Raw genomic sequence first — 56240 nt, forward strand, 5'->3', positions numbered from 1 at the left:
CTGTACCCGCACCAGCACCCGCACCCGCAGCAGCCCGGTTACGTCTCCCCCGTGCCGGTGCGCCGTGCGACGCTGGCGGACGCGCTGGCCTCCGAGTGGACCAAGATCCGCTCCGTGCGCTCCACGATCTGGACGCTCGGCGTGATGGTCGTGCTGATCCTCGGCGTGGGCGTCCTCGTCACCCTCGCCCTCGCGGGCTCCAGCCTCCCCGACGATGCGTCGCCGATCACGTTCGGCTTCGTGGGTGTGATGCTCGGCGTCATCCCGGTGATCACCCTCGGCGTGATGACCATCGCCTCCGAGTACGGCACGGGCATGATCCGTACGACGCTGACCGCCTGCCCCAGCCGGGCGCGCGTCCTGGCGGCCAAGTCGCTCGTCTTCTTCCTGCTCACCTTCGCGATCACCCTGGTCGCCACCGTTGTGCAGTCCGCCCTGATGGTGGGTGCGCTGGACGGCACGGCCAATGGCGGCCAGTGGCTGCGGGCGACCGTCGGAGTCAGTGCGTTCGTCGCGCTGATCGGTCTGCTCTCGCTGGCCGTGGGCTCGTTGATCAGGCACTCGGCGGGCGCGATCACCCTCATGATCGGCCTGGTGCTGCTGCCGCTGGTGATGGCGCTGTTCATGATGACGGAGGCGCTGGAGGGCGCGCAGTCCTTCCTGCTGGAGTACTCGATCCCCAGCCAGCTCGCCGTCTTCTACGGAACCGAGATGACCGAGGGTGGCCTCACCGGCTGGACCCCGCTGGGCATCATGGCCGGCCTGGTGGCCGTCGTACTCGCACTGGCCTTCGTCGCCCAGAACAAGCGGGATGTCTGACCGGTCGACCGCCCCGAGCACCGACTGCTCTGAGAGTGCGGAACGTGAGTAGTTGTCCGTTTCGCGGTTGGGCTTGGGCGCGGACTGCTGGTCATGAGGACGCGATGCCGCTCAGCTGCTCGGAGGGGCGAACAAGCCGGGCTCGGGCTCGGTGAGGATGCCCCTGGCTGTGAGGCGTTTGAGCTTGGATCGGATGCCCTCGGTGTTCTTCGGGACGATCGTCAGGTCGAGTGCCTGGCGCAGGTCGCGGGCCCGCATCGGATGCCCGGTATCCGCGAAAGCGGCGAGGATCTGCTGGTAGGCGGGGACGTCGGGACGGTCCGGTTCGCCGGCGGGTGCGGGGGCCGGCAGGGCCAGGAGGGTCTTGCGGGTGACGCGCTGGTTCTCGCGCTCCGCGTCGAACTCGACCAGCTCCGCAGTGAGTTCCTCGATGCGGCCGCGAAGTTGCCCGGCCCGTTCCTCCGGCTCGCGCTCACGTGACTCGACGTACTCCAGAACTGCGGTGATCTGCGGGTTCTCGCTCATGCGGTCCTCCAGGAGTCGAGGGTGGCGCCGGTGAGGCGGCGGGCCATGACCGACGTCATCGCCCAGAACACGCGGGAGCGGGAAGTGGTGAGCCGGTGCTCGTAGTCGCGGACCAGGCGCCGGTAGAACAGCAAGATCCCGTTCGTCTGCTCCACGATCCACCGCTTGGCCTGCGGGACGAAGCCCTTCTCGGCCGGGTTGCGCTCGACGATCTCGACGTCGATGCCGAGGTACTTGCCGTGGTCGACCAGCGTCTTCTTGAATCCCTGGTCGACCAGGGCCTTCTTGACGGTGTCGCACTGAGCGGCCACGCCGTTGAGCAGCGCGATGCCGGCGGTGTTGTGCGCGGAGGCGTGCAGGACGACGGCCTCGACGACCAGACCCGACACATCCACGGCCAGGCATCTCTTCCTGCCCGGCACCTTTTTCGAAGCGTCCTTTCCGGTCGTGTCGGCCGGGACGCCGACGGCGGCGTGGATGCTCTGGGTGTCCATCACGATGAGGCTCGGGTCGGCTGATCGCCGGTTCTTCTCCCGCAGTTGCCACCGCAGCAGGTCGTGGACGGTCTGGTCGGTGCCGTCGTCGCGCCACTTGTAGAAGTAGTACTTCACCGCCCCGGCGGGCGGCAGGTCATGGGGCAGCAGGTCCCACTGACAGCCGCTGCGGTTCTGGTACAGGATCGCGTTCACGATCTCCCGCATCGGATATCTGCCCCGGTGGCCGCTGACCGACGGATGCGCGGCCTTCCACGCGGTGATCACGGGCTCGACCAAGACCCACTGCTCGAAGGATCATGTTCTGCACTCTCGGGAATTTTGACACCCCGCGATCCGGACCCCCGTGCCAGAACGAAGACGAGGCCGTTGACACCCCGGCGGCCGATGGCCAGTTGGTACAGAACCTCGGGCAGGTCCCCGCATCGAGGTGACTGACGCCATGCCACCTGGAAAGGCCATCACCGGCGCAGCCCTTACGGTCAGGCCGCCCGGGCGCGGCAGCACCGCACTGCCCCAGCGCACCTCCACCTCACCCCGACTCACCTGCCCTGCCAGCAGCTCGGCCATACCGACGGGGCAGTTCAAATGGGGGCCCGCGGCTCGCGCCAGTGCGCCTAAGGATTAGCAAACCCCAATAAAATGGGCATAGTTGACCTACCGCACCAGTGACCGGGGTCATAGCGTTGGTCTGGACCAATGGCTACTGTCACGTGCCGCATGATGCGTACGCGTCATGCATAGGTGTATATGAACGGATTTGCGTGAACTCTCTCGGTCGTTTCAGACATTTGATACCCGCCTCCAGGACCAGGAGAGCTTCCGTCGCCGTGACAACGGCCATGGTCATAGCTCTCAGCTCGGGAGTGGCGACCGCCGCCGTCACTGACGACCGGTCGGCGGCCGCCGCCGTCACTGACGAGCGGCCCTCAGCGACACCGCCTCATGTGCACGGTGAGCCGGCGCCCCAGGCGAACCGCGCGCTGGGCGCCGCAGCCGCCAACAGGGCGCCCGACACGCCCAAGGCACCCGAGGTCGGCCCGCCCTTCACGCAGACCTCCGGCGTATGGCAGACCAACACTCTTACCCCCACCCTCCGCAACACTGTGGTGGATGCGGACAAGGACAAGACGACCAGCACCTTCGAGGTGTGGACCGTCAAGGCGGACGGCACCGCCGGGTCCAAGGTGAACCTCAGCGACGACAACAAGTACGACGTCCTTGTCTCCGGATACACCGCCTCCGGCACCCCGGCCTCCGTCAATGTTTCGGCGGGGAAGCTGAAGGATGGCTGGACCTACCTCGTCCGCTCCTCCGCCTACGACGGCAAGGCGTACGAGACGGACTGGTCCCCATGGGCCAAGTTCAAGGTGACCGTGCCGCCGGTCGTCGTCGACCCCGCGACCGGTGAGGAGTTCTCCGCCGAGGAGAAGAAGAAGTGGCAGGCCATCGCGGCCAAGGCCCTGGCCGCTGACCAGGAGGAACGCGACGCGCTGGCCAAGCTGAAGGCGAAGCCGCTGCCTTCCGACCAGACCCAGCGTGACAAGGCCAACCTGCCGCTGCCCAACAGCGGCGCGTCCGGGTCCCGCGCGTTCTACACCGCGTACACCGACACCCTCGGGGCCACCCCCAAGGGCGACTGCCGTGTCGCGTCCACGCTCGACGTCTGCTTCCAGGACTTCGAGGTCACCTACGACCTCGGCTTCGACACCTTCCTGTGTGACAGCGACGCTGCCGGGATCACCAACAAGACCTGCCCCAAGGGCAAGGGCTACTGGTCCGGGTTCGACCACCGCGTGCACACGGCGACGATCACCGAGACCTACCCGGCGCTCCAGCCGCCGCCGAACATGGTCGAGACGCTGATCAACGCGCTCAAGGCAGACTTCGTCAAGTGCGGCGAGGGCAACGCGAGCAGCTGCGCCTGGGCCGGGGTCACGGTCCTGCCCTTCGTCGGCCAGTTCACCAAGGTCACCAAGGTCATCACCGCCCTGGACGCCTCGGTGCGCACCGGCATCGGCTTCGAGAAGGCCCTCGCCGGACTCGACGCCCTCGCATTGTCCGCCAAGGAGTACGGCGCCCTGGAGACGATGATCACCAGTGCCGCCCGCACCAGCCCGGCCCTGAAGAACCTGGTCGCGGAGATGACGCACGTCGCGACCGTCGACCAGGTCATCGCGAAGATGCCGGCCAGCGCACAGGTCATCCTCAAGGACTACGCCCGCACCGGCCAGCTGTCCGTGCCGATGTTCTTCGCCAAGTACTGGAACACCTCGAAGGGATGGTTCGACTACCCGGACTTCATGGGCTTCGTGAACGGCACGCAGAAGGCGTACATCCCCAAGGTCGGCGAGCAGTGGGACCGCTTCGGCGCCCCCGCCGGCGGGTTCCTCTCTCCCAAGGCTGTGCCCTTCGCCCAGCGGGCGATCCCCCCGGCCAACCTGGAGTTCGAGGCCGGCAAGTCGTCGTACCACGTGTACGAGTGGGTGCGTCCGTGGTCGGACATTGCCAAGTACGGCAAGGCCGGTGACATCCAGGCCGGGAAGATCGCCCCGTTCTTCGAGCAGCCCGGCGGCGGCACCCAGTACCTCCTGCCCAAGCTGACCCCGGTCGGCGGCGGTAAGGACTACTTCATCAACGTCCAGTGGCTCCTGGACAACAAGTTCCTGAAGGTCGTGCCCCAGGCATAACCCGCCACACCACGCAGAAGGCTCCCCGCGCTTCCAGCGCGGGGAGCCTTCTCCATGCCCAGAGGGTTAGTCCAGGACGACGGCATCAATGTCTTCGAACCGGACATCGGCCAGCTCGGCCGCCACCCGAACCTCCGCCCGCAGGCGCTCCCCCCACACCGGGTCGAGCTGGTGCATGAGCTGCAACTGCCTGGCCCGCCACACCACCCACTCGTCCGTGTCCGCAGGACGCGTATGGCGGCTCTCGGCCTCCCACCCGGTCGCGATCGACCGGGTCTCGTCCACCGCCACCAAGTACAGGAGCTCATCGAGATCGTCATAGACGGTGTGCTGGAGCTCCATGCCGCGCTCGCGGACGATGAAATGGGCTCTGCCGTCGCGTACCTCGACGAACGGCTTGCCGTCCTGAGTCTGCCTGAAGCCGACCAGATCCACAGACCGGCCATACAGCACGTCGGAGATACGGCGGGCCCCGGCAGCTACATCCGCCTCAGTAATCGTCATACTGACATTATAGGGGATAGGGGCTGCCGACGGGGTCGTCGAACAGTTCGTCGCGTGAATGCGACCATCGACGACCGGGCGGTCATCGCTCAGGTGCCGACCGAGTGCAGGCTGTTGCGCGAACGCCGCCGGGTGGCCCGCGGACTCTACTGGTGAGCCACCTGCGACATGTTTTACGGACCACGCGATCCCAACCGGAAGGACCCCATGAGCACGACCCGGAACAAGCGCCGCACGATAGCCGTCGCCGCCACAGGCACCGTAGTGGCGGCCGGCATCATCGCCGGTGTCTTCTACCAGCAGGGTGACGACACCGGCAGCGGGCAGGCGAAGAAGGCCGACCTGCCCGTCTCCACCTCAGCGCCCCGTCACACCCCGGCCCCCACCACCTCGCTCACACCCGACACGGTCCCTACCGCCGCCCCCACACCGAAGATCGACATCACGGCCGGCGAAGAAGGCAGCCTGACAGCCATCCGGCAGCTCCGGCCCGGCATGACCGACAAGCAGGTCAAAACCGTCACCAAGGGCTGCGGCGCCGGCACAACGGAAGCCCACGAGGGGGGCGAGGTACGCCACAACTACACCTGCAACGACGGCCTCAAGCTGTACGTGCACATGAAGGACGGCAAAGTCACCGGCTACGGCGGCACCCGCTAGCTCCGTACTTCGCGGGTGACTGAATCGGCTGGTTCGGGGGCTGTGAGGGTGTCTGTTGGAGTCGTGGCCGCGTTGGCCGGGGTATGACGAAGTCTTCCCGGCCCCGGCCACGGACGGCTCAGTGGCACCTGCTGCCCCACGGCCTGCCGCCTGCAGGGGCGGTGGAGTGCTACTTCTACAAGTGGCGCGACGACGGCACCGACCTGGCCATCCACGATCCGCTGCGGTGGCAACTGCGGGAGAAGAAACGGCGATCAGCCGATCCGAGCCTCCTCGTGATGGGTACCCAGAGCATCCACGCAGCCGTCGGCGTCCCGGCCGGCACGACCGGCAAGGGCGCTTCGAAAAGAGTGCCGGGCAGGAAGAGATGCCTGGCCGTGGATGTGTCGGGTCTGGTCGTCGAGGCCGTCGTCCTGCACGCCTCCGCGCACGACAACGCCGTCGGCATCGCGCTGCTCAACGGCGTGGCCGCTCAGTGCGACACCGTCAAGAAGGCCCTGGTCGACCAGGGATTCAAGAAGACGGTGGTCGACCACGGCAAGTACCTGGGCATCGACGTCGAGATCGTCGAGCGCAACCCGGCCGAGAAGGGCTTCGTCCCGCAGGCCAAGCGGTGGATCGTGGAACAGACAAACGGGATCTTGCTCTTCTACCGGCGCCTGGTCCGCGACTACGAACACCGGCTCGCCACCTCACGCTCCCGCGTCTTCTGGGCGATGACGTCGGTCATGGCCCGCCGCCTCACCGGCGCCACCATCGGCTCTTGGAGGACAGCGTGAGCGACAACCCGCAGATCAGGGCTGTCCTGGAGTACGTCGAGGCTCGTGAGGCCGAACTCTGCGAGCAGGCTGGAGAGATTCGCTCCCGCGTTGAGGACCTCGCCGCCCGGCTGGGCGAACTCGACGCGGAGAGCGAGAACCTGCGCATCACCCGCAAGACCCTCCTCGGTATCCCCGCACCGGCCCCCGTCACACCCCGGCCCGACTCGACGCCCGGACCACCCGGCCTACCAGCAGATCCTCACCGTCTTCGCTGACACCGGAAAGCCGCTGCGAGCCCGCGACCTCTGCCAGACCCTCGACCTGCCGATCCTCCCGAAGTGCACCAAAGACATCCGCTCCAGGCTAAAACGCCTGGTCACCAGGGGCATCCTCACCGGAACCCGAGCCCGGCCTGTTCGCTCAGCCCGGCACCTGATCCTCATCACGCCCCGGTGTCCAGCAGCCCTCACTCAACCCCAACCCCGAAACGGACAACTACTCACGTTCCGCGCTCTGAAGGCCAACTGCCCTAATAGCGGGGCGCGTTGCGGGACCGCTGCACCTTTGTGGTGCGGCGGTCCTTCGCGTTCCAGCAGGCCTTGTGCCAGTGCCGGCGGTCGTCGACGCCGCCGTAGTCGGGCCAGGCCACCAGGTGCGGGACGCCGGAGGGGATCTCCTGGTCGCAGCCGGGGCAGCGGTAGCGCTTGCCCTGGGCACTGGCCCCGCTGACCTGTCGCACGAGCCACTCCTCGCCCTGCCAGGACTCGGTGTGCTGCAGGCCGAACCGGTCCGGGGAGCCACCGCCGCCTCCGCTGCTCGCGGTGGGGTTCTCGCCGCCTCGTCGGGGGCGGTTGCGGCGCGGGGACACGTAGCACCTCATGGGGCTGGGCGGACTGGTTTCCCCCAGCCTAGGCCCATCAGACAGGGGTAGGCGTACCACTGGAGGGAGTACTCCGGTAGCCCCGGCGCAGCACCGGCCGGAAAATCACAAGATCTTTGTGCGGGCCCGTGCCTTTGGCACTTGTCAGACGTTAATGCCAGTGGGGGATCGCCGATTCGGAGCCTGAGAAGGAGGCATAAGGCGATGCACATTGGAGCTTTTGTACTGGCGGCCCAGTTCCCGGGCCAGGGGCAGGGGGAGGCCCTGCACCGGGCTGTGCGGACGGCGGAGGTGGCCGAGGAGGCGGGCCTGGACTCCGTCTGGCTGGCCGAGCACCACTTCGTTCCGTACGGCGTGTGTCCTTCGGCCGTGACGCTGGCCGCGCTGCTGCTCGGCCGCACCCGCCGGATCCGGGTGGGCACGGCGGTGACCGTGCTGCCGACCGCCCATCCGGTCAACGTGGCGGAGCAGGCCGCCCTGTTGCACCTCACGTCGGGCGGGCGCTTCTCGCTCGGGGTGGGGCGCGGCGGCCCGTGGGTCGACCTGGAGGTCTTCGGCAGCGGTCTGATGGCGTACGAGGAGGGCTTCCCCGAGTCCCTCGACCTGCTGCTGCGCTGGCTGCGCGAGCCGCGTGTGGACGCGCGCGGCGAGCGCTACCGCTTCCGCGAAGTCGCGGTCGTACCAAGGCCGGACGAGCAGCTGGAGGGCGCGCCGGGACCGGAGGTCGTCGTCGCGTGCACCTCGCCGAAGAGCGTGCGGCTGGCCGCCGAGCAGGGGCTGGCGATGCTGCTCGGGATGCACTGCGGGGACGAGGACAAAGCGGACATGACCGCCCTGTGGCGTACGTACGCACGAGCGGCGGGGCGGTCGGCCGAGGAGATCGCGACGGTCGGCCACGTCTCGGCCGGTGTCGCGCAGATCGCGGACAGCGTCGAGGACGCCTGCGAGACCCTCACCAAGGCGATGCCTGGCTGGCTCAAGCAGGGCCTCGACGCGCACGTCACGGTCGACGGCCGGCACCGCGCCATGCGCGACCCGGTGGCGTACACGGAGAAGCTGTGCACCCTGCACCCGGTGGGTACGCCGCAGTTGGCGGCGGACCGGCTGGCGGCGACCTCGGAGCGGACCGGGATCACGCGCTTCGCGCTGCTGACCGAAGGGTCGGGCGATCTCGCCTGCACGGAGGAGAACGTACGGCGGCTGGGCACCGAGGTGCGGGCACTGCTGTCATGAACGGCCCCGGGCCCCTGACGGTCCCGGCTTCCCCGGACGGTCCCGGCTTCCCCGCACGGTCCCGGCTTCCCCTGACGGTCCCGGCTTCCCCGCACGGCCCTGGCTTCCCCGGACGGCCTGACCGTCCTCACCGCCCTGGCCGGGAGTTCCCGCGGGGCCTGCTGGGAGCTGCCGCTCCTGCATCAGTAGCACCTACCTCCCGCGACACGGGAGCGACAGCTTCAGACGTCAGCAGTCCCGCAGTTCCGGCGACTGGTTGAGCAGCTGGCCGCGGACCGACGTGAAGCGGGCGAGCCGCTCGTCGACCGAGGAGTCCAGCGGGAAAACCGCCACGCGGTGGCAGTTCTGGAATGCGAGTCGTACTCCGAAGTGACGCTCCAACGAACCACGGATGGCGTCACTCGCCAGGGCCCGCAGCAACTGGCCACGGGCTTGCTCGGTGGGCGGCGGCGTCTGGTTGTCGGCGAACTGTCCGCCGTCGACCTTCAGCTGGGCCACCAACGAGCTGATCATCTCCCATGCGAAGGGCAGGGAGGTCCGGACGCAGTCGACGAAGTCGGCTTCGTTGACCTCGCCTCGCTCGGCCTGTTCCAACAGAGCCGGTGAGACGTCGAGCGACATGGGTTCTCCTCTCGCGACCCCGCACCCGGGCGGGGTCTTCCGGGCAGGACAGGAGAGCCGCAACGCAGCGTGCACGAACGGCGACCTCCTGCATCCACGGTAAGCGCGCCATCGGTGCCGCGACAGGGGATTGCACACACAACCAGCCATTGCAAGCAGGTTTGGTGAAGCCTGCGAAGGGTGGCGTACGGGTGCCTTACAGGGCGAATCGCGTCCACCCCTTGTCGTCGAGTAGCGTTGCTCCCCATGCGTCTCGTCATCGCCCGCTGCTCCGTGGACTACGCGGGCCGGCTCACCGCCCATCTCCCCTCCGCCCCCCGTCTGATCCTGGTGAAGGCGGACGGCAGCGTCTCCATTCACGCGGACGACAGGGCGTACAAGCCGCTCAACTGGATGTCCCCGCCCTGCACCCTCAAGGAGGGCACCGGTGACGACGCCGGTGTCTGGACCGTGATCAACAAAGCGGGCGAGAAACTGATCATCACGATGGAGGAAGTCCTCCACGATTCGTCGTACGAGCTGGGCATCGACCCCGGTCTCATCAAGGACGGCGTGGAAGCACACCTTCAGGAACTGCTCGCCGACCGCATCGAGACCCTCGGCGAGGGCTACACGCTGATCCGCCGCGAGTACATGACGGCGATCGGCCCGGTCGACATCCTGTGCCGCAACGCGGACGGTGCGACGGTGGCCGTCGAGCTGAAGCGGCGCGGTGACATCGACGGCGTCGAGCAGCTCACCCGCTACCTCGAACTCCTCAACCGCGACCCGCACTTGGCGCCGGTGACCGGTGTCTTCGCCGCCCAGGAGATCAAGCCGCAGGCCCGCGTGCTGGCCACCGACCGTGGCATCCGCTGCGTGGTCCTGGACTACAACGCGATGCGCGGCATCGAGGACGACAAGCTGCGGCTCTTCTAGCCCGCCCGGAGCACGGCTCCGGAACACGGCTCCGGAACACGACTGTGGCGGCCCGCCTGAGGGATCAGGTGGGCCGCCACAGTCGTGTTCGGTACGTACGCGGCCCTGCGGCTCCGCTCTAGGCCGTGCCGCTCGGCCCCGGCGCGCTGACCGTGTTCCCCGGCGAGGTGGCCGGGGGCTTGTCCGAGGTCGCCGTGGGCTTGTCCGGCGAGGTCGGCGGCTTGTCCGGGGACGTCGGCGGCTTGTCGGGAGACGTCGGCGGGTCCGGCTTCGGCGTCGTCGGCGGGTCCGTCGGCTTGGTGGGCGGATCGGTCGGCTTCGTCGGCGGATCGGTCGGCTTGGTGGGCGGGTCCGTCGGCTTGGTCGGCGGGTCCGTGGGCTTCGTCGGCGGGTCCGTCGGCTTGGTCGGCGGACCGGTCGGCTTGGTCGGCGGGTCCGTCGGCTTGCCCGCGGTGCCGCTCGGGGCCGGGTTCGTGGCCCCGTTGTCCTTGCCGCGGCTGGTGGAGTCGGCGGCGGGGACACCGGGGTCACCCGGGCCGTCGTCGCTGGACGCACCGCCGGAGCCGTTGCCCTCGGAACCTTCGGCCTTGTCGGCGTCGATTCCGCCCTTGCCCGCGTCCTCGTTGGCGGACTGGCCGGGGACGACGTTGTCGGCGGGTCCTTCCGGGTTGCCTGTCGCCCCGAGGGTCACCACCGTGCCCAGGACGGCGACGAGCAGTGCGCCCGCACCGGCCGCGACCAGGTTGCGCCGGGCGCCGCTGAGCATCGAGCGGCGCGCCGGCGGACCGCCACCGGCGGCCGAAGGGCTGCGGCCGATCACCAACGGGCCTTCGGAGTCCGGGAGTTCGCCCAGTACGGGCGGGGCTGGCACCCCGGCGGGCGGCGAGGCCGACTCCTCGTACCGCGCGGCGGGCATCTCCTCGCCCGCCGAAGGACGGTCCGACTCGAAGGGGTTGTACGGGGTGTCGAACGGCGAGCGCGAGTAGGCCCCGCCGCCCGCGGGCACGGCTGCCACGACGGGCGGCCCCACCGGCCCGGGACCCACAGGACCCGTACCGCTGCGGTCCCTGACGAGCGCGAGGGCCCGCCGGGCGGCGACGGTGCCGCGCCGGTCGGCGAGCGCACCGCGCAGCCCTATCGAGGTCTCCAACTCCGCACGCGCACGGTCGAGTTGGCCCGCACAGAGCGCGAGAATCCCCAACTCGTGGTGGAAGTACGCCTCTTCGGCCACCTCGCCGGCGATCCGGGACGCCTCGGCGCCCGTCCGCAGCGACCGCTCCCAGGCGCCCCACTGCATCCCCGCCGCGAAGGCGGGTGCGGCGGTACGGGCCAGGAGCACGGCGGCACTCGGGTGCCCCGCCTCCGTGCCCGGAACCAGCGCCGCGAGGGCCGCGAGCACGGCGTCCGACTCGGCGGAGATCCGCTCGGGCGTCACCGAGGGGTGCCCGGCCCACCAGGCGTAGTGCTGGGCGGCGTTCAGCGCCTGCCCGGCCGCGTCCTCGCCGTATCCCGCGTTCTCCAGCTGTACGGCGACCCCGGCGGCCAGCCGGTAGCGCATGCCGGAGGGCGAGAGCAGCCCGCACGCGAGGAGCTCGCCCAGCGCGGCGTCCGCGTGGGTGTCGCCGACCAGTGCCGGCAGGTGTGCCTGGTGCGGCACCTCGCCGCCGAGCGCCAGCGCGAACCGCAGCGTGGCCCGCGCGGACTCGCTGAGCCTGGCGGCCAGCGGCGCGACCGGAGCGATCCCCTCCGCGAGGGTGGGCAGCGGTACGTCGTGCCCGTCGGCGGCGTCGAAGGGCGCGTCGAGCGGGGCCTCGGTGAAGTACCCGTACTCGTCGAAGGCGCCCGGGTCGGCGCGCAGGATGTCGCGCTGCCGCAGCAGCGCCCCGGCCTGCACGAAGCGCAGCGCCAGGCCCTCCGACTCGAACCAGAGGTCCCCCGCCCAGTTCGCCTCCTCGTCGGTGAGCGGCCGGCTCACGGCCCGCTCCAGGAGCTCCAGCGAAGAGCCCCGCCCGAGCCCGCCGAGCAGCACCTCCTCGATGTGCGACTCCGGTGAGGCGGCCGCGACGTCGGGCGTCGTGGCGAGCAGGAACGCGCACTCGGGCGTCGCAGCGAGCAGCTCTTCGAGGACCGCCCCGCCGAACTCCAGGTCGTCCAGGACGACGACGGCGCCGATCTCGTGGACGTGGCGCAGCAGTTCGTCCCGGTCCGGCCGGTGCAGCGGCGCCCGGAAGACGGCCGCGAACAGGTCCTGCAGCAGCTCCGACGTGGTGCGCCGGTAGCCCGAGAGCCGTACGACGCCGTCGGGTGCGAGGTCCGCACAGTCTGCGGCGACGGCGTCGAGCAGTGCGCTGCGCCCCGATCCGGCGGCTCCCACCAGCCGTACGGAACGACCGCGCGACAGCAGCCCCACCAGCCGCTCGCACTCCTCCTGCCGCTCCAGGAGCGGCAGTTCGGGCGCGGCGGGGCCCGGCGGCACCGGCGGCCTGGCGGCGCGCGCCAGCTCGGCGCGGTCGGCCGCCGGGTGCCGGACGGGCGCCTCGGGGCGCTCGCCGGGCGGGCAGGGTTCGATCTCGCTTCCGTCGACCGGATTGACGGTCAGCAGGAAGTCGCCGGAAGTGAACTGGACGGTGCGGGCGAGCGACGGTGTCGCGCTGTGCTCACCGAAACCCTGTCCCAGGTCGCGGGTCATCGGGTCGCGCTCGCGCGCGGCTCCCGGCTGATCCCGCTCTTCGTGGTTGCGGATGTTGTCCTGGCCGTACTCAACAGGTCCCCGGTTTATCGGGTCCATGGTCAAAGCCCCCCAGATGCGTTGCGTGCTGACTGCCCCTCCCGGCCTTTCACACGCTCGCTGTCGCTTCTGGTCCGGTGCCCGCCGACGTGGGTGCATCCATTGCGTGGGCTCGTCAAGCGGCAGGCGACCGAACCCTAGACCTTCGCACATTATCTACGAGCGTCGGGGGTCCTGGACGGTCCGGGACGTCACAGTCGTGTGAGGATTGCCGCCCCCCGGCGACCCGCTGCGGCCCTTGTGGGACCCGGGCGTGGCCCATTCCGCCGCGACCCTTGCGGGACCCGGGCGTGGCCCTTTCGCGGGACGCGCCGGACGGGCGGTCAAACCCGCCTCGATTCAGACCCGCGGCAGCGAGTCCGCCGCGAGCCCGCCCTCGATCGCCAGGATCCGGTGCAGCCGGGTCGCCACCAGCAGCCGCTGCATCTGCGGCGGTACGCCGCGCAGCACCAGCCGGCGCCCGCACCGCCCGGCCCGCCGGTGCGCGCCCATGATGACGCCGAGTCCGGTGGCGTCCCACGAGTCCAGCTCGGTCAGGTTGAGCACCAGGTCCCCTGCGCCGTCGTCGACGGCGGAGTGCAGGACCGTACGGGCGTCCGCCGCGCTGCGGACGTCGAGGCGGCCCCCGACGACCAGCTCGACGTGATCGCCCCTGATGTGCATGTGCGCTCCCCGAGAGTGCTTGTCCGTGACGTCAGACGTCTTCGTCTCTTATTTCTTTCCATCAACTGACTGCCGCAGGGGCAGAGAAGTTGCCGTCTGTAAGCGAATCGATACCGAATTCACCCGTAGGGGTGAGCGCGGTGCCCGGCAGGCCTCGGTCCCGTAGAACGGCTCAGCGCTCCTAGAACGACTCAGTGCTTGCAGAACGGCTCAGTGCTTGTAGAAGCCCTGTCCGCTCTTGCGGCCGATGTCCCCGGCGTCGACCATGCGCCGCATCAGCTCCGGCGGTGCGAACTTCTCGTCCTGGGACTCGGTGTAGATGTTGCTGGTGGCGTGCAGCAGGATGTCGACGCCGGTCAGATCGGCGGTGGCGAGCGGTCCCATGGCGTGGCCGAAGCCCAGCTTGCAGGCGATGTCGATGTCTTCGGCGCTGGCCACGCCCGACTCGTACAGCTTGGCCGCCTCGACGACGAGCGCCGAGATGAGACGGGTCGTCACGAAGCCGGCGACGTCGCGGTTGACGACGATGCAGGTCTTGCCGACGGATTCGGCGAACTCCCGCGTGGTGGCGAGGGTTTCGTCGCTCGTCTTGTAGCCGCGTACGAGCTCGCAGAGCTGCATCATCGGGACCGGCGAGAAGAAGTGCGCGCCGACGACCCGCTCCGGACGCTCCGTCACGGCCGCGATCTTCGTGATCGGGATGGCGGAGGTGTTCGACGCGAGGATGGCGTCCTCGCGCACGAGCTTGTCGAGCGTGCGGAAGATCTCGTGCTTGATCTCCAGCTTCTCGAAGACGGCCTCGACGACGATGTCCACGTCGGCGACGGCGTCCAGGTCGGTCGTGGTCGTGATCCGTCCGAGCGCGGCCTCCGCGTCCTCGGCCGACAGCTTCCCCTTGGCCACGAACTTGTCGTAACTGGCCTTGATGCCCTCGGTACCGCGCGTCAGCGCCGCGTCCGTGACGTCGCGCAGGACCACGTCCCAGCCCGCCTGCGCCGAGACCTGGGCGATGCCCGATCCCATGAGACCGGCCCCGATGACGGCAAGCTTCCTGGCCACTGCGCACTCCCTTTGACTACTGCGTGCTGTCGCGTATGCGTTGTCCTGTGGCGGAGGTTATCGCCGGATGAGGCCGCTGGGGCGGCGAAGAGATGCGCGTCACGTCTCAGATGACGGACATCACACTGATACGTGGTGGCGTGCGTCACCCGGCGTCGCGGACCGCGTAGTTGAGCACCTTCTCGCTCAACAGTCCCTCGGCCTCGTCGAGCAGGACCAGAGCGCCCCTGGACACTTCGGCCGGCGCCCGCCCCTTGACCATCTCGCGGCCGATCCACGCCATGAGAGTGGAGTGCACCCAGACGATCTGACCGGCGACCAGTTCCGGCAGGTCGTCCCCGGGGCCGGCGCCGGTCTCCTCGCGCAGCGCCTTCTCCAGGTTCTCCAGCGATTCCTGCTGGATGTACCAGAGGCGGGAGCGCAGGGTGTGCGCGCCGTGCACGACCTTCATGAAGCTGTCGTAACCCTCCATCAGGCCGACCCGCGGCGAGACGGCCTCCACGTCGGCGCGCAGTTCGCGCAGGACGGCGAGGGCGGCGGACTCGCCCTTGTCGCGCCCTCTGACGTGCCGGGCGAGGAGGTCGACGACGCCCGCGCTGCGGTCGAAGAAGAGGTCCTCCTTCGCCGGGAAGTAGTTGTAGACGGTGTTGACGGAGACGTCGCTGGCCGCGGCGATCTCGGCGATCGTCACCGCGTCGAATCCCTTCGCCAGGAACAGCCCGGTGGCCACGTCGGAGATGTACTGCCTGGTCTGCCGCTTCTTGCGCTCTCTCAGTCCCTCAGCCATGCCGTCATCGTACGCAGCGTTCTTGGTCCCGCTGAAGACTTGGCAAGACTTAAAAGTTGGGGCGATTGCAAAAATAGAGGGACTCTGTTTTTCTAGGGTCATGACAGCGAACGAAGCCCCTCAGGCGATCGTCAGCACCTCCGGCCTCGCCCGTACCTTCCAGACCAAGGCGGGCCCCGTCGAAGCGGTCCGCGGCATCGACCTGACCGTCCGCCCCGGCGAGATCCTCGGCTTCCTCGGCCCCAACGGCGCGGGCAAGACCACCACCCTCCGCATGCTCACCACGCTCCTCGCCCCGACCGGCGGCACCGCCACCGTCGCGGGCTGCGACCTGCTGGCCGACCCCACGGGCGTACGGCGCAAGATCGGATACGTGGCCCAGTCGGGCGGCGTCGACCCGCACATCCCGGTACGCGAGGAACTGGTCACGCAGGGCCGCCTCTACCGCCTCAGCAAGCCCCTGGCAGCGGCGCGCGCGGAGGAGCTGGCGCACGAGCTGGACCTCACCGACTTCATGGACCGCAACTGCAGCGCGCTCTCCGGCGGCCAGCGGCGGCGGCTCGACATCGCGATGGGCCTCGCGCACCGCCCCGAGGTCCTCTTCCTCGACGAACCCACCACAGGACTGGACCCGGGAAGCCGCGACGACCTGTGGAAACTGATCCGCCGGCTGCGCGACACGTACGGCACGACGGTCCTGCTCACCACCCACTACCTCGACGAGGCCGACGCGCTCTCCGACCGGCTGGTGATCATCGACAAGGGCACGATCGTCGCGGACGACACCCCGGGCGCGCTCAAGCTGCGCCACGGCGGCTCGGCCGACGCCACGCTCCAGGACACCTTCCTGGCCATCACCGGACGCGCCGCGCCGGCGCCGAAGGACACCACCCCCGTAGCGGTCTAGGAGCCCCACCGTCATGCCTGCTCTGTCTTCACCGTCCCCCCTGTCCCCCCTGTCTCCCCTGTCCTCCTTGTCCTCCCTGCTCTCCGACACCTCGCTGATCTTCGGCCGGTACGTCCGGCAGACCCTGCGCTCGAAGTTCCAGATCTTCTTCGGCGTCCTGATGCCGCTGCTCTACCTGCTCTTCTTCGGCCCGCTGCTGACCGGCCTTCCGCTCGGCTCCAAGGGCGACTCCTGGCAGGTACTGGTCCCCGGCCTGCTGCTCCAACTCGGCTTGTTCGGCGCCTCATTCGCCGGTTTCGCGCTCATCCTCGACAAGGGGACGGGGGTGGTGGACCGGATGCGGGTCACTCCCGCCAGCCGTCTCGCGCTGCTCCTGGGGCGGGTGCTGCGGGACGCGGTCCTCTTCGTCTTCCAGGCCGTCCTGCTGGTGGCCGCGGCCCTCGCAATGGGACTGCGCGCGCCGGTCGCCGGCATCCTGATCGGCTTCGCCTTCGTCGGCGTACTGACGATCGCGCTGGCGGCGCTCTCGTACACCCTGGCGATGAAGGTCTCCACGCCGCAGGGGTTCGGCCCGGTCGTCAACGCCGTCTCGATGCCGGCGATCCTGCTCTCCGGCCTGATGCTGCCGATGGCGCTGGCGCCCACCTGGCTGAACGTCCTCTCCCACTTCATGCCGTTCCGGTACCTGGTGGACGCGGTGCGGGCGGCGTACGTCGGCGAGTACGCGAGCAGCACGATGCTGTACGGGGTGCTGGTGGCGGTCGCGTTCACGTTGCTGGCGGTAGCGGCGGGTACGCGGGTCTTCCGGCGGGCCGGGGCGTAATGGCTATGGCTACGCTCTGGGCATGGTCAATCTGACGCGCATCTACACCCGTACCGGCGACAAGGGCACCACGGCGCTCGGCGACATGAGCCGCACTGCCAAGACCGATCTGCGGATCTCGGCGTACGCGGACGCCAACGAGGCGAACGCGGTGATCGGCACGGCGATCGCCCTCGGCAACCTGGACGAGGGCGTGGTCACAGTCCTCACCCGCATCCAGAACGACCTCTTCGACGTGGGTGCGGACCTTTCCACGCCGGTCGTCCAGGACCCGAAGTACCCGCCGCTGCGGGTGGAGCAGTCGTACATCGACAAGCTGGAGGCGGACTGCGACGCCTACCTGGAGGAGCTGGAGAAGCTCCGCTCCTTCATCCTGCCCGCGGGGACGCCGGGGGCGGCACTCCTCCACCAGGCATGCACGGTCGTACGACGGGCGGAACGCTCCACGTGGGCGGCCTTCGAGGTCCACGGCGAGTCGATGAACCCGCTGACCGCCACCTACCTGAACCGCCTGTCCGACCTCCTCTTCATCCTGGCCCGAACAGCAAACAAATCGGTGGGCGACGTCCTCTGGGTCCCGGGCGGCGAAAGGTAAGCCTGCTGGGGGGCGGTGGTCGTTCTCCTTAGCCCCCTTGGGCAGCGGGGCCGCCCCCCGGGGGCAGTGGGGTCTCCCCTGCTCGAGCGAAGCCGAGAGCTTGGGGAAGGGTGGGCAAGGGGGCGGCCCCCACGCAGAGCACGCCCCCTCCGCGATCGACCGCTCCCCTCACCGCTCCACCGCCACCCCCGGCCCCCTCTTCGGAAACACCGTATAGCTCCCCGCAATCACCACATTGATCCCGACCACGAACGCCACCTTGAACTGCCAGTCCCGCAGGGACGACACGTCCCCCGCGTCCCCCACGTACCACGCCGCCCCCTGCAGCAGCCCCGCCGCGATCGCACACGCCAGGATCCACCGCGCCGCCGTCTTCCACTCGTACACTGCCCGCGCCATCCCGTACTTCGGCGGCTTCACCGGCGGCGGCCCACCCGCGAACCGGTGCGCGAACCGTACGTCGAGCCACTTGATCGTCCGGTGCCCCAGCGCCACCGTGAACCCGATGTAGACCGCCGCGAGCCCGTGCTTCCAGTCCGGTACCGCCCCGTTCTTCAGGTCGATCGCGGTGACCACGAGGAGTACGACCTCCAGCAGCGGCTCGCACAGCAGCAGCGCCACTCCGAGCCGGGGCATCTTCGCCAGGTAGCGCAGCGAGAGGCCCGCCAACAGCAGCACCCAGAAACCGACTTCACAAGCAATGACCAGTGCGACGATCACGACGCGACTCCTCCCGTAAACACACCCCCATCGTCACTCACCCCCCTCCCCCGAGCATCGTCGCCAAGAGCGAAGCCGCACTACACCGAAGGATGCAGTGCGGTTTCCGCCCGCGCGCGGAGGACGCCCGGCCGCGGGCCGTGTTGGATGGAGTACGTGCCCCGCCTCCCGCTCCCCCGCTCCCTCCACCACCCGCTCTTCCAGCCGCACCGGGACGACGTGCTCCTCTCGGTGGGCAGCCTGCTCGGTGGGCTGGTGCTCTGGTTCCTCGGGCTGTACAGCCAGGGCAACCGCCATCTCCTCCCCGGCTGGGTGACCCTCGTCCCCCTCTGCGTCCTGGCCGCCATGGAGCTGCTGCGCAGGACCGCCCCCCAGTTCGCCCTCGCTGTCGGCACCCTCGGAGTGATCGCCGACCAGTTCACCTGGGGCAACATCGCCACGATCATCATGTTCGCGGACCTCGTGTACGCGGCCGTGGTCTACGGCACTCCACAGGCGGCCCGCCGGATCCCGATCACCACCGGGATGGTCACCCTGGCGGTCACCATCGGCTTCCTGGCCTGGTCCCGCGATCCGGAGGCCCTGCTGGTCGGCATGGTCACGGGCCTGATCAGTTTCGCGCCCGCGCTCACCGGTTCCATCCTGCGCAACCACCGCGAGGCCGCCGTCGCCGCCCGGCTGCGCGCCGAACAGACCGCACTGCTCGCCGAGATGGACCGTGCGCAGGCGGTGGTCGCCGAACGGGCGCGGATGGCAAGGGAGTTGCACGACATGGTGGCCAACCACCTCTCGGCGATCGCCATCCATTCCACCGCCGCACTCTCCATCGACACCCCCGAGACCTCCTCCCGCGCGCTGGCCGTCATTCGCGAGAACAGCGTCCAGGGCCTGGCCGAAATGCGCCGTCTGATCGGCCTGTTGCGGGCGGGCGACGGCGACGGCAGGCCCACCGCGGCCCCCACCCTCGACGGCCTCGAAGCGCTGCTCGCCCAGTCCCGTACCTTCGGCGCCGACAGCGGGCTGACCTTCGTACTCGACGACGCCCGCCCGGCAGGGCTCGGGCTGCCGACACCGGTCGAGCTGGCCGCGTACCGGATCGTGCAGGAGTCGCTGACCAATGCGCTCAAGCACGCGTCCCCGGGCCCGGTCGCCGTCTCCCTCGCGTACGCGGACAGGACCCTGACGGTGTCGGTGACCAGCCCGTTCGGCGGCGAGCGCCCAGGGCCGCGCGCACCCGGCTCGGGGGCAGGGCTGGTGGGCATGCAGGAGCGGGTCACCCTGCTGGACGGCGAGTTGGAGGCGGGCCCGGCCGCCCTCGACGACGGCACCAAGATCTGGCAGGTACGGGCCCTGCTGCCCGCCGAGAACGAGAGCGAGGAGCTCCCCACATGAGCCACATGAGCCACATGAGCCACCTGCAGACGAGCACGAGCACGGGGAGCGCCCCCGCCCGCGCCCCCGCCCCCGTCCGCGTCCTGGTCGCCGAGGACCAATCGGCCGTACGGGCCGGTCTGGTCCTCATCCTGGGCAGCGCCCCCGACATCGAGGTCGTCGGCGAGGCATCGGACGGCGAGGAGGCGGTCCGTCTCACCCGCGAGCTGCGCCCCGACCTCGTACTCATGGACATCCAGATGCCGAGGCTCGACGGGGTGTCGGCGACGAAGCAGGTCGTCGCCGAGCAGCTCGCCGACGTCCTCGTACTGACTACCTTCGACCTCGACGAGTACGTCTTCGGGGCCCTGCGCGCGGGCGCCTCCGGCTTCCTCCTCAAGAACACCGAGGCCAAGGACCTGCTGGAGGCGGTACGGACCGTGGCCCGCGGCGAGGGGCTGATCTCACCGGCCGTGACCCGCCGGCTGATCGCCGAGTTCGCCGCGCCCTCGACCGCACGCAGCGAGAACGCACCCGACCTGTCGGTCCTTGACCCGCTGACCCGGCGCGAGCGCGAGGTGCTGACCCGGCTCGGCGAGGGGCTCTCCAATGCGGAGATCGCGGTCCGGCTCGACATGGCGGAGGCCACCGTCAAGACGCATGTGAGCCGTCTCCTGGGCAAGCTCGGGCTGCGCAGCAGGGTCCAAGCGGCGGTGTTGGCGCAGGAGTTGGGCGTCTGAACGTAGGGCATCCAATCGGATCCGAACGGGCGAATTCCCCACTCTCCCCCACTCTCCCCCTCTCTGGTCCAGACCTCTTGACGATTGGTCCAGACCTTGGCACGCTCACCGCACTGCAGTGGTGAGCACGCCATGCATTGCCTCCCCCTCAGGGGCGTGCTCACCAGGCGGCGCAGGTCCCACCCCCGTCATGTCGGACCTTCTTGGGAGCACCCCTTGAGTACTGCAATTCCCCAGCATCCCCACAGATCCTCGCGGCTGAGAAAACGATTCGCAGCCGGACTGACCGCTCTCGCCCTTCCCCTCGCCGCGATGGTCGGCCTGGCCTCCCCCGCCCAGGCGGCCCCCGCCGCGACCGCGACGTACACGAAGAAGTCGGACTGGGGCACGGGCTTCGAAGGCTCGTGGACCGTCAAGAACACCGGCACCACCACCATGAGCTCGTGGACCGTGGAGTGGGACTTCCCCACCGGCACCAAGGCGGGCTCCGCCTGGGACGCCGCGCTCACCACCGCAGGCAACCACGTCACCGCCAAGAACCTCTCCTGGAACGGCACCCTGACCCCGGGCGCCTCCGTCACCTTCGGCTTCAACGGCACCGGCGCCGGCAACCCGTCGGGCTGCAAGCTCAACGGCCTCTCCTGCGACGGTGACACCCAGCCCGGCGACGCCGCCCCCTCGGCCCCCGGCACCCCGGTGGCCAGCGGCATCACCGACACCTCGGCCAAGCTGACCTGGACCGCGGCCACCGACGACAAGGGCATCAAGAACTACGACGTCCTGCGCGACGGCACCAAGGTCGCCACCGTCACCGGCCTCACGTACACCGACAACTCCCTCACCAAGGGCACCAGTTACTCGTACGCGATCCAGGCCCGCGACACCGCCGACCAGACCGGTCCCGCGAGCGCGTCCGTCGCGGTCAAGACCACTGGCGGCGGCACCGACCCGGGGCCGGGCCCCGGCGACCAGGTCAAGCTGGGCTACTTCGCCAACTGGGGTGTCTACGGCCGCAATTACCACGTCAAGAACCTGGTGACGTCCGGCTCGGCCGCCAAGATCACCCACATCAACTACGCCTTCGGCAACGTCCAGGGCGGTAAGTGCACCATCGGTGACGCCTTCGCCGACTACGACAAGGCGTACACCGCCGACCAGGCCGTGGACGGCGTCGCCGACACCTGGGACCAGCCCCTGCGCGGCAGCTTCAACCAGCTCCGCAAGCTCAAGGCCAAGTACCCGAACATCAAGGTGATCTGGTCCTTCGGCGGCTGGACCTGGTCCGGCGGCTTCGGTGAGGCGGCCAAGAACCCGGCCGCGTTCGCCGACTCCTGCTACAAGCTGGTCGAGGACCCCCGCTGGGCGGACGTCTTCGACGGCATCGACATCGACTGGGAGTACCCGAACGCCTGCGGCCTGACCTGCGACACCAGCGGTCCCGCCGCACTGGGCAACCTGTCCTCCGCGCTCCGCACCAAGTTCGGTGCGAACAACCTGGTCACCGCCGCCATCACCGCCGACGGCTCGGACGGCGGCAAGATCGACCTGACGGACTACGCGAGCGCCGCCAAGTCCTTCGACTGGTACAACGTGATGACGTACGACTTCTTCGGCGCCTGGGACGCGAAGGGCCCGACCGCCCCGCACTCGCCGCTCACCCCCTACACCGGCATCCCGAAGCAGGGCTTCAGCTCCTCCGAGGCCATCGCCAAGCTGAAGGCCAAGGGCGTCCCCGCCAAGAAGCTGCTGCTCGGCATCGGCTTCTACGGCCGCGGCTGGACCGGCGTCACCCAGAAGGAGCCGGGGGGCACCGCGACCGGCCCCGCGGCGGGAACGTACGAGCAGGGCATCGAGGACTACAAGGTCCTCAAGAGCAGCTGTCCCTCGAACGGCACGATCGCCGGCACCGCCTACGCCCACTGCGGCACCAACTGGTGGAGCTACGACACCCCGGCGACGATCAACTCCAAGATGGCCTGGTCGAAGTCGCAGGGCCTGGGAGGCGCCTTCTTCTGGGAGTTCAGCGGCGACACGACCAACGGCGAGCTCGTCTCGGCGATCGACAGCGGTCTGAAGTAGCCCTGAGGCTGTAACCCCACCGGCCCCCCATGGGAAAAGCCGGAGGAGACGAGTCCGCCCCCGTCTCCTCCGGCTTTCGCACGTCTGCCGATCGGCGTCCCCGGCGAGCTGTACCTCGTCAGTGAGTACCGCGCTATGCCACGTTCACCCGCTGGCCGGGCGGCGCCGCCTCCAGCCAGGCGAGGAAGCCGGTCAGCGCGTCCTCGGTCATCGCCAGCTCCAGCCGCGTACCGCGGTGGAGACAGCCGAGGATGTGCGCGTCGGACAGCAGCGCCAGCTCCTCCTCGCCCTCGGGAGGGCGGCGCGTGACGACCTCGATGGCCGAGCGCTCCAGGACGCGGCGCGGCTTCGGCGAGTACGAGAAGACCCGGAACCAGGCGATCCGGTCGCCGCTGTAGCGGGCCACGCCGTACACCCACCCCTTGCCGGACGTGTCCAGCTCCTCGGTGGTGTCCCAGCGCAGCGAACAGTCGAAGGTGCCGCCGGAGCGCTGGATCAGTCTCCTGCGCAGCCCGAAGACGAAGAGTCCCACCAGCACCAGCAGGACGACAGAGCCGCACACAAGCAGAGCGAGGATCATCTCCTACGACCTCCTCGCCTCATCCATTACCGCCGGGAAAAAACCAGAACCACGCAGCATCAACAAAAAGCGTCCGCATCGCCTCAGCCGCGACCCGTCCTGGAAGTATCCAGTACGAGCCGCGGCTGAGGTTAATTCACGCGTAGTGAGGCGGGACTCAGTGCCCCGCCACCGCACGCAGACGGACGTCGGCGCGACGCTCGGCGACCGCGTCGGCGGCCTCCTTCGCGCGCTCCAGCGCCCGCTCCGCACGAGCCTGGTCGATCTCGTCGGCCAGCTCGGCGATCTCCGCGAGCAGAGACAGCTTGTTGTCGGCGAACGAGATGAAACCGCCGTGCACGGCGGCGACGACAGTGCCGCCCTCACTCGTACGGATGGTCACCGGGCCCGATTCCAGCACACCCAGAAGCGGCTGGTGACCGGGCATGACGCCGATGTCGCCGGACGTGGTGCGCGCGACGACCAGGGTGGCCTCGCCGGACCAGACGTTACGGTCCGCAGCGACCAGCTCGACGTGCAGCTCAGCAGCCAAGGGTGGCTCCTCGGGTCACCACCCGGCAGTGGCTGCCGGGTGTTGGGTCAAAGTCTAGGGGGTGTACGGAAGAGGGGCGGGGCTGGCCCGCCCCTCTCACACGTACGGCACTACTCGGGGCTGGCGGCGTCAGCTGACGCCGAGCTCCTTGGCGTTGGCCTTGAGGTCCTCAATGCCACCGCACAGGAAGAACGCCTGCTCGGGGAAGTGGTCGTAGTCGCCGTCGCAGATCGCGTTGAACGCGCGGATCGACTCTTCCAGCGGTACGTCCGAACCGTCCACGCCGGTGAACTGCTTGGCGACGTGGGTGTTCTGCGACAGGAAGCGCTCGACGCGACGGGCACGGTGGACAACGAGCTTGTCCTCTTCGCCCAGCTCGTCGATACCGAGGATCGCGATGATGTCCTGGAGGTCCTTGTACTTCTGCAGGATCCCCTTGACGCGCATCGCCGTCGCGTAGTGGTCCGCCGCGATGTAGCGGGGGTCCAGGATGCGCGACGTGGAGTCGAGCGGGTCCACCGCGGGGTAGATGCCCTTCTCCGAGATCGGGCGCGACAGAACGGTCGTCGCGTCCAGGTGGGCGAAGGTGGTGGCCGGCGCCGGGTCGGTCAGGTCGTCCGCGGGGACGTAGATCGCCTGCATCGAGGTGATCGAGTGACCACGGGTCGACGTGATGCGCTCCTGGAGGAGACCCATCTCGTCGGCCAGGTTCGGCTGGTAACCCACCGCGGACGGCATGCGGCCGAGGAGCGTGGAGACCTCGGAACCCGCCTGCGTGTAGCGGAAGATGTTGTCGATGAAGAAGAGCACGTCCTGCTTCTGCACATCGCGGAAGTACTCCGCCATGGTCAGACCCGAGAGCGCGACGCGAAGACGCGTGCCCGGCGGCTCGTCCATCTGACCGAACACAAGCGCCGTCTTGTCGATGACGCCGGACTCGGCCATTTCCTCGATGAGGTCGTTGCCCTCACGGGTGCGCTCACCGACACCGGCGAACACCGACACACCGTCGTGGTTGTTGGCCACACGGTAGATCATTTCCTGGATCAGCACGGTCTTGCCGACACCGGCACCACCGAACAGACCGATCTTTCCACCCTTGACGTACGGGGTGAGAAGGTCGATGACCTTGACGCCGGTCTCGAACATCTCGGTCTTCGACTCGAGCTGGTCGAACGACGGGGCCTTGCGGTGGATGGGCCACCGCTCGGTCACCTCGGCGTTGGCCTCCGGCTTGTTCAGGATCTCGCCGAGGGTGTTGAACACCTTGCCCTTGGTGATCTCGCCGACGGGGACGGTGATGCCCTCGCCGGTGTCGACGACCGGAGCCTGGCGGACCAGACCGTCGGTCGGCTGCATCGAGATCGCGCGGACCAGGCCGTCACCCAGGTGCAGGGCGACTTCCAGGGTCAGCGTCTTGAGCTTGCCGTCCTCGGCCGGGTCTGCGACCTGGACCTTGAGGGCGTTGTAGATCTCCGGCATGGCGTCGACGGGGAACTCCACGTCGACGACAGGGCCGATGACACGGGCAACACGGCCCGTGGCGGCGGCCGTCTCCACAGTGGTCGTCATTACTTGTCACTCCCCGCGTTCGCGTCGGCGAGGGCGCTGGAGCCACCGACGATCTCGCTGATTTCCTGGGTGATTTCGGCCTGGCGGGCCGCGTTGGCAAGCCGGGAGAGGCTCTTGATGAGATCCCCGGCGTTGTCGGTCGCCGACTTCATCGCACGACGACGGGCGGCGTGCTCGGAGGCGGCGGACTGAAGCAGTGCGTTGTAGATACGGCTTTCGACGTATCGCGGCAGCAGGGCGTCCAGGACGTCCTCCGCCGAGGGCTCGAAGTCGAAGAGCGGAAGGATCTCGTCCTTCGTGCCCTCCTCCTTCTGCACCTTGTCGAGGCTGAGCGGCAGCATCCGGTTCTCGACCGGGTTCTGCGTCATCATCGACACGAATTCCGTGAAGACGATGTGCAGTTCGTCGACGCCGCCCTCGGCCGTCTCCGTGGTGACGGCCTCGATGATCGGGCCGGCAACACGCTTGGCGTCCGCGTAGGTGGGGCTGTCGGTGAAGCCCGTCCACGAATCCACGACCTTGCGCTCGCGGAACCCGTAGTAGGCGACACCCTTGCGGCCGACGATGTACGTGTCGACCTCCTTGCCCTCGCCGCGCAGCCGCTCGGTGAGCTTCTCCGCCGCCTTGAGGGCGTTGGAGGAGTAACCGCCGGCCAGGCCGCGGTCGCTCGTGATGAGCAGGATCGCGGCCCGGGTCGGGGCCTCGACCTCGGTCGTCAGCGGGTGCTTGGTGTTGGATCCGGTCGCCACGGCCGTCACCGCGCGGTTCAGTTCACCGGCGTACGGCATGGAAGCCGCCACCTGGCGCTGAGCCTTGACGATGCGGGCCGCGGCGATCATCTCCATCGCCTTGGTGATCTTCTTGGTCGCGGTGACGGATCGGATGCGACGCTTGTAGACCCGGAGCTGCGCTCCCATGAGTCAGGTCCCTTCCGTCGTCACTTGGAGACGTTGACGGCCGGTGCGTCCTCGCCCAGGGACTTGCCGTCCGAGGTCTCGAACCGTCCCTTGAACGTGGTGATCGCGTCGGCGATGGACTGCAGCGTGTCGTCGTTCATCTTGCCGCCGTCGGCGATCGAGGTGAGGAGCTCCTTGCGCTCGCGGCGCAGGTAGTCCAGCAGCTCGTTCTCGAAGCGACGGATGTCCTCGACCGGGACCTCGTCCATCTTGCCGGTGGTGCCGGCCCAGACGGAGACGACCTGCTCCTCGACCGGCATCGGCTGGTACTGGCCCTGCTTCAGCAGCTCGACCAGGCGCTTGCCGCGCTCCAGCGACGACTTGGAGGCCGCGTCCAGGTCGGAACCGAAGGCGGCGAACGCCTCCAGCTCACGGTACTGGGCGAGGTCCAGACGCAGTCGGCCGGAAACCTGCTTCATGGCCTTGTGCTGGGCGGAGCCACCGACGCGGGAGACCGAGATACCGACGTTCAGCGCCGGGCGCTGGCCCGCGTTGAACAGGTCGGACTCCAGGAAGCACTGGCCGTCGGTGATGGAGATGACGTTGGTCGGAATGAACGCCGACACGTCGTTCGCCTTGGTCTCGACGATCGGCAGACCCGTCATCGAACCGGCGCCCATGTCGTCCGACAGCTTCGCGCAACGCTCAAGGAGACGCGAGTGCAAGTAGAAGACGTCGCCCGGGTAGGCCTCGCGGCCCGGCGGACGGCGCAGCAGCAGCGACACGGCGCGGTAGGCGTCGGCCTGCTTCGACAGGTCGTCGAAGATGATCAGGACGTGCTTGCCGGCGTACATCCAGTGCTGGCCGATGGCCGAACCGGTGTACGGCGCCAGGTACTTGAAGCCGGCCGGGTCGGACGCGGGGGCGGCGACGATCGTCGTGTACTCGAGCGCGCCGGCCTCCTGGAGCGCACCACGCACGGAGGCGATGGTGGAGCCCTTCTGACCGATGGCGACGTAGATGCAGCGCACCTGCTTGTTCACGTCGCCCGAGCGCCAGTTGTCACGCTGGTTGATGATCGTGTCGACGGCCAGCGCGGTCTTGCCGGTCTGGCGGTCGCCGATGATCAGCTGACGCTGACCGCGGCCGACCGGGACCATCGCGTCGATCGCCTTGTAGCCGGTCTGCATCGGCTCGTGCACGGACTTGCGGACCATGACGCCCGGAGCCTGGAGCTCCAGGGCGCGGCGGCCTTCGGTCTCGATCTCGCCGAGGCCGTCGATCGGGTTGCCGAGCGGGTCGACAACGCGGCCGAGGTAGCCCTCGCCGACGCCGACGGAGAGCACCTCACCGGTGCGCTGCACCGGCTGGCCCTCCTCGATTCCGCTGAACTCGCCGAGGACGACAGCGCCGATTTCGCGCTCTTCGAGGTTGAGCGCGAGACCGAGCGTTCCGTCCTCGAACTTCAGCAGCTCGTTCGCCATGGCCGAGGGAAGTCCCTCGATCTTCGCGATGCCGTCGCCGGCAACGCTGACAGTTCCGACCTCCTCGCGAGAGGCCGCGTCCGGCTGGTACGACTGGACGAAGTTCTCCAGTGCGTCCCGGATCTCCTCCGGCCGGATCGTGAGCTCCGCCATCTGGGTTCCCTGCTCTCCTTGTTGGGCCCGAAGTTTTCTAGGGGTCTGGGGTCGGCCCCCAGGAATCCTCTGCGGCCCAACCGGGCCGCTGGCAATGCGTGGTGCTGCGTGCGTTTTACTGCGTTGCTTCTACGGTGTGCTGGCGTCAGCCGGCCATGCGGCGGGTCGCCTCGTCGAGGCGCTCCGAGATGGTCCCGTCGATGAACTCGTCGCCGACGCGGACCTGGATCCCGCCGAGGACCGCGGGGTCCACGTCGAGGTTCAGGTGCATCTCGCGGCCGTAGATCTTCGCCAGGGCCGCGCCGAGGCGCTGCTTCTGCCGGTCGGTCAGCGGCACCGCCGAGGTGACCTCCGCGACCATCCGGCTGCGGCGCTCCGCGGCGAGCTTGGAGAGGGAGTCGAGTCCCGATTCCAGGCTACGTCCACGGGGCTGCGTCACAAGGCGTACGACCAGACGCTCGGTGACCGGCTCGGCCTTGCCCCCGAGCAGGCTGCGGAGCAGCTCGCTCTTGGCGGCGGCGGAGGCCGACTTGTCGGTGAGCGCGGAGCGCAGACCCGTGTTGGACGAAACGATCCGGCCGAAGCGGAACAGTTCGTCCTCGACGTTGTCGAGCGTCCCGGCCTGCTGCGCGGCGGTGAAGTCGGCGGTGTTCGCCAGCTCCTCCAGCGTGTCGACCAGGTCGCGGGACTGCGACCAGCGGGACCGGACCATGCCCTTGACCAGGTCGACGGCGGGGCCGTCCACCTGACCGGTGAGCAGCCGTCCGGCCAGTTCGGCCTTGGCCTCACCCGGCTGCGACGGGTCGGTCAGGACCCTGCGCAGCGAGACCTCACGGTGGAGCAGCGCGGTGACGGCGGACAGGTCGCCGGCCAGCTTCGTCGCGTCGACGGAGCTGGTGTCCGTCAGCGCGTCGAGGCTGTCCCGGGCGTTGCCCAGTGCCTCGCGGCTCGCGCCGTTCATCGGGCCGCCTCGGCCTTCTCCTCAAGTTCGTTGAGGAAACGGTCGATGGTGCGGCCCTGGCGGGCGGAGTCCTCAAGGGACTCGCCGACGAGCTTGCCGGCCAGGTCGGTGGCGAGCTTGCCGACGTCCTGACGCAGCGTCAGGGCAGCCTGCTTGCGGTCGGCCTCGATCTGGGCGTGACCGGCAGCGATGATTTCCTCACGCTGCCGCTGGCCCTCTGCGCGCAGGTCTTCCTTGAGCGCAGTGCCCTGCTCCAGCGCCTCCTGGCGCAGGCGCGCGGCCTCGTGGCGGGCCTCGGCGAGCTGAGCCTTGTACTGCTCCAGGACGCTCTCGGCTTCGATCCGGGCCTCATCGGCCTTCTCGATACCGCCTTCGATGGCCTCGCGGCGCTCTTCCAGAACCTTGTTGATGTTCGGGAGGAGCTTCTTGGCGAGGAAGCCGAAGACGATGACGAAGGCGATCAGACCGATGACCAGCTCGTCGAGATGCGGGACCAGAGGATTCTGAGGCTCCTCAGCCGCCGCAAGGAACAGAGCGTTCACATCAGTGCCTTCCGTGAAAGGTAGTTGGCTGTCGGTCCGGGCTTACTGGTAGACGAAGCCCATGACGATGCCGATGAGGGCGAGAGCCTCACAGAAGGCGAAGCCCATGATCTGGTTGGTGCGGATCAGGCCGGCGGCCTCGGGCTGACGCGCGAGGGCCTGGGTGCCGTTACCGAAGATGATGCCGACGCCGACGCCGGGGCCGATCGCGGCGAGGCCGTAGCCGATGGAGGCGACGTTGCCGACGACGTTCGTCTTCGCGGAACCGTCAGCGGCGAGGTTGATCAGTTCGAGAGCAGCGGACATGCCGTTACTTCCTTCTCTTTCACGGACCGATGGGGGTTGGCCACCGGACGTCTGTTGGTTCTTGGGGGGCTGGACCCGCGCGTTGCGCCGGCCCGGTCGTGCTGGCTCAGTGGCCCTTGGCGAGTGCGCCCTGGACGTAGCTGGAGGCCAGGAGCACGAAGACGTATGCCTGGACGGCCTGGATGAACAGCTCGAAGACCGTCATCACCAGCACCATGACGAAGGAGACGGTGCCGTAGGCGATACCGATTCCGTTCATCAGGTACCAGGAGGCCAGCGTGAACATCACGATCAGCAGGTGACCGGCGAACATGTTCGCGAACAGTCGCACCGCGTGGGTGAAGGGCCGGATGACCAGGTTCGAGAAGAACTCGATGACGACGACGAGCGGCAGGACCCAGCCGAGCGACTTGTCGTAGCCGGTGATGTTCTTCCAGGCGCCGGTCCAGCCGTGCTTCTTGAAGGTCAGGCTGACCCAGAGCACGTACACGATCAGCGCGAGACCGGCCGGGAAGGCGATCAGCGACGGGACCGGGAACTGTGCCAGCGGGATGATCGACCAGACGTTCATGATCCAGACGAAGAAGAACAACGACACCATCAGCGGGACGTACTTCTCGCCGTCCTTCTTGCCGATGATCTCGTACACGATGCCGCGGCGTACGAAGTCGTACCCGGCCTCACCGATCATCTGGACCTTGCCGGGCACCAGCTTCGGCTTGTTGAAGGCCGCCCAGAAGAAGGCGACGATCACAAGCGTGCTGAGGAGCGCGAGCAGCATCGGCTTCGTGAACTCGAAGCCCGCCACCTCGAACATCGGCTTGTACAGGAAGGTGTGGAGGCCCGGAGCCGGGAACCCGCATCCGGAGAAAATGTGGCAGCTCGCATCAAAGGCAAGCGTTGTGTCAGCACTCACCGCGGGCTCCTTCAGCGTGGCGCATAGGTACGGCAACCTCGTTGTGTCGGCGCGGCAGGAAGCCGCGGGTCGGCACTGGACTGGTGGTCTTGGAAAGCTGGGCGGGGCGGTTCGGCATCGAGCCTCGCGCTGGGACAGGCGTCAGCTCGGATGCCCGCGCCCGCAGTGCCGCAGTTGGCACCGGACGATAGCAGGATCTCGAACGGCCATTTATCCCGGCCCTACCCTTCACGACGAAGACCCGGTCTTCTGGGGCTTTTCACCCTTGTCGGACGCGTCGTCGACGTAAAGAATCTTGGCCTTCATGTAGGCGCGCGCCTGGGCGGCGATCCACACGAGGGTGACGGCGAGCAGTGCGAAACCGAACGCCTTGAAGTCGAACAGCTCTGTTCCCTTGAACACTGCCAGGAAGACGAACAGCAGCAGCAGTTGGAGCACATAGAGCAGGAGCCCCATGGCCTGGAAGAGCTGCGGCAGCCGCTTCGCGGTGCGCTGGAGTGCCACCAGCCCACCCCCCATGAAGACGATCGCCAGTGCGGCGCCCACGAGTGCTCCGAGCGCTGCCTCGCCGCCGCCGACCAGCGCGCTGATCCCGACGGCGAGAACGCCGACGGCAGCGGAAGGCACAGCGGTTCGGAGGAGTGTCCGGACGTCGTTGGACGGCATGGCGGCAGCTCCGCGTTGCTTGGTGGGGGCAGTGGGTGTCGTCATGGACGAGCGTAAGCCCGGATCGAGAAGGGTCCTCGGGCCGCTGGACCGTCGCACCGCGGTCCTGCGGCTCTGTCGCCGGGTCTCGTGAACCGTATCACAAACTATTTGATGCAGTCTTTACCCAGAAAGTGTGGTTGCTGTCACACATGAGAGTGAGTCCGCCCGTGTGTGCAGTGAACGTCATCGCTTTGTCTGGTAATGGGCCCTGCTGGGGCAATCGTCAACGCGGGCACGTCAGTTGAAACGCGAACGGGGTCCCACTGCTGTCGCCCCGTTGACGCCCGCCGGGACGGGCGCGGAGTCCTCTTCGCCGCTTTCGTCCCTCGCTTCGTCCACTGCCTCGGACGCCTTCTGCCCGTCCGCGGCGGCCGCCGGGGAGGACGCCACCACCTGGGTCCGCCGTCGCCGGTAGCGGGGCGGAACGAACGCCTCCATCCAGCGCGGGGCACGCGGCGTGAAGCGCGGCAGCAGCAGCAGAAGGAGACCCAGCGCGCTCAGCGCGACGATGAGCAGCACGAACCACATGCTCTCCTTGGCCACCGAGTAGGCCACCATGCCGAACGCGATCAGCGCCGACCAGAAGTACATGATCAGCACCGCCCTGCTGTGCGAGTGCCCGATCTCCAGGAGCCGGTGGTGCAGATGCCCCCGGTCGGCGGCGAACGGCGACTTCCCCTGCCAGGTGCGCCGCACGATCGCCAGGACCAGGTCCGCGAACGGGATCGCGATGATCGTCAGCGGCAGCAGCAGGGGAATGAAGACCGGCAGCATCGCGTGGGTGGCGTTGCGCTCGCCGCCGGTGAAGAGCTTGAGCACGTCCCCATCGACCTGCCCGGTGATCGAGATCGCTCCGGCCGCGAGGACGAGACCGATGAGCATCGACCCCGAGTCGCCCATGAAGATGCGGGCCGGATGCATGTTGTGCGGCAGGAAGCCCAGGCACATGCCCATCAGGATCGCCGCGAACAGCGTCGCCGGGGCCGCTTCCTCGATCCCGTACCGGAACCACATGCGGTACGCGTACAGGAAGAACGCGGCCGTGGCGATGCAGACCATGCCGGCCGCGAGCCCGTCCAGACCGTCGACGAAGTTCACCGCGTTGATGGTGATGACGACCAGCGCGACGGTCAGCAGGTTGCCCTGCCACTGGGTCAGCGAGACCGCGCCGACGCCGGGGATCGGCAGGTACAGGACGGTGAGGCCCTGCATGACCATGACGCCGGCGGCGATGAACTGGCCGCCCAGCTTGATCAGGGCGTCGATCTCGAACTTGTCGTCGAGGACGCCGATCAGCCAGATCACGGCTGCTCCGGAGAGCAGGGCGCGCGGCTCGTTGGAGAGCTCGAAGACGCCGTTGAGGCTCGCCAGGTGGTCCGCCACCAGCAGTCCCGCGCACAGACCGCCGAACATGGCGATCCCGCCGAGCCGCGGTGTCGGCTCCCGGTGGACGTCACGGGCGCGGATCTCCGGCATCGCTCCGGCCGCGATGGCGAACTTCCGCACCGGGCCCGTCAGCAGATACGTCACCGCGGCCGTGACGCAGAGCGTCAACAGATATTCACGCACGGGCTGCCCCACAGTTGTCGCTGACCATCTCAGCCCCACACCCTAGCTTCGCCGCCGCGGGGTTGAAGACACACGGGTGCCGGTGACTGGTTCCGCGGCGCCGATTCACCCCGGGCGCGGGGCGCCGGTTCACCCCGGATAAGGGGGGAACCTCCGGGCCAGTTCCCGTACCTCCGTGGGCGCACTCCGCTCTCCCCTCAGCGCCGGCGCGAACACCGCGACGATGCGCGCCATCTCCGCCTCCCCCATGCCCTGCGTGGTCACCGCGGCCGTGCCCAGCCGCAGGCCGCGCCCTTCTCCGTACGGCAGCGCACAGGTGTCCAGCACCACTCCCGCCGCCGCCAGCAGGGCCCGCGCCTCGCGCCCGTCCATTCCCAGCGGGGCCGGGTCGACGGTGATCAGGTGGGTGTCCGTGCCGCCGGTGGTGACCGCGAAGCCCTCGGCGGCCAGACCATCGGCCAGTACGCGCGCGTTGGAGACCACCTGATGGGCGTACGCGGTGAAGGCCGGCCGCGCCGCCTCGCCGAAGGCCACCGCCTTCGCCGCGATCGTGTGCATCTGCGCGCCGCCCTGGGTGAACGGGAACACCGCCCGGTCGATCCGCTCCGCCAGCTCCTCGCCGCACAGCAGCATCCCGCCGCGCGGCCCGCGCAGCACCTTGTGCGTGGTCGCGCAGACCACGTCGGCATACGGAACGGGATTGGGCGCCGCTCCCCCGGCGACCAGCCCGATCGGATGCGCCGCGTCCGCCACCAGATACGCGCCGACGTCGTCCGCGATCGCCCGGAAGGCGGCGTAGTCGGGGTGACGCGGGTACGAGATCGAGCCGACGACGATCGCCCGCGGGCGGTGCATCCGCGCCAGGGTGTGCACCTGGTCGTAGTCGACCAGCCCGCTCTCCGCGTCGACCCCGTACCCCACCACATCGAACCAGCGGCCGGAGAAGTTCGCGGGCGAGCCGTGCGTGAGGTGCCCACCGGACCGCAGCCCCATCGCCAGGAGGGTGTCCCCCGGCTTCAGCAGGGCGGCGTACGCGGCGAGGACGGCGGCCGACCCGGAATGCGGCTGTACGTTCGCGTGCTCGGCGCCGAACAGGCCCTTCGCCCGGTCGATCGCGACCCGCTCGGCGGCGTCCACAATGTCGCACCCACCGTGGTGACGTGCGCCGGGATACCCCTCCGCGTACTTGTTGGCCAGCGGCGAACCGAGCGCGGCCAGGACGGCGGGCGAGGTGAAGTTCTCCGCGGCGATCAGCTGGAGCCCGTCCGCCTGCCGACGCGTCTCCTCGCGTACGAGGGCGGCGATCTCGGGATCCTGCCGGGCGAGCGCATCGAAGTCCGCGCCCGGGTGGACAGCGGCCGACACGGGTGCAGGTGCAGTGATGGCAGGCATCTCTGGCTCCGGGCCTCGGAGGGGACTCGACGTGTCCCCCAATGTAGGCCCGCCGTGCCAACCCTGCCCGGCGTACGTACCCGCCCGCGTACGCGCCCGCCGGGCTCAGTGCTTGGTCGGGACCCCGGTCAGCGCCGTGACCACCGGGTCCAGCGCCAAGTTGATTTCCTCGCCGATCGAGCGGAAGAACGTGATCGGAGCACCGTACGGGTCATACACCTCGTCGGCCTCCTCACTGGGTGCCAGCAGCCAGCCGCGGAGCGCCGCCGCGGCGCGGACCAGGGCGCGGGCGCGTTCGACCACGCCGTCTTCCAGCGGATCGGGAAGTGTGAGCGGGTCTATGGCCCGGACGAGGCGGTTGAACTCCTTCAGGGTGAAGGTGCGCAGGCCCGCGGAGTGGCCCATGGAGATGACCTGGGCGCGGTGGTCGCGGGTCGCGGTGAGGACGAGGTCGGCGCGGATGACGTGCTCATCGAGCAGTTCGCGGCCGGTGAAGCCGGAGGCGTCGGCGCCGAAGTCGGCGAGGACGGCGGCGGCGTTGGCCTCCATGGGGGCACCCTCGTGCCCCCAGGTGCCGGCGCTCTCCACGATCAGGCCGCCGAAGAGGGGGTCGCCGAGGCGGTCCTCCAGGGCATGGCGGGTCAGCCGCTCGGTGATCGGCGAGCGGCAGACGTTGCCGGTGCTGACGTGGAGGATACGGAAGGTGGTCCCCGATATGCCTTCTGCTGTGCCACGCCCGTAGAGGGCGGTCAACTCGCCACCTCAAGATCGGGTACGACCTTGCGGAGCTCCTCCGCGCTGAGCACTCCGGCCCGCAGGAGCACCGGCACGGGGCCGGTGACGTCGACGATGGAGGACGGCAGGTTGCCGGGGGTGGGGCCGCCGTCCAGGTAGACGGAGACGGAGTCGCCCAGCATGTCCAGGGCCGCGTCGCAGTTCTCGGGGGCCGGGTGGCCGGTGAGGTTGCCGGAGGAGACGGCCATCGGGCCGACCTCGGTGAGCAGCTCGATGGCGACGGGGTGCAGCGGCATCCGGATGGCGACGGTGCCGCGGGTGTCGCCGAGGTCCCACTGGAGGGACGGCTGGTGCTTCGCGACGAGGGTCAGGCCGCCCGGCCAGAACGCGTCGACGAGCTCCCAGGCCTGCTCGGAGAAGTCGGTGACCAGGCCGTGCAGGGTGTTCGGGGAGCCGATGAGGACGGGGGTGGGCATGTTGCGGCCCCGGCCCTTGGCGTCGAGGAGGTCGGCGACCGCCTCACCGCTGAACGCGTCCGCGCCGATCCCGTACACGGTGTCGGTGGGCAGCACGACCAGCTCGCCGCGGCGGACGGCCGAGGCGGCTTCGCGCAGACCGGTCTTGCGGTCGGTCGCGTCGTTGCAGTCGTATCGCCGTGCCATTTAACGGACCCCCTCGGGCAGGAACATCTGGTGGTACGAACGGAAGCAGTACGGGCTCACGGCATCGCCTTGCGGGCGGTGGCGAAGCGCGGCCTGTTGTTGAGGTCCGGGTGGTCGGCGGCGTCCGCCCAGCCACGCTCCTCGGTGAAGATCCACGGGACCTGGCCGCCCTGGGTGTCGGCGTGCTCGATGACGACGACGCCGCCCGGTCGCAGCAGCCGGTGCGCGGTGCGCTCGATGCCCCGGATCAGGTCGAGGCCGTCCTCGCCGGAGAACAGCGCCATCTCGGGGTCGTGGTCGCGGGCCTCCGGAGCGACGTACTCCCACTCGGTGAGCGGGATGTACGGCGGGTTGGAGATCACCAGGTCGACCTGGCCGTCCAGCTCGGGGAGCGCGGTGAGCGCGTCCCCGTGGTGCAGGACGACGCGGGACCCGGCGACGTTCTTGCGGGTCCATTTCAGGGCGCCCTCGTCCAGCTCCACGGCGTGCACGCGCGAGCGCGGCACCTCCTGGGCCAGCGCGAGCGCGATGGCGCCGGAGCCGGTGCACAGGTCGATGATCATCGGTTCGACCACGTCCATGGCGCGTACGGCGTCTATGGCCCAGCTGACCACCGACTCCGTCTCCGGCCGCGGCACGAACACACCGGGCCCGACCTGGAGTTCCAGGTAGCGGAAGAAGGCGCGCCCGGTGATGTGCTGGAGCGGTTCGCGGGCCTCGCGGCGGGCGATGGCCTCCCAGTAGCGGGCGTCGAAGTCGCTGTCGGGGACCCGGTGCAGCTCTCCCCGCTTGACACCGTGCACGAACGAGGCGAGCTCCTCCGCGTCGAAGCGCGGTGAGGGCACGCCGGCGTCGGCCAGCCGCTGGGTGGCCTGCGCCACCTCGGCGAGCAGCAGATTCATCCGGATCCTCCGGCTTGCAGGGGCTGAGCTAGGGGCTGTGGGCGGGGACTGCTACTGCGCGGCAGCGAGCTTCGCCGCGGAGTCCGCGTCGACGAGGGCCTGGATGACGGCGGCGAGGTCACCGTCGAGCACCTGGTCCAAGTTGTACGCCTTGAAGTTCACGCGGTGGTCGGAGATCCGGTTTTCCGGGAAGTTGTACGTCCGGATCTTCTCGGAGCGGTCGACCGTACGCACCTGGCTGCGACGCACGTCCGAGGCTTCGCGCTCGGCGGCCTCCTGGGCGGCGGCGAGCAGCCTGGAGCGCAGGATGCGCATGGCCTGCTCCTTGTTCTGGAGCTGGCTCTTCTCGTTCTGGCAGGAGGCGACCACACCGGTCGGAAGGTGCGTGATGCGCACCGCGGAGTCGGTGGTGTTGACGGACTGGCCGCCGGGGCCCGAGGAGCGGTACACGTCGATGCGCAGGTCGTTCATGTTGACCTCGACCTCGACCTCCTCGGCCTCGGGCGTGACGAGCACGCCTGCGGCGGAGGTGTGGATGCGGCCCTGCGACTCGGTGGAGGGCACGCGCTGCACGCGGTGCACGCCGCCCTCGTACTTGAGGCGGGCCCAGACACCCTGGCCGGGCTCGGTGGCGCCGTTGCCGCCCTTGGTCTTGATGGCGACCTGGACGTCCTTGTAGCCGCCGAGCTCGGACTCGGTGGCGTCGATGATCTCGGCCTTCCAGCCGACGCGCTCGGCGTAGCGCAGGTACATGCGCAGCAGGTCGCCGGCGAACAGGGCCGACTCGTCGCCGCCCGCGCCCGCCTTGACCTCAAGGAGGACGTCCTTGTCGTCGCTGGGGTCGCGCGGGACGAGGAGGAGCCGCAGCTCCTCGGTGATCTCGCCGCGCTGCTTCTCCAGGTCCTTGACCTCGGCCGCGAAGTCCGGGTCGTCCGCGATGAACTCGCGGGCGGTCTGGATGTCGTCACCGGTCTGCTTCCAGGACAGGTACGTCCGGATGATCGGGGTCAGCTCGGCGTAGCGCTTGTTCAGCTTGCGCGCGTTCGCCTGGTCCGCGTGGACCGACGGGTCCGCCAGCTTCTTCTCAAGATCGGCGTGCTCGCCGATCAGGTCCTCGACCGCCTCGAACATCTCGGGCTCCTGGTTTCGCTGAAGTTTAGGAAGGTGCGGTGCGTCACGACAAAGCGCCGGTCATCGCCGCCCCGGTACGGAGCGGTCGAGGACCGGCGCGATGACTCGCTACTTCGCGGCGGAGCCGGCAGCCTTGCCGAAGCGGGCCTCGAAGCGGGCCACACGGCCACCGGTGTCGAGGATCTTCTGCTTGCCCGTGTAGAACGGGTGGCACTCGGAGCAGACCTCGGCACGGATGTTGCCGTTGGTCAGGGTGCTACGGGTGGTGAACGACGCGCCACAGGTGCAGCTGACCTGGGTCTCGACGTACTCGGGGTGAACATCGCGCTTCAAGGTGACTCCTAGAGTTTCGGGAGGGCACCGGGTCGCATCCGCGGATTTGCGGGTACGTGAACCGGGGCCGACGGACCAGTCTGCCAGGGCTGGGCCGCGCTTCAAAATTCGAAGGTAATCGTCTCAACGGGGACGGCCCCCGAGGTATTCCGGACCGGGCTCAGCCGCCCTTGACTATCTTGCCGGCGTCGCCCTTGTCGCCTGCCGAGCCCTGGGTGGCGGACGCCGGAATGGGCTGCTCCGCCTTGAGCGCCCGCCAGACCTGCTGGGACTGCTGCTCCAGCGGAATGACGCGGTTCGGGTCCCGCGGGTCGTACTGGACGGGCAGCGTGACCATCTTCATGTCCTCGGCGCCGATGCCCTTGAGGCCATTGGCGAAGGAGACGAGGCTGTTCACGGAGGCCAGGTCGCTGTCGGTGGTGATGGCCTTGGTGGCCGCGTCCGCGAGGTCGTACAGCTTCTTCGGGTTGGTGAAGACGCCGACGTCCTTGACCTGGCCGATGAGGGCCTTCATGAACGCCTGCTGGAGCTGGATGCGGCCGAGGTCGCTGCCGTCGCCGACGCTCTTTCGCGTACGGACGAGGCCGAGGGACTGCTCGCCGTTCAACTGGTGGGTGCCGGGCGGGAGATCGAGGTGGCTCTTGGTGTCCTTGATCGCCTTGTTGGTGGTGACCGGGACGCCGCCGAGCTCGTCGATGAGCTTCTTGAAGCCGGTGAAGTCGACCTCGACGTAGTGGTCCATCCGGATGCCGGACATCTGCTCCACGGTCTTCACCGCGCAGGCCGGCCCGCCGACCTCGTACGCCGTGTTGAACATCTGTCGTTCGGCGGCGGGGACCGGCGTCTTGCCGTCCTTGTCGGAGACGCAGTCCGGGCGGGATATCAGGGTGTCGCGCGGGATCGAGACGATGGACGCCTTCTTGTGGCCCGGGTACACGTGCAGGACCATCGCGGTGTCGGAGCGGGCTCCGCCCTCGTCCGTGCCGTACTTGCCGTTGTCGCCGTGCCGGGAGTCGGAGCCGAGGACGAGGATGTCCTGCGAGCCGTTGTCGACCTCCTCGGGGCGGTTCGCGCCGAGGGCGCCGTTGATGTCGACGCCCTTGAGGTTGCCGTCGAGCTTGAAGTACACGTACCCGAGACCGCCACCGCCGGCCAATACCACTCCCGCGGCCACCCAGGCCAGCGTGGTGACGGCCCTGCGGCCCTTGGTGGGGCCCTTGCGGCGTTTGCCGGTGGCCCGTATTCGGCCGCTGCTCCTGCCCGTCTCGCTCATACGCTCCTCAGTCCCTCGTGGATGCCCGCGTACCCCCTGCCGTAGTGGATCAGGCACGGTTTGTCGACACTTGTCAGACGTCGAATCACCCAGAAGGGTTGCACAGCGCCCTGTGACGACCGCGGGGGAAGCGAGCCGCCGAGCATGCTCGCAGGGCTCTCTAAGAGCGCTTCTTATCTGCTCTGAACTGCGGATTCACGAGTACGGGGCGACCGCGGGACCATGATCACGGAATGTGACCGGTGTGGCGCACGTCTCGAACCGATGACGACGCGGGGGCCCCGCCACAGTGATCGTGGCGGGGCCCCCGCGTCGTGCTTGCCGGACCGGCCGGACGACTAGTCGTTGCTTCCCGACGGCGTCGTCTTGGCGATCTGCATCAGGAACTCGGCGTTCGACTTCGTCTGCTTCATCTTGTCGAGAAGCAGCTCGATGGCCTGCTGCGAGTCGAGTGCGTGCAGCACCCGGCGCAGCTTCCAGACGATCGCCAGCTCCTCCGCGTTGAGCAGGATCTCTTCCTTACGGGTGCTGGACGCGTCCACGTCCACCGCCGGGAAGATCCGCTTGTCCGAGAGCTTCCGGTCGAGCCTGAGCTCCATGTTGCCGGTGCCCTTGAACTCCTCGAAGATCACCTCGTCCATCCGCGAACCGGTCTCGACGAGCGCGGTGGCCAGGATGGTCAGCGAGCCGCCGTCCTCGATGTTGCGCGCCGCACCGAAGAAGCGCTTCGGCGGGTAGAGCGCGGTCGAGTCGACACCACCGGACAGGATGCGTCCGGACGCGGGGGCCGAGAGGTTGTACGCACGGCCCAGACGGGTGATGGAGTCCAGCAGGACGACCACGTCGTGACCCAGCTCGACGAGACGCTTGGCGCGCTCGATGGCCAGCTCGGCGACAGTGGTGTGGTCCTCGGCGGGACGGTCGAAGGTCGAGGAGATGACCTCGCCCTTCACCGACCGCTGCATGTCGGTGACCTCTTCCGGACGCTCGTCGACCAGGACGACCATCAGGTGGCACTCGGGGCTGTTGACCGTGATCGCGTTGGCGATGGCCTGCATGATCATGGTCTTGCCGGTCTTCGGCGGGGCCACGATCAGACCGCGCTGGCCCTTGCCGATCGGTGCGACGAGGTCGATGATCCGGGTCGTCAGGACACCCGGGTCGGTCTCCAGACGCAGCCGGTCCTGCGGGTACAGCGGGGTGAGCTTCTGGAACTCGGGGCGGCCGCGGCCGCTCTCCGGCGCCATGCCGTTGACGGAGTCCAGGCGCACCAGCGCGTTGAACTTCTCGCGGCGCTCGCCGTCCTTGGGCTGGCGGACCGCACCGGTGGTGTGGTCGCCCTTGCGCAGGCCGTTCTTGCGGACCTGGGCCAGCGACACGTACACGTCGTTCGGGCCCGGCAGGTAGCCGGACGTACGGATGAACGCGTAGTTGTCGAGGATGTCCAGGATGCCCGCGACGGGGATCAGGACGTCGTCGTCGTTGACCTGCGGCGGGGCGTCGCTGCCGAACTCGTCGCGGCCACGGCGGCCACGGCGGTCGCGGTAGCGGCCCCGGCGGCCGCGGCGGCCACCCTCGAAGTCGTCGTCGTCCTGGGGCCCGTTGTCACGGTCGCGGTTGTCGCGTCCCTGACTGCCCTGGCTGCCCTGGGCGTTGACGCTCTGGCCGCCCTGGCTGCCCTGGCCGCCCTGGTTGCCGCCGCCCTGGCGCTGCTGGCGGCCCTGGTCGTCGCCGCCCTTGCCACCGCGGTCGCGGTCCCGGTCCCGGTCGCGACGGCTCTGGCGGTCGCCGCGGTCCTGGCGGTCGCCGCGGCCCTGACGGTCACCGCGCTGACCGCGGTCACGACGACCCTCGGCGTTGTCGACGGCCTGGTCGGCCTTGGCGTCCGTCCTGGTGTCCGTCTGGACCTCGGCCTTGGCCTCGGTCTTGACGTCGCCCTTGGGCTCGGACTTCTGGCGGTCCGTCACCTCGCTTGCGGCGGTGGCCTGTTCGGGGCTGCCGGCTGCGGCGGTGGCGCGACGGCGGCGGCGCTCACCGACGGGCTGGTCGTCGCTGGCAGGCTGACCGGGAATGTCGATCTGCTGCTGGGCGACGGCCTTCTCGGCCTTCGGCTCGACCGGAGCCGCAGCTTCCGGAGCAGCGGCTGCCGCAGGCGCGCTCGATGAGGTGCGTGCCTTGGAAGTGGCGCGGCGCTTCGGCTTGGTCTCGGCGTCGCCCGAGTCGGCGCTCTTGGCCGGGGCGGAGCCGCCGGCCTGCGTCTCCTTGATGACCTCGATCAGCTGGCCCTTGCGCATCCGCGCAGTGCCCTTGATCCCGAGGCCGGACGCGACCTGCTGCAGCTCGGCCAGGACCATGCCGTCCAGGCCGGTGCCGGAGCGGCGGCGCCGTGGGGCACTGCCGGTGGCAGCACCTGCGTCGGACGCATTGTCGACAGTCTTGTCGGCAGTCACGCCCATCAGATCGGTGGTGTCGCTCACGAAGGGTCCTTCCCTGGAGCGGACGTCGGCCTGTCTGGCTCGGCGACCGGTTGTGCTGTGCCGGCGGCTCCCGTTGGAGAACCGTGCCGGGGCGGTGGTCCGCCGGATGTGGCGGAGAGATAAACGTGCGTGGGGTTCCGACCCGAAGTCCCCAGTTGCCCCCTCTGGGAAGAACGCGGGGTGTCGTGCCGGTTCCGGAGCGTGCTCAAAACTGCTCAGGCAGGCTGACAGGGCAGTTTGGGGAGGCTCCCGGAAGAAGATGGTCCCGAAGGGGACACGATGCACCGCGCCGCAAGGGCGTCGGATGCAGACTTGAGATTAACACTACCGGCTCCAACAAACATTCCCCCTCTCGTCCACCGGCAATCACTGGCGGTCGGGCCGCGGCCTATCCGGTCGCGTCCTGCGGCGCAAGCGGAAGCACGCACGCACCTGCGGCGTCCAGGGAGAGCCTGCCCGCGGCCCACCCGTCGCCCGCCATCCGTACGACCTTGTCGGCCGTACCGTCCTCGGCCAGTGCGAGGACCGTGGGGCCCGCACCGGAGATGACCGCGGGGACGCCGTCCGCGCGCAGCCGGTTGACGAGTGCGACGCTCTCGGGCATCGCGGGAGTGCGGTAGTCCTGGTGCAGCCGGTCCTCGGTGGCGGCCAGCAGGTGCTCGGGGCGCCTGGTCAGGGCCTCGACGAGCAGTGCGGCGCGACCCGCGTTCACGGCTGCGTCCACATGGGGGACCGTACGGGGAAGCAGGCCGCGGGCGGCCTCGGTGAGGACCGGGACGGAGGGGACGAAGACCACGGGGACGACCGTGTCCGCGGGGTCCATCCGGATGGCGCGGGCGGCGCCGGAGTCCATCCAGGCGAGCGTGAAGCCGCCGAGGAGGCAGGCGGCGACGTTGTCGGGGTGGCCCTCGATCTCGGTGGCGAGTTCGAGCAGGGCCTCGTCGTCCAGCTTGGCGTCGCCGCCTATGGTCACCGCGCGGGCGGCCATGATGCCGGCGCAGATCGCGGCGGACGAGGAGCCGAGGCCGCGGCCGTGCGGGATGCGGTTGGCGCAGACGATCTCCAGGCCGCGCGGCTGTCCGCCGAGGACGTCGAAGGCGGTGCGCAGGGATCGTACGAGCAGGTGACTCTCGTCGCGGGGCAGCGTGTCGGCGCCCTCGCCCGCGATGTCGATGTGCAGGCCGGAGTCGGCCACCCGGACGACCACGTCGTCGTACAGCCCCAGCGACAGGCCGAAGGCATCGAAGCCCGGACCCAGGTTGGCGCTGGTTGCGGGGACACGCACGCGCACGGCGGCGGCTCGGAACGCGGGACCGGCCATCGCTCGACGACTCCTTGTGTGACGGGTGGTGGGTGGGAACTTCACAAGCTGCGGCACCCGGGGCCTGACGGCAACAACACCGCGGCATATGCGGCGCGGCTGGTTCGGTACAGCCTATCGAAGGAAGGTTCTGTGAGGACATAGGGCGCACAAGAGGCGCACGAAGCGTGTCGCTCACCCGCCTGTGCCCCTTCAGGGGCGCGGGGAACCGCGCGGCAGGCCACAACGGGCCCGCACGCGAAAAACTCCCGCGCCCCGCAAGCCCTAGGCGAGCCCGAGCTTTTCGGCGGCCGCTGCGGCGTCGACCGGGACCGTGACCGGCTGCGGGGCGCCCGCGACCGCCCAGTCCGGGTCCTTGAGGCCGTTGCCGGTGACCGTGCAGACGATGCGCTGGCCCTTGTCGACCTTGCCCTCTTCGGCGGCCTTCAGCAGACCGGCGACCGACGCGGCCGAGGCGGGCTCCACGAAGACGCCCTCCTGGGCCGCCAACAGGCGGTAGGCCGCCAGGATTTGACGGTCCGTCACCTCGTCGATGTGACCGCCAGACTCGTCGCGCGCGGCGAGCGCGAAGTCCCAGGACGCCGGGTTGCCGATCCGGATCGCGGTGGCGACCGTGGAGGGGTCCTTGACGATCTCGCCGCGGACGATCGGCGCGGAGCCGGAGGCCTGGTAGCCCCACATGCGCGGCGTGTGCGTGGCCAGGCCGTCGGCCGCGTACTCCTTGTATCCCTTCCAGTACGCGGTGATGTTGCCCGCGTTGCCGACCGGGAGGACGTGGAGGTCGGGGGCGTCGCCGAGTGCGTCGACGATCTCGAAGGCGGCGGTCTTCTGGCCCTCGATGCGTACCGGGTTGACCGAATTGACCAGCGCCACCGGGTAGTTGTCCGAGAGCGAGCGGGCCAGGGTGAGGCAGTCGTCGAAGTTGCCGTCGACCTGGAGGATCTTGGCGCCGTGCACGAGCGCCTGGCCCATCTTGCCGAGCGCGATCTTGCCCTGCGGGACGAGGACGGCGCAGACCATGCCGGCCCGTACCGCGTACGCGGCGGCGGAGGCCGACGTATTGCCGGTGGAGGCGCAGATGACGGCCTTCGCGCCCTCCTCCTTGGCCCGCGTGATCGCCATGGTCATGCCTCGGTCCTTGAAGGACCCGGTCGGGTTGGCGCCCTCGACCTTGAGGTACACCTCGCAGCCCGTGCGCTCGGAGAGGACCTGCGCGCGGACGAGCGGCGTGCCGCCCTCGCCGAGCGAGACGACCGGCGTCGTGGCCGTCACCGGAAGCCGGTCCCGGTACTCCTCGATGATGCCGCGCCACTGGTGGGTGCCCTTGATGGTCATGGGTCCTTACTCCCCTTCAACACGCATGATGCTGGCGACACCTCTGACGGTGTCGAGCTTGCGCAGCGCTTCGACGGTCCCGGAGAGGGCGGCGTCGGGCGCGCGGTGGGTGACGACGACGAGGGATGCCTCGCCGTCCTTCCCCGACTGGCGGACGGTGTCGATCGACACGTCGTGTTCGGCGAAGACCGTGGCGACCTGGGCGAGTACGCCCGGCTTGTCGGCCACGTCGAGGCTGATGTGGTACCGCGTGACGACCTCGCCCATCGGGCTGACCGGCAGTCGGGTGTACGCGGACTCGCCGGGTCCTGTGGTCTCGCTCAGCTTGTTGCGGCAGACCGCCACGAGGTCGCCGAGAACGGCGGACGCGGTGGGCGCGCCGCCCGCGCCCGGCCCGTAGAACATCAGCTGACCGGCGGCTTCCGCTTCCACGAAGACCGCGTTGTACGCCTCGCGGACGGAGGCCAGCGGGTGGGTCAGCGGGATCATCGCGGGGTGTACGCGGGCGGTGACGGACTTGCCGTCGGCGGCGCGCTCGCAGATGGCGAGCAGCTTCACCGTGCAGCCCATCCGCTTCGCGGAGGCGATGTCCGATGCGGAGACCTCGGTCAGCCCCTCGCGGTGCACATCACCGATCTTCACCCTGGTGTGGAAGGCGATTCCGGCGAGGATGGCGGCCTTGGCGGCGGCGTCGAAGCCCTCGACGTCGGCGGTCGGGTCGGCCTCGGCGTACCCGAGGGCGGTGGCCTCGTCGAGCGCCTCGGAGTAACCGGCTCCGGACGTGTCCATCTTGTCGAGGATGAAGTTCGTCGTGCCGTTGACGATGCCGAGCACCCGGTTGACCTTGTCGCCGGCGAGGGACTCGCGCAGCGGCCGTACGAGCGGAATCGCGCCCGCGACGGCCGCCTCGTAGTAGAGGTCCCGGCCGTGCTTCTCGGCGGCGGCGTGCAGCGCCGCACCGTCCTCGGCGAGGAGCGCCTTGTTCGCGGAGACGACGGACGCGCCGTGCTCGAAAGCGGTGGTGATCAAGGTGCGGGCGGGCTCGATGCCGCCGATGACCTCGATGACGACGTCGATGTCGCCCCGTTTGACCAGGGCGGTCGCGTCGGTGGTGATGAGTGCGGGGTCGATGCCCGCACGCACCTTCGAGGGCTGGCGGACGGCCACACCGACGAGCTCGACGGGGGCGCCGATGCGCGCCGTGAGGTCGTCGGCGTGCGTCGTCATGATGCGCGCCACCTCTGAGCCGACCACACCACAGCCCAGCAGCGCCACCTTCAGCGGACGCGTACGCATCATCCGACCTCACTCCTCATACTTCTTACGGTTTGACCAGTCTCACCCACCGGACGGGAGTTTCTATCCCCCGTCCAGTGGTTGAGACAAGGATTCCACTAGCCGACATCGAGCCGCAGGAGATCTTCCTCGGTCTCGCGCCGGACGATCACCCGCGCCGCGCCGTCCGTGACGGCGACGACGGGCGGGCGCAGTGCGTGGTTGTAGTTGCTCGCCATGGAGCGGCAGTACGCCCCGGTGGCGGGCACGGCGAGCAGGTCGCCGGGGGCGGTGTCCGCGGGCAGGAAGGCGTCCCGCACGACGATGTCGCCGCTCTCGCAGTGCTTGCCGACGACTCGTACCAGCATGGGCTCGGCGTCGGAGCGGCGCGAGACGAGCGCGACGCTGTACTCGGCGTCGTAGAGCGCGGTACGGATGTTGTCGGACATGCCGCCGTCGACGCTGACGTACGTACGCAGCCCCTCCAGCGGCTTGACCGTCCCCACCTCGTACAGCGTGAAGGCGGTCGGGCCGACGATGGCGCGTCCCGGCTCGACGGAGATGCGGGGCGTCCTCAGGTTCGCCGACTCGCATTCACGGGTGACGATCTCGGTGAGCGCCTTGGCGATGTCGTGCGGCTCGCTGGGGTCGTCCTCGGAGGTGTACGCGATGCCGAGCCCGCCGCCGAGGTCGATCTCGGGCAGCTCCACGCCGTGCTCGTCGCGCACCTCGGCGAGCAGCTGCACGACGCGCCGTGCGGAGACCTCGAAACCGGCCATGTCGAAGATCTGCGAGCCGATGTGGGAGTGGATCCCGATGAGTTCGAGGCCGTCCAGCCTGAGCGCACGCCGCACGGCTTCGGCGGCCTGTCCCCCGGCCAGCGCAATGCCGAACTTCTGGTCCTCGTGGGCGGTGGCGATGAACTCGTGGGTGTGCGCCTCGACGCCGACCGTCACCCGGATCTGCACCCGCTGGCGCTTGCCGAGACCCTGCGCGATGTGCGCGACGCGGACGATCTCCTGGAAGGAGTCGAGCACGATCCGCCCGACCCCGGCCTCGACGGCCCGGGTGATCTCGTCCACGGTCTTGTTGTTGCCGTGGAAGGCGATGCGCTCGGCGGGCATTCCGGCGTCGAGGGCGGTGGTCAGCTCCCCGCCGGAGCAGACGTCCAGATTCAGTCCCTCTTCCTTCAGCCAGCGCACGATCGCGCGCGAGAGGAAGGCCTTCCCCGCGTAGAAGACGTCCGCGTCCCTGCCGAACGCACCGGCCCAGGCCCTGCACCGGGCGCGGAAGTCCGCCTCGTCGAGGAAGTAGGCGGGAGTTCCGAACTCCTCGGCCAGGCGCGTGACTTCGAGCCCGCCGACGGTGACGACACCGTCCGCGTTGCGTGCGACGGTCCGCGCCCAGACCTTCTCGTCGAGGGCGTTGAGGTCGTCGGCCGGGGCGGTGTAGTGCCCCTCGGGGTAGACATCGGCGTGGCGGGGCCCGGCGGGGTGGGCGGAACGGCTCATGCTTCTTCTCTCACTTCTTCACGCACGTACTTCTTCACGCACGTCACAGGTGGTCCGGTGCACTGATGCCGAGCTGGGACAGGCCGCCGGCCAGCACCGTCCCGGCGGCTTCGGCGACTGCCAGCCGGGAGCGGTGGGCGGCCGAGGGTTTCTCGTCGCCGAGCGGCAGCACGTTGGCTGTGTCGTGGAAGCGGAGGAAGGCGTCGGCGACGGCGACGAGGTGCCGGGCGAGGCGTTCGGGCGCACCCAGCCGGACGGCGGCGTCCAGCTCTACGGGGTAACCGCCGAGGAGGGCAAACAGTTCCGGGGCGTCGGTGACTGTCTTGTACGGGGGCTCGGGTGCGGCCTCGTACGGGACGTCGGGTGCGGCCGCGCGCGGGGCCTCGGGTGCGGCCTCGTACGGGGCGTCGTGTGCGGCCGCGCGCGGGGCGTCGTGCCGGGCGTCGGGTGCGGCCTCGTATGCGGAGGAGAAGCCGAGGTCGGCGGCGTTGCGGTGGAGTGCGCGGGTCCGGGAGTGCGCGTACCGCACCCGGAAGAGAGGGTTCCGCTCGTGCTGGGCGAGCAGCTCGGTGTCGGGCGCCGGCAGCAGGAGCGCCCAGACGGCGGCGTCGCGGCCGAGCCGGGCGAGGGCGTCGGGGGCGGGCACGGGGACGGCGAGCGCGTCGCTCCGTACGACACCGCGGTCGAGCAGCTCCCGTACGACCTCCTCCCCCGTACTCACATCGAGCGTGAAGTTCAGGAAGCCGGGTCCGGTGACCTCGACGGCGGCGAGCCCGGGGGTGCCGGCCAGACGCTCCCGGAGGATCTCGGCGACCTCGCGCGGAGACTTGCGCGCGGCGCGGGCGAGCCGCAGCGCCACATTGCTGGCGTAGTCGCCGGTCCCGCCGGGGCGGGTGCGCTCGACGGCGGCCCGCTCGGGCACCGGAGCGGGCAGGACTTCCTCCTCGACGGCACGGCGCACGGCGCGCAGCACGGTACGGGAGAGCTCTGCGGGGGTCACGGGACAAGCCTAGGCGAGGTGGGGGTACCTCCCGCGAACGGGTTTCAGCATCTGGGCGGGGCGGGCCGCCGCGGCGTGTCAGGGCGCCCGGTGCGTCAGGGGTCCTGCGGCGTCGGGGGCCGGGCATGTCACGGGGTCGGGGGCACCCCGCGCGCGGGCCGTCCGTACCCGGCGGCATACCTGCCGTCGGCGGACGGCGGTTCCTCCTGATCCGCCAGCCGCCGTACGAGCCGGACCAGTTCGGCGGGCTCGAAGGGCTTGGAGAGGAAGGCGTCCACCCCTGCGGCCAGACCGCTCTCGACCTCGTACTGCGTACAAGCACTGACGATGGCCACCGGAAGGTGACGGGTGCGGGGGTCGCTGCGGAGGCGGGCGGCGGTGCTGAGCCCGTCGAGCCGGGGCATCACCACGTCCAGCGTGATCACATCCGGACAGACCTGGTGCACGATCTCCAGGCATTCGGCACCGTCGGAGGCGGTCACGACCTCGAAGCCCTCCAGTTCGAGATTGACCTTGATCAGCTGCCGGATGACCTTGTTGTCGTCGACGACAAGGACCCGGCCGAACACGCCCGGCACTCTTCGAGAGTAGGCCGGACTCCCGCACCGCGTAGGGGTTTTACCCACTTCCGCCCCGTGCGGGGGAAGTGCTTGCGGGAGGCTGACGTGCGGGGCACGCAGATATCTGTTCACAGGCACCGGCCACGAGCTGGTAAGGTTCACCACGTCGCCGACACACCGTGCGACACGCCCCCGTAGCTCAGGGGATAGAGCATCGGCCTCCGGAGCCGGGTGCGCAGGTTCGAATCCTGCCGGGGGCACTTGGAAGAGAGCAATTCTGACAAGTGTCAAGGATCGGGTGTCCGTACTTCGGTACGGACACCCGATTTTTTTGTGCCGTGTGCCGTGGTGCCGTGGTGCCGTGTGTCGCGTGCCGGCCGTGTGCCGTGGTGCCGTGTGGGTGCGGTGGGGACGGTGCGAGGTGCGGTTTACCGCAGTGAGGTCTGCGGAGGACCGCATTCTGCTTGAGGGCTGCGATCCCTAGCCTTTTTGGCATGAGATCACTTCGCAGTACGGCAGTTGGGGTCGCGGCGCTCCTCGCGCTGTCGGCCGGGCCCGTGGCAGGGGCGGTGGTTGAGGAGGACCACGTCCGTGGCGATCCGGTGTCCGTGACGCCGCTCGGTGAGCGGGACCGCCCACGCGTCGTCGAGCAGGCGCAGAGGGCGGGTTACCCCACCGACACCGCCCGGTTCGGCGTCGCCGCGTACCGGCTCACCTATCGCACGGTCACTCCGGACGGGAGGCCGACCACCGCGTCCGGTCTCCTCGCCCTGCCGCACGGCGGCGCGCACCGGCTGCCCGCCGTCCTTCACGGACACGGCACCCTGGCCTACCGGGGCTACGCGCCCTCCGTCGCGGAGGGCCCGGACCGTACGGTCTCCCTTCTCTACGCCCCGGCGGGTCCGGAGACAGCACGCTCCTTCCCGGCCACCTGAGGAAGTGGAACGCCCCAGTCCGGCCAGCGTGATCATTCCCTGACCCGGCAGTCCCGGAGCAGGGCGAGACTTGCTCGACGAGCCGAGGTGAGGAACCGAGATGACCGAAGGACCGGACCTGCGCACGTACGCGCACCGGGTCCCGTATGCCGATCCCGGATCGCCGGACCACCGCGGCCCGGCACGCTATCTGTGGTGGCTGGTCAAGATGCAGCGCAAGCGGGTCGTTCTCGGAGCCCTGTGGGGCAGTTCGTGGATGTGCGCGCTCATGCTGCCGCCGTACCTCATGTCCAGGGCGATCGACAGCGGTCTCAAGGCGGGAGACCGGGGGCAGTTGGTCCTCTGGGTCTCGGTCCTCCTCACGGTCGGTGCGGCCGTCGCGGTCCTCGGCATCCTGCGCCACCGCACCATGACCCTCATCCGGGTCGATGCGGCGTACCGCACGGTGCAGGTCGTCGTCCGGCACCTCACTCATCTCGGTGCGGCACTGCCCGGCAAGGTGTCGGCAGGTGAGCTGACCCATCTGCAGGCGGGAGACATCGGCCGGATCGCCCAGACCCTGACCATCACGGGGCCCGGTGTGGGCGCGGTCGTCGCCTACGCCGCGACCGCGGTGCTGCTGTTCCGCATCTCCGCCCTGCTGGCGCTCGTGGTCCTGCTGGGCGTCCCGCTGCTGGCGGTGACGATCGGCCCGCTGCTGGAGAGGCTGCACGGCGCCGAGGGGACCTACCGGGAGAAGCAGGGTGAGCTCACCGCCCAGGCGGTGGACGTGGTGACCGGGCTGAGCGTGCTCAACGGCATCGGCGGGAAGCCGATGTTCGCCCGCCGCTACCGGGAGCGGTCCCAGGCCCTCCTGGCCGACGGCTACCGCGTCGCCTCCCTCACCAGTTGGGTGCAGTCCCTCGGCGCCTGTCTGCCGCTGCTCTTCCTCGCCGTGGTCACCTGGATCGCCGCGCGGATGGCCGCCGACGGCACCATCACGGTCGGCGAACTGGTGGCCGTCTACGGGTACGTGGCCGCGCTCCTGGGGCCCGTGACGTTCTTGATCGAAGGTGCCGACGACCTTCCGCGAGGGCTCGTCTCAGCGCGCCGGGTGACCGACATCCTGGCGATGACGCCCGACGTCGAGGACGACGGAACGCCGGTGGCCGCGCCGGGCGGTCCCGCCGACCTGCACGATCCGGTCTCCGGCCTGGTTGTTCCGGCGGGCCGGACGACGGCGCTGGTGAGCGCCCGGTTCGACGAGGCGCGTGCGGTGATCGACCGGCTGGGCCGCTATACGGACTCCGATGCCACCTGGGGCGGTGTCCCGCTGGCCGGCCTGGAACTCGCCGAGGTGCGCCGCCGCATCCTCTGCGCCGACAACGACACGTACCTCTTCGGCGGTTCGGTCCGCGCCGCCGTCTCCGTACGGGAGTCGCATTCCGACGAGGACATCGAGCGGGCGGTACGGGCCGCGGTGGCGCAGGACATCATCGAGTCGCTGCCGGACGGGCTCGAATCCCGTCTGGACGACCGGGCCCTCAACGTGTCCGGTGGCCAGCGGCAGCGGCTGCGGCTCGTGCGGGCGCTGCTCGCCGACCCCGAAGTCCTCCTGCTCGTCGAGCCGACCTCGGCCCTGGACGCCCAGACCGAGGACACCGTCGCCTCGCGTGTCCACGCCGCCCGCGAGGGGCGCACCACCCTCGTCGTCAGTACGTCCCCGCTGCTTCTCGGCCGTGCGAGCCAGGTGTCGTACCTGGTGGGCGGCCGGGTCGTCGCGACGGGCACACACGGTGAACTGCTCGCGCGGCAGCCCCACTACAGGGCCCTGGTGTTCCGCGGCGCCGACGAGAGCGAACCGTCCGTCCGGGCGGCCGGTCCCCAGGAAGGAATCAGCCGATGAGCGGGTCGCAAGAGGTACTGCGGCTTCCGGTCGCCGACGGCCCGGCCGTGCGCCGGGCCAGTTGGGGGCTGCTCAGGGACGACGGTCCGGCCATGGTCAGGATCATCGCCCTGACCTGTCTGGCCTCGCTGGCGGGCCTCGCGGGCCCGTGGCTGCTCGGCAGGATCATCACCAGGGTCGAGCAGGGCCACCTCACGGCCTCCCAGGTCGACCGGCTGGCCCTGGCCACGGTCGCCTTCGCCGTGGCTCAGCTGATGCTGACGCGGTACGCCCGCTGTTCCTCGCACCGGTTCGGCGAGCGTGCGCTCGCCCGGCTGCGCGAGGAGGTCGTCGACCGGACCCTCGCCCTGCCGGCCCGGGTGGTGGAGCAGGTCGGCACCGGCGATCTGGTGACCCGCTCGTCCGTGGACGTCGCCACCGTGGCCTCGACGCTGCGGAACGCGGCGCCGGACGTGTTCCTCGCCATGGTGCAGGTGCTGTTCATCTTCGTCGCGGTCTTCGTGCTGCATCCGCTGCTGGGGCTGTGCGCGCTGGTGGGCCTGCCGTTCGTCTGGTGGGTCGGCCGCTGGTACCTCGCCAGGGCCAGGGACGCCTATCTCGCCGAGGGCGCGGCCGCGTCCGACGTCGCCGAGGCGCTGAACGCCACGGCGCAGGGTGCCCGCACCGTCGAGGCGTTCGGACTGCGCAGGAGCCGGGTGCTGCACACCGACAAGACCATCGACACGACGTACCGCGCGAGGCGTCGCACCCTGTTCCTGCGCACCGTGCTGTTCCCCGTCAGCGGTTTCTCGCACTCGCTGCCCATGGCGCTGGTCCTCCTGGTGGGAGGGTTCGCCTACCTCGACGGTGCGGTCGGCCTGGGTGTGGTGGTGGCGGGCAGCCTCTACATGTGGCAACTGGTCGACCCGCTGGACCGCGCGCTCACCTGGGTGGAGCAACTCCAGCTCAGTGGAGCGTCCTTCGCCCGGATCAAGGGCGTCGGCATGCTCACCGACGAGACCGTGCCCGATGCCCGGCAGCCCGCCGACGACCGCATCGAGGTGTCCGGGGTGCGGTACGCGTACTCCGGGACGCACGACGTGCTGGACGGCGTCGATCTGACGGTGCAGCCCGGTGAGCGGCTGGCGGTGGTCGGTGCTTCGGGCGCGGGCAAGTCCACCCTCGGCAGGCTGATGTCCGGTGTGGGGGCTCCGCGCACGGGGTCGATCGAGGTGGGCGGCGTCTCGGTCGCGGCCCTGGCCGCGGCGGGTGCGCTGGGCAACCGCATCATCCTGATCACGCAGGAGCACCACGTGTTCCTGGGGACCCTCCGGGAGAACCTCGCGATGGCGGCGCCGGACGCCACCGACGGCGCGATGCTCGCCGCGCTCGCCATGGTGGAGGCCGACTGGGCCCAGGAGCTCCAGGACGGGCTCGACACCCGTCTCGGTGCCGGTGGCGTTCGGCTCGACGCCGCCCAGGCCCAGCAACTCACCCTCGCGCGAGTGCAGTTGGCCGATCCCCACACACTGATACTCGACGAGGCGACCGCGCTGCTCGACCCCACGACGGCACGGCACGCCGAACGGGCGATGGCCGCCGTGCGCGCCGATCGCACGGTGATAGCCATCGCGCACCGGCTGCAGACCGCACACGACGCGGACCGGGTCGCCGTCATGGAGGACGGCCGCATCGTCGAGATCGGCACCCATGACGAACTGGTCGCCGCGGAGGGGCCGTACGCGGCTCTCTGGCGGTCCTGGAACGGGCGGGACCGCCAGTCGGCTTCGGCTCAGGCGTCCGGTGCGCCGGAAAGGATGTGTACGGGCCGGCCAGGCACGGCGGCGCGGGCTCCCCATTCACGCGGATATCCCAGGGACACCTCGTAATGAGGCACCCCGTCCTGCCGGATCAGTCGCGGAATGTGCAGATGCCCGTAGACCACGGCGGCGGCGCGGAATCTCACGGGCCAGTCCTCGGTTGCCTCGGTTCCGCACCACAGGGCGAATTCCGGATAGTGCAATACCCGAGTGGGTTCACGTACCAGCGGAAAATGATTGAGGAGAACGGTGGGCAAATGCTCCGGAACCGCGGCGAGGCGGGCCTCGGTTTCCGCCAGCCGCGACCGGCACCATGCCTCGCGGCTCGGATACGGGTCGGGGTGCAGCAGGTATTCGTCCGTGCAGATGACGCCGGCTTCGACGGCCTGCTCCAGTGCCTCTTCCTTCGTACTGAGCCCCGGCTGCCGGAAGGTGTAGTCGTACAGCAGGAACAGGGGGGCGATCACGACCGGGCCGTCCGCGCCGTTCCAGACCGGGTACGGGTCCTCGGGCGTGACGACTCCCAAACCCCGGCAGATTTCCACCAGATGCCGGTAGCGCGCTTCGCCCCGCAGGGAGACCGGGTCGCCGGGGCGGGTCCACAGTTCGTGGTTCCCGGGAACCCAGACCACCTTCGCGAAGCGGTCACCGAGGCGGCTCAGCGCCCACTCGACGTCCGCGAAGTCGTCACCGACGTCGCCCGCCAGCAGGAGCCAGTCGCCGTCCGTGCCGGGACGCAGACCTTCGACCATTTTCCTGTTGTCGGCATAGCGGACGTGCAGATCGCTGATGGCCAGAAGATTTCCCATACGGAACTGCTCTGCTCCCCCACGCCCGTCGCTCGCCGTTCACCGACACGGCCGAGCGCACCTTGGGCGTAGATCCTTGCCCGCGCTGTGAGATGAGTCAATGTCAGGAATGTCACGCTGAGTTGAGGTTCACGGGGGCCGAGGCGGGCGGTGTGTCCCGGGTCAGGCGGAGGTCCGCTTCCTGGCAGTCGCCTTCTTGGCCGGGGCCTTCTTCGTGGTGGACGCCGCCTTCTTGGCGGAAGCTGTTTTGGTGGTGGACGCCGATTTGGTGGTGGACGCTGTTTTCTTGGCGGTGGCCGTCTTCTTCGTTCCCGTGGCGGTGGCCGTCTTCTTGGCGGGTGCCGCCTTCTTGCGGGACTTGAGCTCGGTGACCTTGGCGGGGGCCTTCCCTGAGTCCCCGGAGTCCGTGGACTCGCCGCGGGAGCTCTTGGCCGCCCGGACGCTGTTCTCCAGGGCTGCCATCAGGTCGATGACCTGAGCATCACCGCCGGTCGACTCCGTCGCTGCCGGTGAAATGGCCCCGCCGCTCTCGGACTTGGCGGCGATCAGTTCCTCGACGGCCTCGCGGTAGTCGTCGTGGAGGGTGTCGAGGTCGACCTCGCCGAGTGTGTCCATCAGGGTGTCGGCCAGGTCGAGTTCGGCGTCGCGGACGGTGACGTTCCCTTCCGGGGCGATGCCTTCGGGCTGGCGGATCTCGTCCGGCCAGAGCAGACCGTGCATGGCGATCACGTCGTCGACCACCCGGAGCATGCCGAGGCGTTCGCGACCGCGCAGGGCGAATTTGGCGATGGCGACCTTGCGGCTGCGGGAGAGCGCTTCGCGCAGGAGGGTGTACGGCTTGGCGGCCGGGACTCCGTTGGCGGCGAGGTAGTACGCCTGGTCCATCTGGAGGGGGTCGATGGAGGCGATCGGGACGAACGCGACGATCTCGATGGTGCGGGCGGTGGGCAGCGGGAGCGCCGCCAGGTCGTCGTCCGTGATCGGGATGATCGAGCCGTCGGCGTCCTCGTACCCCTTGCCGATCTCGGCGGACTGGACCTCCTGCTCGTCCAGCTCGCACACCTTGCGGTAGCGGATCCGGCCGCCGTCGGCGGTGTGGATCTGGCGGAACGAGATGGCGTGGTTCTCGGTCGCGTTGAAGAGCTTGATGGGGATGCTGACCAGCCCGAAGGAGATGGCGCCGTTCCAGATCGACCTCATGCCTGTGATCCCTTTCGGTGGGATTCTTATGCTATGTCGCCCATGACGGAGGTGGAGGGTCGACGGCTGGCCCTCAGCAATCTGGAGAAGGTGCTCTACCCGGCCACCGGGACGACGAAGGGCGAGGTGCTGCATTACGTCGCCACGTCGGCCGGGGCGCTGCTGCCGCACGTGCACGACCGGCCGATGTCCTTCCTGCGCTTTCCGGACGGGGTGGAGGGCCAGAAGTTCTTCGCGAAGAACCCGCCGCCGGGGAAGCCCGCCTGGGTGAAGACGGTGGAGGTGCCGCGGTCGGAGGGGGTGACGGCGCGCCAGGTGCTGGTGTCAGACCTGTCGTCGTTGATCTGGGCCGCGAACCTGGTGGTGGAATTCCATGTTCCGCAGTGGCGGGCGGAGAGCCCGGGGGTGGCCGACCGGATGGTCTTCGACCTGGACCCCGGCGAGCCTGCGACGGTGGCGGAGTGCTGCGAGGTCGCGCTGTGGCTGCGGGAGCGGTTGGCGGCGGACGGGCTGGCGGCATGGGTGAAGACGTCGGGGTCGAAGGGGCTGCATGTGCTGGTGCCGGTGGAGCCGACGGCATCGGAGCAGGTCAGTGCGTATGCCAAGGCCCTCGCCAAGGAGGCGGAGGCGGAGCTTCCGGGGTTGGTGGTGCACCGGATGGCGCGGGCGTTGCGGAAGGGGCGGGTGTTTGTGGACTTCAGTCAGAACTCGGCCTCGAAGACCACGGCGGCGCCGTACACCCTTCGGGCGAGGAGCGAGCCGACCGTCTCGACGCCGGTGACGTGGGAGGAGGTCGAGGCGGGGAGGGCCGACGGCGGTTCGCTGGTCTTCCGGGTGACAGACATCGGT

General features: G+C 69.3%; 54 protein-coding genes and 1 tRNA gene (2 of these 55 only partly in view). 18 read left to right on the top strand and 37 right to left on the bottom strand.

Annotation, left to right across the window (positions count from 1 at the left end; translation table 11 throughout):
• A protein-coding gene (locus AB0D18_RS22755) for an ABC transporter permease subunit (protein ID WP_362421366.1) crosses the window boundary here: on the top strand, nucleotides 1-819 show its 3' portion. It extends 24 nt beyond the left edge of the window; 819 of the gene's 843 nt are visible here — the last part of the coding sequence; its start codon lies off the left edge, out of view; the stop codon is at nucleotides 817-819.
• Between the two features lie 111 nt (nucleotides 820-930).
• On the opposite strand, the gene AB0D18_RS22760 is transcribed toward AB0D18_RS22755, so the two are convergent.
• Together AB0D18_RS22760 and AB0D18_RS22765 are read right to left on the bottom strand one after the other, a co-directional pair.
• Nucleotides 931-1344, bottom strand: a complete 414-nt coding sequence (locus AB0D18_RS22760; RefSeq protein WP_362421369.1) for a hypothetical protein — start codon at nucleotides 1342-1344, stop codon at nucleotides 931-933.
• Complete coding sequence (locus AB0D18_RS22765; RefSeq protein WP_362421371.1) at nucleotides 1341-2117, bottom strand: IS5 family transposase; 777 nt, start codon at nucleotides 2115-2117, stop codon at nucleotides 1341-1343. Before AB0D18_RS22765 ends, AB0D18_RS22760 begins: the two co-directional genes overlap by 4 nt.
• 551 nt (nucleotides 2118-2668) lie before the next feature.
• On the opposite strand from AB0D18_RS22765, the gene AB0D18_RS22770 reads away from it, so the two are divergent.
• On the top strand, nucleotides 2669-4528 hold the full coding sequence (locus AB0D18_RS22770) for a TNT domain-containing protein (RefSeq protein ID WP_362421374.1): 1860 nt from the start codon (nucleotides 2669-2671) through the stop codon (nucleotides 4526-4528).
• 66 nt (nucleotides 4529-4594) lie between these two features.
• Here the strand turns inward: AB0D18_RS22770 and AB0D18_RS22775 are convergent, their stop codons facing one another.
• Complete coding sequence (locus AB0D18_RS22775; RefSeq protein ID WP_362421377.1) at nucleotides 4595-5032, bottom strand: Imm63 family immunity protein; 438 nt, start codon at nucleotides 5030-5032, stop codon at nucleotides 4595-4597.
• 207 nt (nucleotides 5033-5239) lie between these two features.
• Between AB0D18_RS22775 and AB0D18_RS22780 the strand changes: the two genes are divergently transcribed.
• The 3 genes from AB0D18_RS22780 (at nucleotide 5240) to AB0D18_RS22790 (ending at nucleotide 6728) form a co-directional block, all read left to right on the top strand.
• On the top strand, nucleotides 5240-5692 hold the full coding sequence (locus AB0D18_RS22780; protein WP_362421380.1) for a hypothetical protein: 453 nt from the start codon (nucleotides 5240-5242) through the stop codon (nucleotides 5690-5692).
• 83 nt (nucleotides 5693-5775) lie between these two features.
• On the top strand, nucleotides 5776-6471 hold the full coding sequence (locus tag AB0D18_RS22785; RefSeq protein ID WP_362421383.1) for a transposase: 696 nt from the start codon (nucleotides 5776-5778) through the stop codon (nucleotides 6469-6471).
• Nucleotides 6468-6728: a hypothetical protein gene (locus AB0D18_RS22790; RefSeq protein WP_362421385.1), complete on the top strand. Its 261-nt coding sequence runs from the start codon at nucleotides 6468-6470 to the stop codon at nucleotides 6726-6728. The genes AB0D18_RS22785 and AB0D18_RS22790 overlap by 4 nt, the downstream gene beginning before the upstream one ends.
• A 254-nt stretch (nucleotides 6729-6982) precedes the next feature.
• Here AB0D18_RS22790 and AB0D18_RS22795 read toward each other — a convergent pair whose 3' ends face one another.
• Nucleotides 6983-7321, bottom strand: a complete 339-nt coding sequence (locus tag AB0D18_RS22795) for an ATP/GTP-binding protein (RefSeq protein ID WP_362421387.1) — start codon at nucleotides 7319-7321, stop codon at nucleotides 6983-6985.
• Between the two features lie 216 nt (nucleotides 7322-7537).
• On the opposite strand from AB0D18_RS22795, the gene AB0D18_RS22800 reads away from it, so the two are divergent.
• The gene (locus AB0D18_RS22800; protein WP_362421390.1) at nucleotides 7538-8566 is read left to right on the top strand and encodes an LLM class flavin-dependent oxidoreductase; all 1029 of its coding nucleotides are present in this window, start codon (nucleotides 7538-7540) and stop codon (nucleotides 8564-8566) included.
• Between the two features lie 228 nt (nucleotides 8567-8794).
• Here the strand turns inward: AB0D18_RS22800 and AB0D18_RS22805 are convergent, their stop codons facing one another.
• Nucleotides 8795-9187 carry an SCO5389 family protein gene (locus AB0D18_RS22805; protein WP_362421393.1) on the bottom strand — a complete coding sequence of 131 codons (393 nt, stop codon included), beginning with the start codon at nucleotides 9185-9187 and terminating at the stop codon, nucleotides 8795-8797.
• Nucleotides 9188-9433: 246 nt separating this feature from the next.
• On the opposite strand from AB0D18_RS22805, the gene nucS reads away from it, so the two are divergent.
• A complete protein-coding gene (gene nucS, locus AB0D18_RS22810; protein ID WP_362421396.1) occupies nucleotides 9434-10105 on the top strand; it encodes an endonuclease NucS in 672 nt (223 codons plus the stop codon).
• A gap of 118 nt (nucleotides 10106-10223) precedes the next feature.
• Here the strand turns inward: nucS and AB0D18_RS22815 are convergent, their stop codons facing one another.
• From AB0D18_RS22815 to AB0D18_RS22830, 4 genes are all read right to left on the bottom strand, one after another.
• Complete coding sequence (locus AB0D18_RS22815; protein WP_362421397.1) at nucleotides 10224-12893, bottom strand: ATP-binding protein; 2670 nt, start codon at nucleotides 12891-12893, stop codon at nucleotides 10224-10226.
• 339 nt (nucleotides 12894-13232) lie between these two features.
• On the bottom strand, nucleotides 13233-13556 hold the full coding sequence (locus AB0D18_RS22820; protein ID WP_362421400.1) for an STAS domain-containing protein: 324 nt from the start codon (nucleotides 13554-13556) through the stop codon (nucleotides 13233-13235).
• A gap of 210 nt (nucleotides 13557-13766) precedes the next feature.
• Nucleotides 13767-14615 carry a 3-hydroxyacyl-CoA dehydrogenase family protein gene (locus AB0D18_RS22825; protein WP_362421403.1) on the bottom strand — a complete coding sequence of 283 codons (849 nt, stop codon included), beginning with the start codon at nucleotides 14613-14615 and terminating at the stop codon, nucleotides 13767-13769.
• A gap of 145 nt (nucleotides 14616-14760) precedes the next feature.
• A complete protein-coding gene (locus AB0D18_RS22830) occupies nucleotides 14761-15402 on the bottom strand; it encodes a TetR/AcrR family transcriptional regulator (protein ID WP_362421405.1) in 642 nt (213 codons plus the stop codon).
• A gap of 100 nt (nucleotides 15403-15502) precedes the next feature.
• Here AB0D18_RS22830 and AB0D18_RS22835 point away from each other — a divergent pair, with 100 nt between their 5' ends.
• The 3 genes from AB0D18_RS22835 (at nucleotide 15503) to AB0D18_RS22845 (ending at nucleotide 17727) form a co-directional block, all read left to right on the top strand.
• The gene (locus AB0D18_RS22835) at nucleotides 15503-16309 is read left to right on the top strand and encodes an ATP-binding cassette domain-containing protein (protein WP_362421408.1); all 807 of its coding nucleotides are present in this window, start codon (nucleotides 15503-15505) and stop codon (nucleotides 16307-16309) included.
• Nucleotides 16310-16376: 67 nt separating this feature from the next.
• A complete protein-coding gene (locus tag AB0D18_RS22840) occupies nucleotides 16377-17132 on the top strand; it encodes an ABC transporter permease (RefSeq protein ID WP_362421411.1) in 756 nt (251 codons plus the stop codon).
• Nucleotides 17133-17154: 22 nt separating this feature from the next.
• A complete protein-coding gene (locus tag AB0D18_RS22845; protein ID WP_362421414.1) occupies nucleotides 17155-17727 on the top strand; it encodes a cob(I)yrinic acid a,c-diamide adenosyltransferase in 573 nt (190 codons plus the stop codon).
• Nucleotides 17728-17895: 168 nt separating this feature from the next.
• Here the strand turns inward: AB0D18_RS22845 and AB0D18_RS22850 are convergent, their stop codons facing one another.
• Nucleotides 17896-18447 (bottom strand): hypothetical protein, encoded by a 552-nt coding sequence (locus AB0D18_RS22850; protein WP_362421416.1) that lies wholly within the window; start codon nucleotides 18445-18447, stop codon nucleotides 17896-17898.
• A gap of 156 nt (nucleotides 18448-18603) precedes the next feature.
• Between AB0D18_RS22850 and AB0D18_RS22855 the strand changes: the two genes are divergently transcribed.
• From AB0D18_RS22855 to AB0D18_RS22865, 3 genes are all read left to right on the top strand, one after another.
• The gene (locus tag AB0D18_RS22855; RefSeq protein ID WP_362421418.1) at nucleotides 18604-19839 is read left to right on the top strand and encodes a histidine kinase; all 1236 of its coding nucleotides are present in this window, start codon (nucleotides 18604-18606) and stop codon (nucleotides 19837-19839) included.
• 14 nt (nucleotides 19840-19853) lie between these two features.
• Nucleotides 19854-20558 (top strand): response regulator transcription factor, encoded by a 705-nt coding sequence (locus AB0D18_RS22860; RefSeq protein ID WP_362421627.1) that lies wholly within the window; start codon nucleotides 19854-19856, stop codon nucleotides 20556-20558.
• A 312-nt stretch (nucleotides 20559-20870) separates the two neighbouring features.
• Nucleotides 20871-22637, top strand: a complete 1767-nt coding sequence (locus AB0D18_RS22865) for a glycoside hydrolase family 18 chitinase (RefSeq protein WP_362421421.1) — start codon at nucleotides 20871-20873, stop codon at nucleotides 22635-22637.
• 133 nt (nucleotides 22638-22770) lie between these two features.
• On the opposite strand, the gene AB0D18_RS22870 is transcribed toward AB0D18_RS22865, so the two are convergent.
• The 25 genes from AB0D18_RS22870 to AB0D18_RS22990 all read right to left on the bottom strand — a co-directional run bounded on the left by AB0D18_RS22870 (nucleotide 22771) and on the right by AB0D18_RS22990 (nucleotide 48829).
• Nucleotides 22771-23217, bottom strand: coding sequence for a DUF2550 domain-containing protein (locus AB0D18_RS22870; RefSeq protein WP_362421423.1), 447 nt, complete (start codon nucleotides 23215-23217; stop codon nucleotides 22771-22773).
• A gap of 157 nt (nucleotides 23218-23374) precedes the next feature.
• Nucleotides 23375-23749 (bottom strand): F0F1 ATP synthase subunit epsilon, encoded by a 375-nt coding sequence (locus AB0D18_RS22875; protein WP_362421426.1) that lies wholly within the window; start codon nucleotides 23747-23749, stop codon nucleotides 23375-23377.
• A 129-nt stretch (nucleotides 23750-23878) separates the two neighbouring features.
• Entirely contained in the window at nucleotides 23879-25321 is a 1443-nt protein-coding gene (gene atpD / locus AB0D18_RS22880) for a F0F1 ATP synthase subunit beta (protein ID WP_362421428.1), read from the bottom strand.
• Nucleotides 25321-26238 carry a F0F1 ATP synthase subunit gamma gene (locus tag AB0D18_RS22885; protein ID WP_362421431.1) on the bottom strand — a complete coding sequence of 306 codons (918 nt, stop codon included), beginning with the start codon at nucleotides 26236-26238 and terminating at the stop codon, nucleotides 25321-25323. The genes atpD and AB0D18_RS22885 overlap by 1 nt, the downstream gene beginning before the upstream one ends.
• Nucleotides 26239-26258: 20 nt before the next feature.
• Nucleotides 26259-27854, bottom strand: a complete 1596-nt coding sequence (gene atpA / locus AB0D18_RS22890; RefSeq protein WP_362421433.1) for a F0F1 ATP synthase subunit alpha — start codon at nucleotides 27852-27854, stop codon at nucleotides 26259-26261.
• 145 nt (nucleotides 27855-27999) lie between these two features.
• On the bottom strand, nucleotides 28000-28815 hold the full coding sequence (locus AB0D18_RS22895; protein ID WP_362421436.1) for a F0F1 ATP synthase subunit delta: 816 nt from the start codon (nucleotides 28813-28815) through the stop codon (nucleotides 28000-28002).
• On the bottom strand, nucleotides 28812-29357 hold the full coding sequence (locus AB0D18_RS22900) for a F0F1 ATP synthase subunit B (protein WP_362421438.1): 546 nt from the start codon (nucleotides 29355-29357) through the stop codon (nucleotides 28812-28814). The genes AB0D18_RS22895 and AB0D18_RS22900 overlap by 4 nt, the downstream gene beginning before the upstream one ends.
• Before the next feature lie 42 nt (nucleotides 29358-29399).
• A complete protein-coding gene (gene atpE, locus AB0D18_RS22905; protein WP_362421440.1) occupies nucleotides 29400-29663 on the bottom strand; it encodes an ATP synthase F0 subunit C in 264 nt (87 codons plus the stop codon).
• A gap of 106 nt (nucleotides 29664-29769) precedes the next feature.
• Complete coding sequence (gene atpB, locus AB0D18_RS22910; RefSeq protein ID WP_362421443.1) at nucleotides 29770-30579, bottom strand: F0F1 ATP synthase subunit A; 810 nt, start codon at nucleotides 30577-30579, stop codon at nucleotides 29770-29772.
• A 228-nt stretch (nucleotides 30580-30807) separates the two neighbouring features.
• A complete protein-coding gene (locus tag AB0D18_RS22915) occupies nucleotides 30808-31245 on the bottom strand; it encodes a hypothetical protein (protein ID WP_362421629.1) in 438 nt (145 codons plus the stop codon).
• Between the two features lie 279 nt (nucleotides 31246-31524).
• Entirely contained in the window at nucleotides 31525-32856 is a 1332-nt protein-coding gene (locus tag AB0D18_RS22920; protein ID WP_362421446.1) for an MraY family glycosyltransferase, read from the bottom strand.
• Nucleotides 32857-32985: 129 nt separating this feature from the next.
• Nucleotides 32986-34248: a serine hydroxymethyltransferase gene (glyA, locus tag AB0D18_RS22925; RefSeq protein ID WP_362421449.1), complete on the bottom strand. Its 1263-nt coding sequence runs from the start codon at nucleotides 34246-34248 to the stop codon at nucleotides 32986-32988.
• 105 nt (nucleotides 34249-34353) lie between these two features.
• The gene (locus AB0D18_RS22930; protein WP_362421452.1) at nucleotides 34354-35001 is read right to left on the bottom strand and encodes a protein-tyrosine-phosphatase; all 648 of its coding nucleotides are present in this window, start codon (nucleotides 34999-35001) and stop codon (nucleotides 34354-34356) included.
• On the bottom strand, nucleotides 34998-35645 hold the full coding sequence (locus AB0D18_RS22935) for an L-threonylcarbamoyladenylate synthase (protein WP_362421454.1): 648 nt from the start codon (nucleotides 35643-35645) through the stop codon (nucleotides 34998-35000). Before AB0D18_RS22935 ends, AB0D18_RS22930 begins: the two co-directional genes overlap by 4 nt.
• A 56-nt stretch (nucleotides 35646-35701) precedes the next feature.
• Nucleotides 35702-36547: a peptide chain release factor N(5)-glutamine methyltransferase gene (gene prmC, locus AB0D18_RS22940; protein ID WP_362421457.1), complete on the bottom strand. Its 846-nt coding sequence runs from the start codon at nucleotides 36545-36547 to the stop codon at nucleotides 35702-35704.
• 51 nt (nucleotides 36548-36598) lie between these two features.
• Entirely contained in the window at nucleotides 36599-37678 is a 1080-nt protein-coding gene (prfA, locus tag AB0D18_RS22945; RefSeq protein ID WP_362421460.1) for a peptide chain release factor 1, read from the bottom strand.
• A gap of 108 nt (nucleotides 37679-37786) precedes the next feature.
• Nucleotides 37787-38011 (bottom strand): 50S ribosomal protein L31, encoded by a 225-nt coding sequence (gene rpmE / locus AB0D18_RS22950; protein WP_362421463.1) that lies wholly within the window; start codon nucleotides 38009-38011, stop codon nucleotides 37787-37789.
• Nucleotides 38012-38171: 160 nt separating this feature from the next.
• Entirely contained in the window at nucleotides 38172-39284 is a 1113-nt protein-coding gene (locus AB0D18_RS22955; RefSeq protein ID WP_362421465.1) for an LCP family protein, read from the bottom strand.
• 338 nt (nucleotides 39285-39622) lie between these two features.
• On the bottom strand, nucleotides 39623-41761 hold the full coding sequence (gene rho / locus AB0D18_RS22960) for a transcription termination factor Rho (protein ID WP_362421468.1): 2139 nt from the start codon (nucleotides 41759-41761) through the stop codon (nucleotides 39623-39625).
• Nucleotides 41762-42149: 388 nt separating this feature from the next.
• A complete protein-coding gene (gene thrB, locus AB0D18_RS22965; RefSeq protein WP_362421470.1) occupies nucleotides 42150-43082 on the bottom strand; it encodes a homoserine kinase in 933 nt (310 codons plus the stop codon).
• Nucleotides 43083-43346: 264 nt separating this feature from the next.
• The gene (thrC, locus tag AB0D18_RS22970; protein ID WP_362421473.1) at nucleotides 43347-44417 is read right to left on the bottom strand and encodes a threonine synthase; all 1071 of its coding nucleotides are present in this window, start codon (nucleotides 44415-44417) and stop codon (nucleotides 43347-43349) included.
• Between the two features lie 6 nt (nucleotides 44418-44423).
• Nucleotides 44424-45713, bottom strand: coding sequence for a homoserine dehydrogenase (locus tag AB0D18_RS22975; RefSeq protein ID WP_362421632.1), 1290 nt, complete (start codon nucleotides 45711-45713; stop codon nucleotides 44424-44426).
• 98 nt (nucleotides 45714-45811) lie between these two features.
• The gene (lysA, locus tag AB0D18_RS22980; RefSeq protein WP_362421475.1) at nucleotides 45812-47203 is read right to left on the bottom strand and encodes a diaminopimelate decarboxylase; all 1392 of its coding nucleotides are present in this window, start codon (nucleotides 47201-47203) and stop codon (nucleotides 45812-45814) included.
• A gap of 43 nt (nucleotides 47204-47246) precedes the next feature.
• A complete protein-coding gene (gene nrtL / locus AB0D18_RS22985) occupies nucleotides 47247-48203 on the bottom strand; it encodes an ArgS-related anticodon-binding protein NrtL (RefSeq protein WP_362421478.1) in 957 nt (318 codons plus the stop codon).
• A gap of 128 nt (nucleotides 48204-48331) precedes the next feature.
• Nucleotides 48332-48829 (bottom strand): response regulator, encoded by a 498-nt coding sequence (locus AB0D18_RS22990; protein WP_362421481.1) that lies wholly within the window; start codon nucleotides 48827-48829, stop codon nucleotides 48332-48334.
• Between the two features lie 122 nt (nucleotides 48830-48951).
• Here AB0D18_RS22990 and AB0D18_RS22995 point away from each other — a divergent pair.
• The 4 genes from AB0D18_RS22995 (at nucleotide 48952) to AB0D18_RS23010 (ending at nucleotide 53451) form a co-directional block, all read left to right on the top strand.
• Nucleotides 48952-49023, top strand: a tRNA-Arg gene (locus tag AB0D18_RS22995).
• Between the two features lie 234 nt (nucleotides 49024-49257).
• The gene (locus AB0D18_RS23000; protein WP_362421484.1) at nucleotides 49258-49698 is read left to right on the top strand and encodes a hypothetical protein; all 441 of its coding nucleotides are present in this window, start codon (nucleotides 49258-49260) and stop codon (nucleotides 49696-49698) included.
• 100 nt (nucleotides 49699-49798) lie between these two features.
• Nucleotides 49799-51583 (top strand): ABC transporter ATP-binding protein, encoded by a 1785-nt coding sequence (locus tag AB0D18_RS23005; protein ID WP_362421486.1) that lies wholly within the window; start codon nucleotides 49799-49801, stop codon nucleotides 51581-51583.
• Complete coding sequence (locus AB0D18_RS23010; RefSeq protein WP_362421488.1) at nucleotides 51580-53451, top strand: ABC transporter ATP-binding protein; 1872 nt, start codon at nucleotides 51580-51582, stop codon at nucleotides 53449-53451. Before AB0D18_RS23005 ends, AB0D18_RS23010 begins: the two co-directional genes overlap by 4 nt.
• On the opposite strand, the gene AB0D18_RS23015 is transcribed toward AB0D18_RS23010, so the two are convergent.
• Both AB0D18_RS23015 and AB0D18_RS23020 read right to left on the bottom strand, forming a co-directional pair.
• Nucleotides 53355-54191 (bottom strand): metallophosphoesterase, encoded by an 837-nt coding sequence (locus tag AB0D18_RS23015; RefSeq protein WP_362421491.1) that lies wholly within the window; start codon nucleotides 54189-54191, stop codon nucleotides 53355-53357. The two genes, AB0D18_RS23010 and AB0D18_RS23015, sit on opposite strands and share 97 nt — an antisense overlap.
• Before the next feature lie 162 nt (nucleotides 54192-54353).
• Nucleotides 54354-55391, bottom strand: a complete 1038-nt coding sequence (locus AB0D18_RS23020; protein WP_362421493.1) for a Ku protein — start codon at nucleotides 55389-55391, stop codon at nucleotides 54354-54356.
• 33 nt (nucleotides 55392-55424) lie between these two features.
• On the opposite strand from AB0D18_RS23020, the gene ligD reads away from it, so the two are divergent.
• Nucleotides 55425-56240, top strand: the 5' portion of a protein-coding gene (ligD, locus tag AB0D18_RS23025; protein WP_362421496.1) for a non-homologous end-joining DNA ligase. Its footprint extends 126 nt past the window's final position; only the first 816 of its 942 coding nucleotides appear in the window; the start codon lies at nucleotides 55425-55427; the stop codon falls past the right edge of the window.

Origin of the sequence: Streptomyces sp. NPDC048442, assembly GCF_040651475.1 — a bacterium.
In the GTDB taxonomy this organism is placed as follows: domain Bacteria; phylum Actinomycetota; class Actinomycetes; order Streptomycetales; family Streptomycetaceae; genus Streptomyces.

Excerpts from the sequence above, each read along its gene's own strand:
- glyA (WP_362421449.1), bottom strand. The coding sequence starts at position 34,248 with ATGCCTGCCATCACTGCACCTGCACCCGTGTCGGCCGCTGTCCACCCG.
- AB0D18_RS23005 (WP_362421486.1), top strand. The coding sequence starts at position 49,799 with ATGACCGAAGGACCGGACCTGCGCACGTACGCGCACCGGGTCCCGTAT.
- AB0D18_RS23000 (WP_362421484.1), top strand. The coding sequence starts at position 49,258 with ATGAGATCACTTCGCAGTACGGCAGTTGGGGTCGCGGCGCTCCTCGCG.
- lysA (WP_362421475.1), bottom strand. The coding sequence starts at position 47,203 with ATGAGCCGTTCCGCCCACCCCGCCGGGCCCCGCCACGCCGATGTCTAC.
- AB0D18_RS22865 (WP_362421421.1), top strand. The coding sequence starts at position 20,871 with ATGGTCGGCCTGGCCTCCCCCGCCCAGGCGGCCCCCGCCGCGACCGCG.
- thrC (WP_362421473.1), bottom strand. The coding sequence starts at position 44,417 with ATGACCATCAAGGGCACCCACCAGTGGCGCGGCATCATCGAGGAGTAC.
- AB0D18_RS22975 (WP_362421632.1), bottom strand. The coding sequence starts at position 45,713 with ATGCGTACGCGTCCGCTGAAGGTGGCGCTGCTGGGCTGTGGTGTGGTC.
- AB0D18_RS23015 (WP_362421491.1), bottom strand. The coding sequence starts at position 54,191 with ATGGGAAATCTTCTGGCCATCAGCGATCTGCACGTCCGCTATGCCGAC.
- AB0D18_RS22785 (WP_362421383.1), top strand. The coding sequence starts at position 5,776 with ATGACGAAGTCTTCCCGGCCCCGGCCACGGACGGCTCAGTGGCACCTG.
- AB0D18_RS22815 (WP_362421397.1), bottom strand. The coding sequence starts at position 12,893 with ATGGACCCGATAAACCGGGGACCTGTTGAGTACGGCCAGGACAACATC.
- thrB (WP_362421470.1), bottom strand. The coding sequence starts at position 43,082 with ATGGCCGGTCCCGCGTTCCGAGCCGCCGCCGTGCGCGTGCGTGTCCCC.
- atpE (WP_362421440.1), bottom strand. The coding sequence starts at position 29,663 with ATGTCCGCTGCTCTCGAACTGATCAACCTCGCCGCTGACGGTTCCGCG.
- AB0D18_RS22800 (WP_362421390.1), top strand. The coding sequence starts at position 7,538 with ATGCACATTGGAGCTTTTGTACTGGCGGCCCAGTTCCCGGGCCAGGGG.
- AB0D18_RS22780 (WP_362421380.1), top strand. The coding sequence starts at position 5,240 with ATGAGCACGACCCGGAACAAGCGCCGCACGATAGCCGTCGCCGCCACA.
- AB0D18_RS22895 (WP_362421436.1), bottom strand. The coding sequence starts at position 28,815 with ATGAACGGCGCGAGCCGCGAGGCACTGGGCAACGCCCGGGACAGCCTC.
- AB0D18_RS22885 (WP_362421431.1), bottom strand. The coding sequence starts at position 26,238 with ATGGGAGCGCAGCTCCGGGTCTACAAGCGTCGCATCCGATCCGTCACC.
- nucS (WP_362421396.1), top strand. The coding sequence starts at position 9,434 with ATGCGTCTCGTCATCGCCCGCTGCTCCGTGGACTACGCGGGCCGGCTC.
- AB0D18_RS23020 (WP_362421493.1), bottom strand. The coding sequence starts at position 55,391 with ATGAGGTCGATCTGGAACGGCGCCATCTCCTTCGGGCTGGTCAGCATC.
- prmC (WP_362421457.1), bottom strand. The coding sequence starts at position 36,547 with ATGAATCTGCTGCTCGCCGAGGTGGCGCAGGCCACCCAGCGGCTGGCC.
- atpD (WP_362421428.1), bottom strand. The coding sequence starts at position 25,321 with ATGACGACCACTGTGGAGACGGCCGCCGCCACGGGCCGTGTTGCCCGT.
- AB0D18_RS22805 (WP_362421393.1), bottom strand. The coding sequence starts at position 9,187 with ATGTCGCTCGACGTCTCACCGGCTCTGTTGGAACAGGCCGAGCGAGGC.
- AB0D18_RS22835 (WP_362421408.1), top strand. The coding sequence starts at position 15,503 with ATGACAGCGAACGAAGCCCCTCAGGCGATCGTCAGCACCTCCGGCCTC.
- AB0D18_RS22955 (WP_362421465.1), bottom strand. The coding sequence starts at position 39,284 with ATGAGCGAGACGGGCAGGAGCAGCGGCCGAATACGGGCCACCGGCAAA.
- AB0D18_RS22870 (WP_362421423.1), bottom strand. The coding sequence starts at position 23,217 with ATGATCCTCGCTCTGCTTGTGTGCGGCTCTGTCGTCCTGCTGGTGCTG.
- AB0D18_RS22935 (WP_362421454.1), bottom strand. The coding sequence starts at position 35,645 with ATGGCACGGCGATACGACTGCAACGACGCGACCGACCGCAAGACCGGT.
- AB0D18_RS23010 (WP_362421488.1), top strand. The coding sequence starts at position 51,580 with ATGAGCGGGTCGCAAGAGGTACTGCGGCTTCCGGTCGCCGACGGCCCG.
- AB0D18_RS22830 (WP_362421405.1), bottom strand. The coding sequence starts at position 15,402 with ATGGCTGAGGGACTGAGAGAGCGCAAGAAGCGGCAGACCAGGCAGTAC.
- AB0D18_RS22915 (WP_362421629.1), bottom strand. The coding sequence starts at position 31,245 with ATGCCGTCCAACGACGTCCGGACACTCCTCCGAACCGCTGTGCCTTCC.
- AB0D18_RS22820 (WP_362421400.1), bottom strand. The coding sequence starts at position 13,556 with ATGCACATCAGGGGCGATCACGTCGAGCTGGTCGTCGGGGGCCGCCTC.
- atpA (WP_362421433.1), bottom strand. The coding sequence starts at position 27,854 with ATGGCGGAGCTCACGATCCGGCCGGAGGAGATCCGGGACGCACTGGAG.
- AB0D18_RS22760 (WP_362421369.1), bottom strand. The coding sequence starts at position 1,344 with ATGAGCGAGAACCCGCAGATCACCGCAGTTCTGGAGTACGTCGAGTCA.
- AB0D18_RS22860 (WP_362421627.1), top strand. The coding sequence starts at position 19,854 with ATGAGCCACCTGCAGACGAGCACGAGCACGGGGAGCGCCCCCGCCCGC.
- AB0D18_RS22845 (WP_362421414.1), top strand. The coding sequence starts at position 17,155 with ATGGTCAATCTGACGCGCATCTACACCCGTACCGGCGACAAGGGCACC.
- AB0D18_RS22775 (WP_362421377.1), bottom strand. The coding sequence starts at position 5,032 with ATGACGATTACTGAGGCGGATGTAGCTGCCGGGGCCCGCCGTATCTCC.
- prfA (WP_362421460.1), bottom strand. The coding sequence starts at position 37,678 with ATGTTCGAGGCGGTCGAGGACCTGATCGGCGAGCACGCCGATCTTGAG.